Source organism: Rhodospira trueperi (assembly GCF_900101965.1).
Taxonomy (GTDB): Bacteria; Pseudomonadota; Alphaproteobacteria; order Rhodospirillales; family Rhodospirillaceae; genus Rhodospira; species Rhodospira trueperi.
This window is the reverse complement of the sequence record NZ_FNAP01000003.1, coordinates 1-57671: the sequence shown is the minus strand read 5'-3', so window position 1 is coordinate 57671 and position 57671 is coordinate 1. Positions and strand designations below refer to the sequence as shown.

44 protein-coding genes (1 of these 44 running past the window's edge) are annotated in these 57671 nt (G+C 67.5%); 28 read left to right on the top strand and 16 right to left on the bottom strand.

Translation table 11 applies throughout. The features are described 5' to 3' along the window. The 9 genes from BLS85_RS05410 to phoU all read left to right on the top strand — a co-directional run. Positions 1-195, top strand: partial view of a branched-chain amino acid ABC transporter permease gene (locus BLS85_RS05410; RefSeq protein WP_092783379.1) — the 3' portion only. The gene continues 690 nt to the left of window position 1, outside the view; the window shows 195 of its 885 coding nt (coding positions 691-885); the start codon falls outside the window, past its left edge; the stop codon is at positions 193-195. A gap of 12 nt (positions 196-207) precedes the next feature. After that, on the top strand, positions 208-1242 hold the full coding sequence (locus tag BLS85_RS05405; protein WP_342729132.1) for a branched-chain amino acid ABC transporter permease: 1035 nt from the start codon (positions 208-210) through the stop codon (positions 1240-1242). Next, positions 1239-1997, top strand: coding sequence for an ABC transporter ATP-binding protein (locus BLS85_RS05400; protein WP_092783376.1), 759 nt, complete (start codon positions 1239-1241; stop codon positions 1995-1997). The genes BLS85_RS05405 and BLS85_RS05400 overlap by 4 nt, the downstream gene beginning before the upstream one ends. A 15-nt stretch (positions 1998-2012) precedes the next feature. Then, positions 2013-2714: an ABC transporter ATP-binding protein gene (locus tag BLS85_RS05395; protein WP_092783373.1), complete on the top strand. Its 702-nt coding sequence runs from the start codon at positions 2013-2015 to the stop codon at positions 2712-2714. 338 nt (positions 2715-3052) lie between these two features. Continuing rightward, entirely contained in the window at positions 3053-3553 is a 501-nt protein-coding gene (locus BLS85_RS05390; RefSeq protein WP_092783371.1) for a type III secretion system chaperone family protein, read from the top strand. Between the two features lie 4 nt (positions 3554-3557). Beyond that, entirely contained in the window at positions 3558-4415 is an 858-nt protein-coding gene (gene proC, locus BLS85_RS05385) for a pyrroline-5-carboxylate reductase (protein WP_092783368.1), read from the top strand. A 142-nt stretch (positions 4416-4557) separates the two neighbouring features. Continuing rightward, entirely contained in the window at positions 4558-5013 is a 456-nt protein-coding gene (locus tag BLS85_RS05380; protein ID WP_092784012.1) for a PAS domain-containing protein, read from the top strand. A gap of 183 nt (positions 5014-5196) precedes the next feature. Continuing rightward, positions 5197-7386 carry a DNA translocase FtsK gene (locus BLS85_RS05375; RefSeq protein ID WP_092783365.1) on the top strand — a complete coding sequence of 730 codons (2190 nt, stop codon included), beginning with the start codon at positions 5197-5199 and terminating at the stop codon, positions 7384-7386. Positions 7387-7692: 306 nt separating this feature from the next. Continuing rightward, positions 7693-8421, top strand: coding sequence for a phosphate signaling complex protein PhoU (gene phoU / locus BLS85_RS05370; RefSeq protein ID WP_092783362.1), 729 nt, complete (start codon positions 7693-7695; stop codon positions 8419-8421). Here the strand turns inward: phoU and BLS85_RS05365 are convergent. Further along, the gene (locus BLS85_RS05365) at positions 8418-9389 is read right to left on the bottom strand and encodes an alpha/beta hydrolase (RefSeq protein ID WP_176793399.1); all 972 of its coding nucleotides are present in this window, start codon (positions 9387-9389) and stop codon (positions 8418-8420) included. The genes phoU and BLS85_RS05365 overlap by 4 nt on opposite strands. A gap of 225 nt (positions 9390-9614) precedes the next feature. Between BLS85_RS05365 and BLS85_RS05360 the strand changes: the two genes are divergently transcribed. After that, positions 9615-9884: a DUF2312 domain-containing protein gene (locus BLS85_RS05360; protein WP_092783357.1), complete on the top strand. Its 270-nt coding sequence runs from the start codon at positions 9615-9617 to the stop codon at positions 9882-9884. Positions 9885-10151: 267 nt separating this feature from the next. Beyond that, the gene (locus BLS85_RS05355; protein ID WP_092783354.1) at positions 10152-11021 is read left to right on the top strand and encodes an ion transporter; all 870 of its coding nucleotides are present in this window, start codon (positions 10152-10154) and stop codon (positions 11019-11021) included. Positions 11022-11106: 85 nt separating this feature from the next. On the opposite strand, the gene BLS85_RS05350 is transcribed toward BLS85_RS05355, so the two are convergent. Then, entirely contained in the window at positions 11107-15102 is a 3996-nt protein-coding gene (locus BLS85_RS05350; RefSeq protein ID WP_092783351.1) for a chemotaxis protein CheB, read from the bottom strand. 318 nt (positions 15103-15420) lie between these two features. On the opposite strand from BLS85_RS05350, the gene BLS85_RS05345 reads away from it, so the two are divergent. From BLS85_RS05345 to BLS85_RS05315, 7 genes are all read left to right on the top strand, one after another. Next, positions 15421-16020, top strand: a complete 600-nt coding sequence (locus BLS85_RS05345; RefSeq protein WP_245699091.1) for a hypothetical protein — start codon at positions 15421-15423, stop codon at positions 16018-16020. Positions 16021-16141: 121 nt separating this feature from the next. Beyond that, positions 16142-17551, top strand: coding sequence for a hypothetical protein (locus tag BLS85_RS05340; RefSeq protein WP_092783348.1), 1410 nt, complete (start codon positions 16142-16144; stop codon positions 17549-17551). A gap of 19 nt (positions 17552-17570) precedes the next feature. Continuing rightward, positions 17571-18338: a monofunctional biosynthetic peptidoglycan transglycosylase gene (mtgA, locus tag BLS85_RS05335; RefSeq protein ID WP_092783345.1), complete on the top strand. Its 768-nt coding sequence runs from the start codon at positions 17571-17573 to the stop codon at positions 18336-18338. A 113-nt stretch (positions 18339-18451) separates the two neighbouring features. Next, positions 18452-18811, top strand: a complete 360-nt coding sequence (locus tag BLS85_RS05330) for a carboxymuconolactone decarboxylase family protein (protein ID WP_092783342.1) — start codon at positions 18452-18454, stop codon at positions 18809-18811. Between the two features lie 239 nt (positions 18812-19050). Beyond that, positions 19051-20058, top strand: a complete 1008-nt coding sequence (locus tag BLS85_RS05325) for an ABC transporter substrate-binding protein (protein WP_176793397.1) — start codon at positions 19051-19053, stop codon at positions 20056-20058. Between the two features lie 143 nt (positions 20059-20201). Next, positions 20202-21095: an ABC transporter permease gene (locus BLS85_RS05320; RefSeq protein WP_092783340.1), complete on the top strand. Its 894-nt coding sequence runs from the start codon at positions 20202-20204 to the stop codon at positions 21093-21095. Continuing rightward, the gene (locus BLS85_RS05315; protein ID WP_092783338.1) at positions 21082-22164 is read left to right on the top strand and encodes a quaternary amine ABC transporter ATP-binding protein; all 1083 of its coding nucleotides are present in this window, start codon (positions 21082-21084) and stop codon (positions 22162-22164) included. Before BLS85_RS05320 ends, BLS85_RS05315 begins: the two co-directional genes overlap by 14 nt. On the opposite strand, the gene BLS85_RS05310 is transcribed toward BLS85_RS05315, so the two are convergent. Continuing rightward, positions 22153-23652, bottom strand: coding sequence for a hypothetical protein (locus tag BLS85_RS05310; protein WP_143027096.1), 1500 nt, complete (start codon positions 23650-23652; stop codon positions 22153-22155). The two genes, BLS85_RS05315 and BLS85_RS05310, sit on opposite strands and share 12 nt — an antisense overlap. A gap of 206 nt (positions 23653-23858) precedes the next feature. On the opposite strand from BLS85_RS05310, the gene BLS85_RS05305 reads away from it, so the two are divergent. Next, positions 23859-24455: a cytochrome c gene (locus BLS85_RS05305; protein ID WP_092783333.1), complete on the top strand. Its 597-nt coding sequence runs from the start codon at positions 23859-23861 to the stop codon at positions 24453-24455. A 221-nt stretch (positions 24456-24676) separates the two neighbouring features. Here BLS85_RS05305 and rpoH read toward each other — a convergent pair whose 3' ends face one another. After that, the gene (gene rpoH / locus BLS85_RS05300) at positions 24677-25606 is read right to left on the bottom strand and encodes an RNA polymerase sigma factor RpoH (RefSeq protein WP_092783330.1); all 930 of its coding nucleotides are present in this window, start codon (positions 25604-25606) and stop codon (positions 24677-24679) included. Between the two features lie 814 nt (positions 25607-26420). On the opposite strand from rpoH, the gene BLS85_RS05295 reads away from it, so the two are divergent. The 5 genes from BLS85_RS05295 to BLS85_RS05275 all read left to right on the top strand — a co-directional run bounded on the left by BLS85_RS05295 (position 26421) and on the right by BLS85_RS05275 (position 31830). Next, positions 26421-27443, top strand: coding sequence for an amino acid ABC transporter substrate-binding protein (locus BLS85_RS05295; protein ID WP_092783327.1), 1023 nt, complete (start codon positions 26421-26423; stop codon positions 27441-27443). Positions 27444-27519: 76 nt separating this feature from the next. Next, positions 27520-28542, top strand: coding sequence for an amino acid ABC transporter substrate-binding protein (locus tag BLS85_RS05290; RefSeq protein ID WP_092783324.1), 1023 nt, complete (start codon positions 27520-27522; stop codon positions 28540-28542). 100 nt (positions 28543-28642) lie between these two features. Then, the gene (locus BLS85_RS05285; RefSeq protein ID WP_092783320.1) at positions 28643-29830 is read left to right on the top strand and encodes an amino acid ABC transporter permease; all 1188 of its coding nucleotides are present in this window, start codon (positions 28643-28645) and stop codon (positions 29828-29830) included. Between the two features lie 3 nt (positions 29831-29833). Then, positions 29834-30967, top strand: a complete 1134-nt coding sequence (locus tag BLS85_RS05280; RefSeq protein ID WP_092783317.1) for an amino acid ABC transporter permease — start codon at positions 29834-29836, stop codon at positions 30965-30967. 134 nt (positions 30968-31101) lie between these two features. After that, positions 31102-31830 carry an amino acid ABC transporter ATP-binding protein gene (locus tag BLS85_RS05275; RefSeq protein ID WP_176793427.1) on the top strand — a complete coding sequence of 243 codons (729 nt, stop codon included), beginning with the start codon at positions 31102-31104 and terminating at the stop codon, positions 31828-31830. A 647-nt stretch (positions 31831-32477) separates the two neighbouring features. On the opposite strand, the gene BLS85_RS05270 is transcribed toward BLS85_RS05275, so the two are convergent. The 7 genes from BLS85_RS05270 to BLS85_RS05240 all read right to left on the bottom strand — a co-directional run bounded on the left by BLS85_RS05270 (position 32478) and on the right by BLS85_RS05240 (position 43300). Beyond that, positions 32478-32684, bottom strand: a complete 207-nt coding sequence (locus tag BLS85_RS05270) for a hypothetical protein (protein ID WP_092783311.1) — start codon at positions 32682-32684, stop codon at positions 32478-32480. 581 nt (positions 32685-33265) lie between these two features. Further along, positions 33266-33517, bottom strand: a complete 252-nt coding sequence (locus BLS85_RS05265; RefSeq protein WP_092783308.1) for a hypothetical protein — start codon at positions 33515-33517, stop codon at positions 33266-33268. 309 nt (positions 33518-33826) lie between these two features. Beyond that, positions 33827-35113 (bottom strand): ArgE/DapE family deacylase, encoded by a 1287-nt coding sequence (locus tag BLS85_RS05260; RefSeq protein WP_092783305.1) that lies wholly within the window; start codon positions 35111-35113, stop codon positions 33827-33829. An 18-nt stretch (positions 35114-35131) separates the two neighbouring features. Beyond that, positions 35132-38761 (bottom strand): pyruvate:ferredoxin (flavodoxin) oxidoreductase, encoded by a 3630-nt coding sequence (nifJ, locus tag BLS85_RS05255; protein WP_218128306.1) that lies wholly within the window; start codon positions 38759-38761, stop codon positions 35132-35134. A 123-nt stretch (positions 38762-38884) separates the two neighbouring features. Further along, positions 38885-40528, bottom strand: a complete 1644-nt coding sequence (locus tag BLS85_RS05250) for an NAD(P)-binding protein (protein ID WP_218128304.1) — start codon at positions 40526-40528, stop codon at positions 38885-38887. Positions 40529-40738: 210 nt separating this feature from the next. Then, positions 40739-41851, bottom strand: a complete 1113-nt coding sequence (locus tag BLS85_RS05245; RefSeq protein WP_092783302.1) for a polyamine ABC transporter substrate-binding protein — start codon at positions 41849-41851, stop codon at positions 40739-40741. A 51-nt stretch (positions 41852-41902) separates the two neighbouring features. After that, positions 41903-43300, bottom strand: a complete 1398-nt coding sequence (locus BLS85_RS05240; RefSeq protein ID WP_092783299.1) for an aspartate aminotransferase family protein — start codon at positions 43298-43300, stop codon at positions 41903-41905. 237 nt (positions 43301-43537) lie between these two features. On the opposite strand from BLS85_RS05240, the gene BLS85_RS05230 reads away from it, so the two are divergent. Next, the gene (locus tag BLS85_RS05230; protein WP_245699090.1) at positions 43538-44464 is read left to right on the top strand and encodes a DMT family transporter; all 927 of its coding nucleotides are present in this window, start codon (positions 43538-43540) and stop codon (positions 44462-44464) included. Between the two features lie 14 nt (positions 44465-44478). After that, positions 44479-45546, top strand: a complete 1068-nt coding sequence (gene ada / locus BLS85_RS05225) for a bifunctional DNA-binding transcriptional regulator/O6-methylguanine-DNA methyltransferase Ada (RefSeq protein ID WP_092783994.1) — start codon at positions 44479-44481, stop codon at positions 45544-45546. Positions 45547-45645: 99 nt separating this feature from the next. Here the strand turns inward: ada and rnhA are convergent, their stop codons facing one another. Together rnhA and BLS85_RS05215 are read right to left on the bottom strand one after the other, a co-directional pair. After that, positions 45646-46158, bottom strand: coding sequence for a ribonuclease HI (rnhA, locus tag BLS85_RS05220; RefSeq protein WP_092783293.1), 513 nt, complete (start codon positions 46156-46158; stop codon positions 45646-45648). Next, the gene (locus BLS85_RS05215) at positions 46124-47086 is read right to left on the bottom strand and encodes a homoserine kinase (protein ID WP_092783992.1); all 963 of its coding nucleotides are present in this window, start codon (positions 47084-47086) and stop codon (positions 46124-46126) included. Before BLS85_RS05215 ends, rnhA begins: the two co-directional genes overlap by 35 nt. A 235-nt stretch (positions 47087-47321) precedes the next feature. Between BLS85_RS05215 and BLS85_RS05210 the strand changes: the two genes are divergently transcribed. Together BLS85_RS05210 and BLS85_RS05205 are read left to right on the top strand one after the other, a co-directional pair. Then, complete coding sequence (locus tag BLS85_RS05210; RefSeq protein WP_143027095.1) at positions 47322-47894, top strand: hypothetical protein; 573 nt, start codon at positions 47322-47324, stop codon at positions 47892-47894. A gap of 15 nt (positions 47895-47909) precedes the next feature. Further along, positions 47910-48926, top strand: coding sequence for a DUF3137 domain-containing protein (locus tag BLS85_RS05205; RefSeq protein WP_092783287.1), 1017 nt, complete (start codon positions 47910-47912; stop codon positions 48924-48926). Between the two features lie 66 nt (positions 48927-48992). Here the strand turns inward: BLS85_RS05205 and BLS85_RS05200 are convergent, their stop codons facing one another. The 3 genes from BLS85_RS05200 to BLS85_RS05190 form a co-directional block, all read right to left on the bottom strand. Continuing rightward, positions 48993-53879: an NAD-glutamate dehydrogenase gene (locus BLS85_RS05200; protein ID WP_092783284.1), complete on the bottom strand. Its 4887-nt coding sequence runs from the start codon at positions 53877-53879 to the stop codon at positions 48993-48995. Positions 53880-54033: 154 nt separating this feature from the next. After that, positions 54034-55434, bottom strand: a complete 1401-nt coding sequence (gene leuC, locus BLS85_RS05195) for a 3-isopropylmalate dehydratase large subunit (protein WP_092783281.1) — start codon at positions 55432-55434, stop codon at positions 54034-54036. A gap of 155 nt (positions 55435-55589) precedes the next feature. Beyond that, complete coding sequence (locus BLS85_RS05190; protein ID WP_176793393.1) at positions 55590-57032, bottom strand: M23 family metallopeptidase; 1443 nt, start codon at positions 57030-57032, stop codon at positions 55590-55592. Between the last annotated feature and the right edge of the window lie 639 nt (positions 57033-57671).

Sequence of the window (57671 nt, the reverse complement as noted above, 5' to 3'; positions counted from 1 at the left end):
GCCGCCATCCTGGGCGGGCTGGGCAGCGGCCTGGGCGCCATCGTCGGCGGCCTGCTGCTGGGGATCATTGAAAGCCTGGGGGCCGGGTACATTTCGTCCGACTACAAGGACGCCATGGCCTTCGTGGTCATCCTGGGCGTGCTGTTCCTGATGCCGAGCGGGTTGTTCGGCAAGCGCGGCACCGAGCGGGTCTAGGGGGCGGCGATCATGGCGGACATCAGGCCCAGCGGCTACAGCAAGCACCGCAAGAAGCAGACCTACACCCGGCGCCTGGGCACGCGGGCGAGCCCCTTGCAGATGCTGATGTCGGAGCGCGTCGGCGGCATGCTGGCGCTGTTGCTCGTCATCGCCGTGCTGCCGCTGGTGCTGGCCAACAACTATCAATACGACGTGGCCATCACCATCGGCATCAACGCCATCGTGGTCATCGGTCTCAACCTGCTGATCGGCTATGCCGGCCAGATCAGTCTGGGCCACGCCGGCTTTTTCGCGCTGGGGGCCTACGCGTCGGCCATCCTGACGTCGCGGTACGGCCTGCACGGGGCGCTGGCGATGCCGCTGGGCGCGCTCGGCGTCGGCCTCTTGGCCTATATCATGGCCCGGCCCATCCTGCGGCTATCGGGGCACTATCTGGCCATGGCGACGCTGGGTGTGGGTGTCATCATCAACATCGTCATCAGCCGCGAGGCCTGGCTGACCGGCGGGCCGGACGGCATGTACGTGCCGGCGATGGAGGTCTGGGGCGTGGAGCTTTACGGCGGCCAAATCTGGTACTGGATCGTCGCCGCTTTCCTGGTCCTCGCCATCTGGATTTCGCTGAACGTCATCGACAGCCCGGTGGGGCGCGCCCTGCGCGGCCTGCACGGCGCCGAGGTGGCGGCGGAGGTGGCCGGCGTAGACACCACCCGCTACAAGGTCATGGTGTTCGTGCTGTCGGCGGTGATGGCCTCCGTGGCCGGCTCGCTCGCGGCGCACTTCTCGGAGTTCGTCACCCCGGAGAAGGCGAGCTTCTTCCACTCCATCCTGTTCGTCACCATGGTGGTGTTCGGCGGCATGGCCTCCACCTTCGGGGCCTTGGTGGGCGCGGCCGTTCTGACGGTGCTGCCCCAGCTTCTGGCCGACTTCGCCAGCTATGAACACATGATCCTGGGCCTGATCATGATGACCGTGATGATCTTCATGCCCAGGGGGCTGGTGCCGACCCTGTCCGGACTGGCGCGGCGCCGGGGGGCGCGGCGATGAGTCTGTTACGGGTCGAGAATCTGAGCATCCATTTCGGTGGTGTGCAGGCCATCCAGGATCTGGATTTCGCCATTGATGCCGGCACCATCCATTCCATCATCGGTCCCAACGGCGCCGGCAAGACGACGCTGTTCAACCTCATCACCGGGCTGTATCGGCCCAGCGCCGGGGCGATCTATCTGGACGACGTCCAGATCGCCGGCAAGCGGCCGCACGACCTCGCCCGCATGGGCCTGTCGCGGACATTCCAGAACCTGCGCATCATGATGAACATGACGGCCGTCGAGAACGTGATGGTCGGCCGCCATCTGCACCTGAACACCAACCTGCTGGCCTGCATGCTGCGGCTGCCGATGATCGTCCGGGGCGACCGGGCGGCGCGCAAGCGCTGCATCGAGCTGATGGACATGGTCGGCCTGGGCGCCGACATCGACGCCGACGCCGGCACGATGCCGTATGGCGCGCTCAAGCGCCTGGAAATCGCCCGCGCCCTGGCGGCGGAACCGCGCCTGCTGTTGCTGGACGAGCCGGCCGCCGGCCTGAACGAACGCGAGACCAAGGAGATCGACGACGTGATCGTCGCCGTCGCCCGCTCCGGTGTCACGGTGGTGCTGGTCGAGCACGACATGAAGCTGGTGATGGGCATTTCGGACCATATCCTGGTGCTGGACCACGGCCGCAAGCTGGCCCAGGGCACGCCGGAGGAGGTGCGCAACAACCCGGCCGTCGTGGCCGCCTACCTGGGCAACGTGTGAGGGGGAGGCCGCGTCATGTTGCAGATTGAGGGCCTGTCCAGCCACTACGGCCGCATTCAGACGCTCGACGGCGTGGACCTGTCCATCGGGGAGGGGGAACTGGTCTCCCTCGTCGGCGCCAACGGCGCCGGCAAGACCACGCTGTTGCGGTGCGTCTCCGGCGTGCAGCCGGTCAGCGCCGGGCGCATCCTGTTCGACGGGCGCGACATCACGCGGGCGTCCTCCCACCGCCGGGTCAAGTTGGGCATCGCCCAGGTGCCGGAGGGCCGCCAGATGTTCGGCCCGCTGTCGGTGGAGGACAATCTGCGCCTGGGCGCCTTCCGGCGGCGCGGTCCCAAGGTGGCCGACGACCTGGAGCGCATGTACACGCGCTTTCCCATCCTGAAGGAAAAGCGCAAACAACCGGCCGGGACTCTCTCCGGCGGACAGCAACAGATGCTGGCGATCTCGCGCGCGCTGATGTCGCATCCGCGCCTGTTGCTGCTGGACGAGCCGTCGATGGGGCTCGCGCCCCTGCTGGTGAGCGAGATTTTCGACACCATCCGGCTGCTGAAGGACCACGGCACCACCATCTTCCTGGTGGAACAGAACGCCTATGCCGCGCTGGGCATCGCCACTCGGGGCTATGTGCTGGAGACGGGCCGGGTGGTGCTGGCCGACAGCGGCCGCGCCCTGCTTGAGAACGAACGGGTAAAAACGGCCTATCTGGGGTTATAGGGGCGACTCGGCCATAAGATATAGTTTTCTAGGCCTTGCAATGCCCCCGTTCTCCTGTTACTTGAAGATGTGTCGGGCCGTTTGGCGTGTCTTGGGAACGCGTGGTCCTGAACGGTCTGCCCCCTTGTCAGACGGCCAAGGGTTTGGCAAGGTGTAGTTGTGGGTCTGGATGCTGAAAGGCCCCATATGTTGGGAAAGCGCCCGGTCGGGGTGTGTCCCAACCGGTTTCGGAGGACGGAGACCCGAACGTGCGCCCGGGTCGATGACGGGTGTGGTGTTCCGGAGCGGTTCTCCGCCAGTCCCCTCGCGATCAGGGGGCGTAGCGTTGGGAGGGTGCCATGACCGCCACGGCCATTCGCGTGGAAGAAACCTCCGCCAATCCCCTTGATATGGTCGAACAGTTCCTGTCCGTGAAGGATTGGGTGTTTGACCGGCGCGGCGAGGACGAGATGGTGGTCGAGGTGCCGAGCCAGTGGTGCACGCTCGGCCTGTTTCTGGCGTGGTCGGAGGAACTGTCGGCCTTGCACCTGTCCTGCGCCTTCGACATGCGGGTTCCGGACGGCCGCCGCTCTTCGGTGTTCGAGTTGCTGGCCCATCTGAATGAGCGTCTGTGGCTGGGACACTTCGCGCTGTGGAGCGATGAAGGCTCGCCGATGTTCCGGCATACCGTTTTGCTGTCCGACCGCCGCATCGCGCCGGAAGAGGTGCGCGACCTGATGGAGATCGCGGTGTCGGAGTGCGACCGTTTCTATCCCGCCTTCCAGTTCGTCATCTGGGGCGGGAAGTCGCCGGCCGAAGCCATCGCCGCCGCCATGCTGGACACGGTGGGCGAGGCCTGAGCCCATGACTGAGGCGCCCCCATCGGGCGAAATCGCCGCACTATCGCAGGCCGCCCTGGCCGCCGCCCGGCTCTGGCTGGTGGGCGGGGGGAAGATGGGTGGGGCGCTGCTGACCGGATGGCTCGACCACGGGGTTGTTCCCGACCATGTGACCGTCATCGACCCCGCGCTGAGCGAGGGACTGGGCGGCGTGCGGGCCGTGGCGGCGCCGTCGGCCTTGGCCGGCGAGGCGCGCCCGGATGTGCTGGTGCTGGCCGTCAAGCCGCAGATGATGGACGCGGTCATGCCGGACTACCGCGATCTGGGCGGGGGCGGGACCGTCGTCCTCTCGGTGGCGGCCGGGCGGAACATCGGCGGGTTCGAGGCCGCGTTCGGTGACGGCACCCCGGTGGTCCGCGCCATGCCCAACACGCCGGCGGCGGTCCATCGCGGCATGACGGTGGCCTGCGCCAATCCCCATGTTTCCGACACCGCGCGAACCCTCTGCGACGCGCTGCTGCGCGCGGTGGGCGATCTGGCGTGGGTGGAGACCGAGTCGCTGATGGACGCCGTAACGGCGGTGTCGGGCAGTGGCCCGGCCTATGTCTTCTGGCTGACCGAGTGTCTGGCGACCGCCGGGGTCGAGGCCGGGCTGCCGGCCGATCTGGCCGCGCGGCTGGCGCGGGCGACCGTAAGCGGCGCCGGGGCGCTGATGGACACGGTCGAGGACGAGCCGGGCGTCCTTCGCCGCAACGTCACCAGTCCGGGCGGCACCACGGCGGCGGCGCTGGAGGTGCTGATGGCCGCGCAGGACGGTCTGTCGCCCCTGATGACCCGCGCGGTGGCCGCCGCCGCGACTCGCTCGCGGGACCTGGCGGGCTGACCGACCGTCCGCCCCCGTTCGCCCTCGTCCGTCCGTCTGGGTGCCTGGAAAAAACCTTGTCACTCCGGTCTCGACCCTGATACCCAAAAGAGCGTCGGAGGCGGCGCGGCCCCGATTTCCCCTCAACGAAATGGCCGGTTTCATGAGTCGTCTCGTCCTGGTCCTGCGGCACCCGCAACTGAAAAGTCTTTACGACTACTGGCTCGGACTGTGCGGCGACGAAACCCCGCCAATGGCCGACGATGTCGATCCGGCCGATCTGCGGCCGTGGATGGGCCATCTGGTGGTCATCGCGGTGGAGCCGGACCCGGCCGGCTCGATGGCCTCCTACACCTACTCTTTCTACAGTAAGTTCTTCGCCGGCCGGTTCGGCGACGACAAGGCCGGCCAGTCCGTGGACATGCTGCCGGATGGGGCCCGCGACATCATCCGCGCCGAATACGACCGCGTGGTGTCGGAACATATTCCGGTCTCGCGTGTGTATACCGCCGATTTCGACGGTTTGACGCAGACCTGGGAACGGCTGGTGCTGCCGCTGTTCAATATCGACGGCGCGGTGGACAAGCTGTTGGTGGCGGCCTACGAGTTGCCGCGATAGCGAAACCGGTTCGTCGGGCTTCGCCACAAAGCGTGGTGGACAAGGCGGCCCTTTTCATACAGCATGTGGACACTGAGTGGATCCTGAGCGCGCTTTGGGACCGGGCGGGGGGCAGTGTCGCCGCGCCGGAGCCCACCCTGTCTCCGTGCCAAAGCCGCGCCGGTTCCTGGAAGGATGCCTCCCATGACCGTCACACCGCCCTCGCCGTCCAACGATATCGCCGAAGCGGATGTTCTGACCGCCGACGAGTTCAATCTTTGGTGCGCCCTGAACAACATGCCGTTCCGCATGACCGAGCACGTCTGGCCGGACGGTGCCCGGGAATGGGACGTGGAGGTTGACCCCGGCCGCGAGGGCCAGACGGTGGCCTACGGGACCGGGCAGGGGGACGAGGGCGCGGCGGCCGCCATGGCCTTTGCCTTCGTGGCCGGCGTCGAGTGGGCCGACGCCGCCCATCGGGCGGCGCGCGAAGCGCGGGGCGACGGCGAGGCGGAGGCTGAGGCAGAGGTGGGCGAGGGCGATGACGACCGTTTGATGCCGGTCGGCGCGCCAGCCGTGCCGTTCCGGGCGCCGCAGGCCGCGCTGGCCGGGACGCCCGACCCCGGCGACGCAAACGACGACGCGGGCGACGACGGCACGCTTCCGGAAGACCCCCAAAACTCCGCCGATGTCGATCCGGGCGATCCCGAAACCGGCTGGCAGGACGACGGCTGGGGTGAGGGCGAGGGGGCCGCCGACGAGGCGGATTGGGAGCGTCCGGACTGGGAGGACGACGCGCCCGAAGCGGAGGAAGACGGTCCTGCGCTGGACCGTGCGGCCGCGGACGCCACGGCGACATACGCTCCGCCGTCCCTGGATGTGCTCCAGGATCCGGCCGGTGATCCGGAACGGGTGCTGGACGAGGCCGCGCTGGCCGAGCGGGCGCGGGCGCTGGAAACCGTTCTGCGCAACTTCAAGGTGCGCGGCGAGATCATGCAGGTCCACCAGGGGCCGGTCATCACGCTGTATGAACTGGAGCCGATTCCGGGTACCAAGTCGTCCACCGTCATCAATCTGGCCGACGACATCGCGCGGTCCATGAGCGCGGTGACCGCCCGCATCGCCGTGGTGCCGGGGCGCAGCGTCATCGGCATCGAACTGCCCAACGACACCCGCGAGACGGTGTATCTGAAGGGCATCCTTCAGGCCGACGCCTTCGCCGCGTCGTCCGCCAAGCTGCCGCTGGCGCTGGGCAAGGGCATCGACGGCGCGCCGTTCGTGGTCGATCTGGCGCGCATGCCGCACCTGCTGATCGCGGGGACCACCGGGTCCGGCAAGTCGGTGGGCATCAACGCCATGATCCTGTCGCTGCTGACCCGCATGCCGCCGGAACGCTGCCGGCTCATCATGGTCGATCCCAAGATGCTGGAGTTGTCCGTCTATGACGGCATTCCGCATCTGCTGACCCCCGTGGTCACCGACCCCAACAAGGCGGTCATGGCGCTGAAGTGGGCGGTGCGGGAAATGGAAAGCCGCTATCGTGCCATGTCGGCCGTGGGCGTGCGCAACATCGAGGGCTTCAATCACCGCATGCGTGAAGCCCAGGCCAACGGCGAGGTCATCACCCGGCAGGTGCAGGTCGGTTACGACCGTCAGGCCAAGGAGCCGATCGTCGAGGATCGGCCCATGGACCTGAAGACGCTGCCCTATATCGTGGTCATTGTGGACGAGATGGCCGACCTGATGCTGGTCGCCGGCAAGGAGATCGAGGCGGTCATCCAGCGACTGGCGCAGATGGCGCGGGCGGCCGGCATTCACCTCATCATGGCGACCCAGCGGCCTTCGGTGGATGTCATCACCGGCACCATCAAGGCCAACTTCCCGACCCGCATCAGCTTCCAGGTGACGAGCAAGATCGACAGCCGCACCATTCTCGGCGAGGCCGGGGCCGAGCAGCTCGTCGGTCAGGGTGACATGCTGTACATGGCCGCCGGCGGACGCATCGCGCGCATTCACGGCGCCTTCGTCTCCGATCACGAGGTCGAGGCCCTGGTAGCTCAGCTCAAGGAGCAGGGGGAACCGGAGTACGTCCATTCCATCATCGAGGAGGACGAGGACGGCGCCCCGGTGGTGGACGAGGGCGGCCCGGGCGGCGGCGACGCCGACGTCGGCTTCGAGGGATCGGGCGATCACCTTTACGATCAGGCCGTCGCCCTCGTGCTGCGCGAGAATAAGGTCTCGGTCAGCTTCATCCAGCGCTGCCTACAGATCGGCTACAACCGCTCCGCCCGCATCGTCGAGCGCATGGAGGCGGAGGGATTCATCAGCGCCGCCAACCACGTCGGCAAGCGCGACATTCTGGCGCGCGGGCGCATGGGCGGCGATCCCACCTGAGGCGGCGTTGCGAGGAAGGGCGGGTGGCGGAGGGACAACCGCCACGGTGTGTTTGTCCGACGGTGGTCCTGTGACCAGCCGCCTGGTGGTTCGCTCTCTCACAGCCAAGCAGGCTTACACGTGCCGGATGCGGCCTCGCCCATCCGCCGATCATCGGTCCACGCCCGGTGTCCGGAACGCGATTCGACGCGGGCAATCGCTTTGAACACCGGCGTTTCCTTTGATATAGGATGACTTTGCGAGTCATCCGCTCCGTTCGGGCGCCCACGGCCCGACGCCCCGCCCCAAGCGCCGGACAGCCCCTGAATGAACACCACGCCCGCGTCTCAAGACCTTCACACCGTTCGGGCCTTCGACGATGAACTGGCGGCCCTTGACGCCCTGCTGGCCGACATGGGGCGGCGCGTCGGCGACAACCTGACACAGGCGCTGGCCGCCCTGGACGGCCGGGACCGGGACCGAGCCCAGGTCATCTCGGCGGCCGATGCCGATGTTGATGCCCTGGAACAGGCGGTCAATGAAACGGCGGTGCGCCTGCTGGCCCTGCGCCAGCCCGTGGCCGACGACCTGCGCGGCATCGTCGCCGGCCTGCGCTGCGCCACCATGCTGGAGCGCGCCGGGGACTACGTGGCGGGCGCGGCGCGGCGCGGTCTGGCCGAGGCCGCCGCGCCACCGGGCCTCAGCGGCGCGTCGGTCCAGCGCATGGGCCGCATGGTGGGGGATTTGCTGGCCCGGGCCATGCGCGCCTATCTGGACCGGGACACAGAGTCCGCCCGCGCCGTCTGGCAGGCGGACATCGAGGTGGACAACGTCCATTCCAGCCTGTTCCGGGAACTGCTGACTTACATGATGGAGGATCCGCGCGTGATCGGCGTGTGCAGCCAATTGCTGTTCGTGGCCAAGAACCTGGAACGGATCGGCGATCAGGCCACCAACATCGCCGAACTGGCGTGTTATCGCGCCGGCGGGGAGACCCTGGGTCACACTCGCCCGAAGCACGATCTGGCCAACTACGCCAGCGTCGACGTGCCTTAGGCTCCGTCCGCGAGCGGTTCCTCCCGAAACGCCTGAACCACGTTGAACAGTTCGAACCGGCGGCGGTCCAGCATGGCCCAATGCCCCGCGCGGCCCAGTACCGTCAGGCGGCGCACCGGAGTCCGCTCCAGGGCCTCGAACAGGCCGCGCGCCTGATCCGGCGTGGTCTCGCGGTCCCATTCGCCCACCACCAACAACGTCGGGGCGCGGATGGCCTGGGGATCATAGGGAATCTCGCCGACACACCAATGGTCCAGCGCGTCCTGGATGGTGCCGTTGGGCGCCCGAATGGCGGTGGGTGTGCGTCCCCGCGCCTGCGGATCGCTGTCCAGCAGGGCTTCCTCCCACACGTCGAGCCAAGCGTCCGGAACCAGCGCGGCGCGCTCGGCCTCCGGAACGCCGCGCAGCCGCCGGGTCCGCGCCGCCTCCATGGTCACCAAGCGGTAGGCGCCCAGGGTCGTCGATCCAGGGGCCAGCAACATCAGCGTGTCGTGCAGCCATTGCGGCCCGAACAGGATCAGCCGGTCGACCCGGGCCGGCTCCCGCGCCGCCAGACTGGCGCACAGCGTTGTGCCCCAGGACCAGCCGAGCAGCGTGACGGCCACGTGCCCGGTCTCGGCCAGAACGGCGTCCCGGGCGGCGCGGAGGGCCTCAAGCGCCTCGTCGGTGCGGGTCAGCGGGGGATTGACGGTCGCCGGTTTGTCCATGGCCGCCGGACGGTCTGACAGGCCGTACCCGGGTAGGTCCAGGCACCACGCCGACCCGCCGCGCCGGGCCAGCGCGTCCAGCCACGAGACACCCTCAAGGGGAAGGTCAAATACGGCGTGGCCGGGAAACGTGGAGCCGTGGACACACAACACCGGCGACAGGCCGCCGGGACCCTCCGCTGAGAGCCGCCCCCGGAGATGGATGGTTTGTCCACTTCCGCCGACCGAAACGCGCCGTTCAACTCGGATCAGGTCGGTCATGGCGCTCTCCCCCGTTCGTCGCCCAGAGGGCTGACGCCCGTGTGCCCAGGTCGAACCCATCGTCGAGACCATCGTCGAACCCATCCCTGGGGCTTGGCGCCGTCGTCGGGAGGGTCCGGTGACGCCGATCCGGTTCCCGGAAACCGTTTGCCTAGGGCGTGCTTTGCCCTATATCAACGATCCGTGTTCCCGACCGTTGAAGTCCCTTGCGCAGCGGAGACCCCCATGAGCGAGACCTCCTCCCCGGATACGCCGACCGATGTCGGCGGCATCGCCGCCGACCAGCTCCGCTCGTTCATAGAACGGATCGAAAATCTGGAGGAGGAAAAAAGCAACCTCCAGAATGACATCAAGGACGTCTACGCCGAGGCCAAGTCGGCCGGGTTCGATACCAAGATCATGCGCCAAATCGTGCGTCTGCGGAAGCTGGATCGCGACGATTTGGCGGAACAGGATGAGTTGTTGGAACTCTATCGCCGCGCGGTGAATGTCTGATACGAAATGCGGATGATCGATTCGCATCCGCTGACATGGTGTTCGGTTCTGGCGGAGGGCGCTGACCGGACTCCCTCCCCTGGATAGGGGAGGGCTGGGGTGGGGCTGATATCGGAAACACGCGGGGTTGGAGATACAAGCACTGCCAACGCGAAAACCAACGCGCCCGCCTCCCGACCTTCCCCCGACGGGGGGAGGAGACGGCCAATGCCTACCGAACAAAAACGGATCAAACGGACGTCGTATGACAGGCGGGTTCCACGAACGATGACCACAACGAACGCCTCCCCGCCGAGTGCCGCGTCGGGATGGATCGAGCGTCTGGGCCGATTGGTGGAAGGCCCGCGCTTTCAGAGCCTCATCATCACCCTGATCGTGCTGAACGGCATTTCCCTGGGCCTGGAAACGAGCGCCACGGTCATGGCGCTGGCCGGCCCGGTGCTGCTGGCGTTCGACTCACTTGTGCTGGCGGTGTTCGTCGTCGAGATCGGCGGTAAGCTGCTGTACCGACGGGCCTCGTTCTTCCGTGACGGCTGGAACATCTTCGACTTCACCATCGTCGCCATTGCGTTGATTCCGGCCTCCGGGCCGCTGGCCGTGCTGCGCGCGCTGCGCATTCTGCGCGTGCTGCGCCTGCTGTCGGTGGTGCCCGCCATGCGTCGCGTGGTGGGGGCGCTGCTGGCGGCCATTCCCGGACTGATCTCGGTGGGCGCCATCATCCTGCTGGTGTTCTATGTCGGCGCCGTGCTGTCCACCAAGCTGTTCGGCGAGACCTTTCCCGAGTGGTTCGGCACCATCGGCGCGTCCATGTACACGCTGTTCCAGGTCATGACCCTGGAAAGCTGGTCGATGGGCATCGTGCGTCCGGTGATGGACGCCTATCCCTATTCCTGGCTGTTCTTTGTGCCGTTTATCGTGGCCACCAGTTTCGCGATCCTGAATCTGTTCATCGGCATCATCGTCGATTCGATGCAGATGGTTCACAAACGCGAGGACGAAGAGGCCGCAGCGGCCCGCGCCCTCGACCACGATGCGGAGGACACGGCCGACCGCGCCGTTCTGGACGAGCTGCGCGCCCTGCGGGACGATGTCGCGGCCCTGCGCGAGACCGTGACCCGACCGCCGCCGTCGTCCTGATGCTCGGGCGCTTCGTGTCGGATCGGCGCCATGTGGGGTGGCCAGAGCGTCGTCGCGATCTGGTCCGGATCGCTCGGAATGCGCCCTAGGCGTCGCCGGACACGGCGGTTTCCGCGGGGACTTCGTCGTTCTTCGCTGCGTCGGCGGTCACTTCCGCGTCGACCCCCTCACCGTTTTCGGCGGGCAGCACGCGCTCGCGCGGGAAGCGGACGATCACGGTCGTGCCCTCGCCCTCCTTGCTCGACAGGCTGATGTCGCCGCTGTGCAGGCGCATGAGCGAGCGCGTGATGGGCAGCCCCAGCCCGACGCCGTCTGAGCGCCGCGCCAGTGAGCCGTCCACCTGCTCGAACGGGGCGAACACACGTTGCAGGTCGGCCTGGGAAATGCCCACGCCGGTGTCCATCACGCCCAGGGTCAGCCACCGTTTGGTCAGCGCCGCCGTGACGGTCACCGTTCCGCCGGGGTCGGTGAATTTGATGCTGTTGGTCAGCAGGTTGATGAGGACGCGCTTGACCCCGGTGGCGTCGGCGAGAAGGCGCGGCAGGTCCGGCGGCAGGTCGAGGATCACCTTGATGTCGGCGTTGCGCGCGCGTTCGCCCACCAGGCGCAGGACCGTGTCCATCGTCTGGTAGAGATCCACCGGCTCCTCGTGGAGTTCGATGCGCCCGGACTCGATCTTCGACAGATCCAGGATGTCGTTGATGAGGCTGAGCAGATGCTGGCCGCTTTCATGGATGATGCGGCTGTATTCCTTGTATTCCCTATTCAGGATTTCGCCCAGCAGTTCGTTCGACAGGATCTCCGAGAACCCGAGAATGGCGTTCAGCGGCGTGCGCAGTTCGTGGCTCATGTTGGCCAGGAAATCAGACTTGGCCCGGTTGGCCTCCTCCGCCAGTTCCTTGGCGTTGCGCAGCGAGGCCTCGGCCCGCTTGATCTCGTCGATGTCGGTCAACAGCATGAAGACGCCCAGCACCCGGCCCACCTCGTCGCAATGCGGGACCATGTGGTGGGCCATGAAGCGGTGCTCGCCCCGGGCCAGTTGAAGCTGGGCCTCGCCGGACTGCGGGCGGTTCTCCAGCGCGGAGCGCAACGCGTCGCGCAGGCGCCGGTGGTTGGCCCGGCCCAGCAGGGTTTCCGCCTGGGATCCGACGGCCTTGTCGGGGTTCAACCCAAAGGTCTCGGCGAAGTAACGGTTGCAGAAGGTGACCTTCTGGTCCTCGTTCACATAGGCGATGGAGACCGGCACCGAGTCCGTAATCAGCCGCAGCCACTGTTCGCTTTGATAGATCTTGTGCTGCTGTTCGCGGCTTTCCGTCTCGTCGATGAAGGCCAGAATGGCGCCGTCGGTGTCCCCCTGGTTGCTGTGGTGCGGCATGATCCGCATGCGGTAGACGCGGTCCTCGGTCTCCAAGAGTTCCTCGACGCCCTGATCCTTGCTGATCACGGTGTCCAACTGTTCGCGCAGATTGTGAAGGCCAAGGTGGGTCGGAATCGTCGTGATGGCCTGTCCGACGTCCGACGGCAGCAGCCCGAACAGGCGCACGGCCGGCGGCGTGAAACGGGTGATGCGGAAAAACCGGTCCACCACCACCATGGCGAAACCGATGTTGTCCTGAATGTTGATGAGGTCTGAGTTGGCGTCGGCCAGTTCGGTGGTGCGGATTTGCAGCTCTTCGTTGACCGTCGTCAGTTCCTCGTTGGTGGACTGGAGTTCCTCGTTGGAGGTTTCCAACTCCTCGTTGGAGGACTGCAACTCCTCGTTGGCGGCCTGAAGCTCCTCGTTCAGCGCCTGGAGTTCCTCGTTGGAGGTTTCGAGTTCCTCCACCACCGTTTGCAGGTGCTCGCGGGTGGCGACCAGTTCCTGTTCCAGTTCGACGGCGCGAAGGTCGGCCTCGCGGCCCGCCGCAGCGGCCCCGGCCTCGGCGCCGTCCTCGGCGGCCGCCAACAGATCGGCCGCCACCTCGACGGATTCGAACGACACCAGGAACAGCGCGTCGTGGTCCTCCGACGCGCCCATCGGGCGCACCAGTACCCGGACGGTCATGGGCACGCGCCCCTCATGCCGCAACGTGCGGCGCGTCCCGCCGACCTGCACCCCCTCGTTGCGGCATTTGTGAACCAGGGCGCGGGTTTCGGTGCGCAGATCGTTGATGACCATGCGGGCCAGATTCATGTCCGGCTTGCCCTGGGGCATGACCACGAACGGCGACAGGTCTCCATGCAGGAACAGAATGTCGAGGCCCTCGTTGACCACCACGCTGGGCGGCATGGCGGCGTTGACAAATGTCCGCAGGGCGAGAGACTCGACCGTTTCCTGGCTGCGCTGGGGCGCCGGACGCCCCCCGCCGTCGGGCATGCGCGCCCGCAGCGACCCGAAGGGCGGCAGGGCGTGCGCCATGGACTGGGCCGCCCGCTTCTTGAAGATCTTCGTGGACGGCGACTTGATGGGCCGGAACAGTTCGGTGTTCTGGCCCAGGGATTCCGATTTGCCCAGGAACAGGTGAGCGCCGGGGTTGAGGGCATAATGGAAGGTGCGCAGAACCTGATCCTGCAGCCCGGCGTCGAAGTAGATCAACAGATTGCGGCAGCTGATGAGATCGACGCGCACGAACGGCGGATCCTTGGCCAGATCCTGACGCGCGAACACCACCATGTCGCGGATTTCCTTGCGCACCTGAAAGGCCTGCCCGATGGGCTCGAAATGCCGCTTCACGAAACGGCGGTCCAGGCTTTCCACGGTGGTTTCGGAATAGATGCCGCGCCGCGCGTGCGCCATGGCGTCCAGATCGACGTCGGTGGCGAAGATCTGCACCTTCAGCCCGCGCGGATTGCCGGCCATGCGGTCGGCCAGCAGCATGGCGAACGAATAGGCCTCCTCGCCGGTGGCGCAGCCCGGAATCCACAGACGCAGGCTTTCGCCCGCCTGCTTGGCGGCGATGATCTCGCCTAGAACCTCGTCCACCTCGGCGAACGCCTTTTCGTCGCGGAAGAACGACGTCACCGAGATCAGGATGTCCTTGGTCAGCAGGTTGAGTTCGTCGCGGTTGCGTTTGACGAACTCCAGATAGGCGTCCAGGGTCTCGATGCGGTTGGCGGCGAGGCGGCGCTCCAGCCGGCGGCGGATGGTGCTGGGCTTGTACTTAGAGAAATCGATGTCGGTCCGTTCGCGCACCAACTGGAAGATGCTGCCCATGGTGTCGTCGCTATGGTCGGCGTCGCCCGCCGTCAGCATCACCGCACGCGGGAACCGCATGATCGAGGCCAGTTCGGCGCCGATCTCATGGGGTGCCAGCCGTAGGTCGATGCACCCGGTTTCGATGGCCGCCGTCGGCATGCCGTCGTACTTGGCGGTGGACGGCAGTTGCGCGACCGTCAGGCCGCCGTGCGCCTTGATCGCGCGCACGCCCTGGGAGCCGTCGCTGCCGGTGCCCGACAGGATGACGCCGATGGCGTTGGGTCCCCGGCTGTCCGCCAGGGTCGAGAAGAACACGTCGACGGAGGGTTTCGGGCCGTGCGGGGCCGACGGCTCCTTCAGGACCAGACGATCGCCGGACAGCCGGACATCCTTGTTCGGCGGGCAGATGTGAACGGTGTTCGGCTCCAGGAGGGAGCCGTGCTCGATCTCCTTGATGGGAAGACTGGTCTCGCGGCTGAGCAGCTGCACCAGCATGGAGCGGTACTGCGGCGCCATGTGCTGGACGATCACATAGGCCATGTTGGACTGCGCCGACAGATTGGCGACGAACGGGCGCAGGGCCTCCAGCCCGCCGGCCGAGGCTCCGACACCCACGACCGTCAGGCCGTCCTTCTCCTTCGCGGTGCCCCGGGGTTCAATGTCGCCATCGACATCACCGTCCGGGTCCGGGTCCGCGTCCGCATCATCGGGGTCGGACTGGGGATCGGTCGTGTCATCGGGTTCGGCGTCTTCTTCGGAGGTCGCGCCGTCCGCCGGTATGCGCCCAGCGTCGTCAGCCGGACCATCCGCCTCGTGCGCTGTCACGCGATCCACCGAACCGTTCGCGGTGTCCTCGCCGTCTTCCGGCAACGCGTCGTCCGAATCGTCTCCGATTGGCAAGACCATTGTCGCTTCCCGTCGTCCTGACCGCCCGTGTTCTGATTGAAAAGATTGCGCACCGAAAAACCTAGCCACCCAAACGGGCGCCGAGCACGCCGCCCAGCCCGTACAGACAATGCTTCCCCGCCAGTCTTACGCGTTTCATATCGGGGTGGGAAGCGCGATTCTCAAGGCTCGGCCATGCCGGGATCACCACTGGCGCGGCGCCGATCAAAGGGGGGGCGCCGTCCCGTCGGGCCGCAAACGTGACTTTCGTTCGCAGCCGCAAACGGCTACAGTCCGCGCGGGAGAATGGGCCAGGTCGAGGAGCGCACAGGACGAGGGATGGAATCTGTGCAGAACCATGACGCGCCTCGGGACACCCCAGGCCCGCGTCCCGCCGAACAGCACCGCGCCCACCGGAAGGAGGGCGCGGGAGAGGACGTTCGGAGACAGGCTCGCGATCTGATCACGTTTCTGGCCTCCCTGGAACGGCGCATCGCCACCCTTCGGGACTCCGGTCATGTGTTGGAGGCGGACGAGGACCATCCGTCCCGGTTCACGGACTACGCTCGCACCCGCAACCTGACGTCGGAGTGTCTGGCGTTTCTGATCGTCATTGATCGACGCATTGATGCCCTGCCGGACCACATGCAGGCCGAGCCGCGCGGGATCCTCGAGTCTCACACCATTACCCTTTGGGGCACCTTGCTGGAATGCTCGCTTGCGTTCCTGCGCACCATTGCTGATCAGGCACAGTTGCCGCTCGGGTCACGAGAGGTTTTCGTCCGCGAGATCAAGACACTGCACGATGCGCATGCGATCCTGTCTCAGGACCGGTTCGCCGGCAAGGTTCCGCAGTCCACCATGGACAAGCAGACTCAGGCCGAGCGCATCCTCAATGAAGTGATCGATCGGGCGCCGCGACTGCTTGATCTCGGGTAGCGGGTTGGCGACACTGTTAACACGCCTAGCCTGACCAAAGCGCGTTCTTCGGTGCTGGCCGGCGCCGGCCGGGATGGGCATGTCGCGGCCGGGTGCGGCGCGAACAGGGACCAGACGACACATGACGCACGTGCCCGAAGGGCTTCAGTGGAAACATGGTCTGCGCTTTTCCGCCCCCCCGGCGGAAGGGGGCGGTGGCACAGCCGAGCGGCGGGGCAGTCCGAGCCTGCGGCCTCGGGTGCAGGCCGGGTTCGAACGCCTTGTCGCCATGTTGCGGAAGGCCAAGCGCACCGATGTCCTGGCGGGCATCGGCGACCTGACCCGCGTGGATGATGTGTTGCGAGAGCGGCCGACCCAGGTGCCGATCCTGCTGGAACTGGGATGGCAGTTGCGGGATACGCCGGACTTCAAGGGCTTTTTCCAGCGGGCCGACGGCAAGGGACTGGTGACCGAGCGCGGGCAGCTGATCGCCCCGTGCGAGCGCACCTATGACCAGATCATTCGCGCCCATCTGCACGGTGCGGCCCGCTTGGTGTTCGAACAGCGCGAACGGGCCTGGATCGAACGCCGGGCCCGCGCCGAGCGCGCCCAGCAACGCGAGCGCCGCAAGAAGGAACCCCGCGGGGGGCTTCAGTCCAAGCTGATGGCGCCGCTCAAGGGCATGCTGGAGGGCGAGGCTGAGATCGACCCGGATCAGTTCCGCCCGGAGTATCCCGGGTACGGGCTGTATGCCGTTCTGAAACCGTCCCTTCGCGCGTCGTGGCAGTTCGCGTTCCTGCAAACGTACGCGCGCCTGGGCACGCCTCAGGCGCGGGCGTTCGGCCACTTGCTCGACCGCGTGAAGTCGCCCGAGTTGTTGGAGATCCTGGTCAACCTGAGCACCGACGACGTCGGCCTGATCCGCACCGTCTGCCGTGTCTTCATCGAGGTGCGCCATAAGATCAAGCTGGACAAGTCGCCGAACTGGCAGCTCTCGGTGGAGACGCGGGAGGTGAACGAGGCCGCCGAAAAGCGCATCTCCGAACTGGAGGACGATGTCGTTGAATCCCTCATTCTGGAGCACCCGGCCGCGCTGGGGATGATCCAGCACCTCGGCATCAATGTCGGGCCGGACGTGGTGCGCCGCCTGACCCCGATTTTCGGAAACGAGATTTGGAGCGTGATGGAGGACGCCCAGGAGTTGGAGAACGCCCGCTCGGTGCCCGACTACCTTCTGCCGGTCCTGGGAACGGTCAGCCGTTACGCCGCGCCCGACATCTCCATTATTCTCGGCCAGATCCAGGATCGCACGCTGGCCAAGGACCTGATGACGATGGCCAGACAGGCTTTCCCGGACGAGGAACTCGCCCGCTATCTCGGCGACCCCGAACGCCGTCCGATCTGGAACACCCTGCCAACCAAGTTCAACAACACCTATCGCTATCAACGGGATGCCCAGACCGGCGGCAATCTGCGCAACGAGGACGACCTGCGCACGGTGAGCAGGGGCATCTTCCAGTCGCTGCGCCTGGGTCATCTGGAGACGTTCTGACCATGGCGGTGGGCTGACCATGGTGGCGGGCCGGCCGGCGAAAGGGCGGGCCGGAGGCGCCGGACGCGCCGGACGTAAGCGCCCCGTTCCGTCCCCGGGTTGGCGGCGCCGCGCCCGCGCTCTGCTGGTCGCGGCACTGGTGCTGGCGCTGGCCCCCGTTGGGCTCGGATTGGCGGCGTTCGGGTGGCTGCCGGTGCCGGTGACCCCGCTGATGCTGGTGCGCGTCGTGCAGGGCGAGGGGCTGCGGCAGGAGTGGGTCGCCCTGGAAGACGTGTCGCCGGCCCTGGTGCGCGCGGTGGTCGCCAGCGAGGACGCCCGATTTTGCGCCCACGCCGGGTTCGACTGGCGGGAGGTTCGCAATGCCTGGGACGAATGGTGGGGCGGCGGACGCCTGCGCGGCGCCAGCACGCTCAGCATGCAGACGGCCCGCTCCGTGTTCCTGTGGCCGGGCCGCGATCCCGTCCGCAAGGGACTCGAAATCACGCTGACACCGCCGTTGGAATGGCTCTGGGGCAAACGGCGCATCCTGGAAGTCTACCTGAACATCGTCGAATGGGGGCCGGGCGTGTACGGTGCCGAATCCGCCGCGCGGTACTACTTCGACCAAGCCGCCGGCGACCTGTCGGGCCGCCAGGCGGCGTTGCTCGCCGCGATCCTGCCGGCGCCGCGCCGCTGGTCGGCGGCCCGACCGGGCTCCCATGTGGACGGACGCGCCCGCACCATCCAGGCGCGCGCCGGGCGGGTGGCGTTGGGCGATCGCAATGACCCCTGTCCGGCTCCCCGATAATCCACGGACTGGACCCGTCTGGGTCAGGGCGTTACATTAGCGCCTTCAAATATACCGGTGGTGCGGTGGAGCGCCGTGTATCCGCCGTTTGTTCCGACACAGGAGACCGCACGATGTACAAGGATTGGCCGCAATATACCAAAGACCTGTCCGGCGCCATGCAGGACTGCCGCAAGGGGATTCCCGAAACCTGGGGCGCCTTCTCCAAGCTGGCTGCCGCCGCCACCACCGACGGCGCCATCGATCCCAAAACCAAGGAACTGATCGCCATCGGCATCGCCATCGCCATGCGCTGCGACGGCTGCGTGGCCTTCCACGTCCGCACGGCGGTGCGCCACGGCGCTACCCGCGAGGAGATCCTGGAGACCATCGGTATGTCCGTGTACATGGGCGGCGGCCCGTCTTCGGTCTACGGCGCCATGACGCTGGAGGCCTACGACCAGTTCGTGGCGGCACAGGAAGAGAAGAAATAGCCTCCGGCGGACCCGAGACGGGGTTTGGGTCGCACCACGACGACATCCGGGGTTGGCAGCGGCGGGTCGGGACGGTTAGGCTTTCCTCAAGCTTGTGGGGGACCGGCAAGCCCGACGGAGCAACCGGCGGGCACCACCGCACAACCTTGGATCCGGCCCGCACCCTGGGGCCGCCTCTCCGATCCCCCCGTCCGCCTCCGACGCACCCCAGGCTCCACCGGAACAGGGACGATCTCAACATGAACACGCTGTTCGCGGGCGCCGCCGCGCTGCTGGCGTCGTCGGTCGCCGTTGCGGCCATGCCCTCCACCGCCCGGGCCGCCGACGCGTGCGGCCGGGTCACCATCGCGGAGATGAGCTGGAACTCGGCCGCCACGCTGGCCCACATCCAGAAAACGATCCTTGCCGAGGGCTTCGGTTGCGATGCCGAACTGGTTCCCGGCGACACGGTGCCGACCATCACCTCGATGACCGAGAAGGGCGAACCGGATCTCGCCCCCGAGATCTGGCCCAACGCCCACCAGGAGGTGATCGGCAAGGCGGTGGACGAAGGCACGGTGGTCATCGCCACCCACACCCTGGAGGACGGCGGTCAGGAAGGTTGGTTCGTGCCGTCCTACATGGTCGAGGAGCATCCCGAACTCGCGACCATCGACGGCATCCGCGCCAACCCGGACCTGTTCCCGGACCCCGAGGAGCCGGGCAAGGGTCGCTTCTATTCCTGCCCGGCCGGCTGGCAGTGCCAGATCGTCAACGAAAACCTGATTCGCGCCTATGGCCTGGACGAGGCCGGCTTCACGGTGTTCGATCCCGGCTCCGGGCCGGGGCTGGCCGGGGCCATCGCCAAGGCCTACGAGCGGCGCGAGCCGATCTTCACGTACTACTACGGGCCGACGGCCGTTCTGGGCCGATACGACATGGTCATGGTCGGCGGCATGGACCACGACCCGGAAACCTGGGACTGCGTGACCAGCCGGGACTGCCAGGACCCGCAACCGAACACCTACCCGCACTCCGACATCCTGACGCTGGCCGCGACGCCGTTCGTGGAGCGTGCCCCGGCGGCGTACGCGTTTGTCTCCAGCTTGTCGGTGCCCAACGCCGTCATCAACAAGGTGCTGGCGTGGCAGGAGGAGAGCCAGGCCACCGCCGAGGGCGCGGCCCTGCACTTCCTTAAGACCTATCCTGAGGTGTGGACCGAATGGGTACCCGCCGACGTCGCCGAGAAGGTCAAGGCGGCGTTGTAGGTCCGGGTTGATCCGTAGGGCGGCTGGCCCACGGACAGCCGCCGTGAGACCGCGTGGCGGCGGGTGACCGTCGGTCACCCGCCCTACGAGTTCCGTTGCCGGCCCGTCCGGCACTGAAGCTTCGCGCGGGAGCCTCCCCACCCATGGCCGAGCCCAACTGGCTGATCGACTTTCCGGCGCTGGATGAGTCGACGCTGCGCGCCTTCAACCGCGCGGTCGACGACGCCTATCTGTCCTTCACCCGCACCTACGGCGCGACCATCGAGGACGCGTTCGATCCCCTGCTGCGGTTCATGGTGTGGTTCGAGCACCTCATGCTCGGCGCGCCCTGGTGGCTGGTGATTCTGGCCGTCGCCGCGCTGGCCTGGGGCGCCAGCCGGGGCTGGAAACTGCCAGCCCTCGTGGTCGCCTCGTTCCTGGCCATCGGCGTCATGGGCATGTGGGAAGACACCATGCGCACCATGGCCATGATCTCGGTCTGCACCCTGATCGCCGTGGTCGTGGGCATTCCCACCGGGATCCTCATGTCCCGCTCCGACCGCATGAAGGCCGGCGTGGTGCCGGTGCTCGACATCATGCAGACCATGCCCAGCTTCGTCTACCTGATCCCGGTGGTCATGCTGCTGGGCCTGGGCAAGGTGCCGGGGTTGCTGGCGGTGGTGATCTACGCCATTCCACCGGTGATCCGCCTGACCGATCTGGGGATTCGGCTGGTGGACAAGGAGGTGCTGGAGGCCACCGACGCCTTCGGCGCCAGCCCGTGGCAACGGCTGTGGGGCGTGCAGGTGCCGCTGGCCATGCCCAACATCATGGCCGGCATCAACCAGACCATCATGATGGCGCTGGCCATGGTCGTGGTGGCCTCGATGATCGGGGTCAAGGGCCTGGGCCAGCCGGTGCTGCGCGCGGTCACCAACCAGTATTTCGCCATGGGCCTGCTCAACGGGTTGGCCGTGGTGCTGCTGGCCATCCTGTTCGACCGCGTCACCCAGTCCTACGGCCGCCGGATGCAGAGGTACCGCGATGAGTCCCGCTGACCGCGCCAGCGCCAAGATCGTCATCCGGGACCTGTACAAGATCTTCGGCCCCAACCCGGCCGCCGTGCTGCCGCTGGTGCGCGACGGCGTGGGCAAGACCGACCTGCTGGAGGCGCACGGCCACGTTCTCGGCCTCGACGCCATCAACATGGACGTTCGCGCGGGCGACGTGCATGTGGTCATGGGCTTGTCCGGCTCGGGCAAGTCCACCCTGATCCGCCACCTCAACCGCCTGATCGACCCGACCGCCGGCTCGATCCGGGTCGAGGACATCGAAGTGACGCGGCTGAACGGGCGGGATCTGCGAAACTTCCGCCGCCACCGCGCCAGCATGGTGTTTCAGCGCTTCGCCCTGCATCCCCACCGGACGGTGCTGGGCAACGTCGCCTACGGGCTGCGGGTGCGGGGCCTGAGCCGCGCTGGGGCGGAGGAGAAGGCCCGGGCCTGGATCGAGCGCGTCGGCCTGACCGGGTTCGAGGACCGCTATCCGGCCGCCCTGTCCGGCGGCATGCAACAGCGGGTCGGGCTGGCCCGCGCGCTGGCCACCGATTCCGACATCATGCTGATGGACGAGGCGTTCTCGGCACTGGATCCGCTGATCCGCACCGACATGCAGGACATGCTGCTGCGCCTTCAGGCCGATCTGAAAAAGACCATCGTGTTCATTACACACGACCTGGACGAGGCGTTGCGCCTGGGTGATCGCATCGCCATCCTGCGCGACGGGCGGGTGATCCAGGAGGGCACCACGCCCGAGATCGTCATGCATCCAGCCGACGCCTACATCGCCGACTTCGTCAAGGACATCAACCGCGCTCGTGTGCTGCGGGTCAAGGCGGTGATGTCGGCGGCGACGGACGGGGCGCGGGGGCCGGCGCTGTCGGCCCAGACCACGCTGGAGGAGGCTCTGACCGGGTTCCACGACGATCCCTCCGCCCGCCGTCCGGTGGAACGGGCGGGGGAGGGGATCGTGGGCTCCGTCGGGCTGCCCGAGATCCTGCGGGCCATCGAACGGCCCGGAACGACCGGCGGCACGAACGGGCCGGGGGCCGGCGCCTCAGCCTTTTGAGTCGCGGCGCTTGCCCGAGGGCTCGGTCTGGCCGCCGCCCGTCGCCCTGAGCTGCACCGCCCCGTTCCGGTAGGCGCTGGCGCAGTCACTGGCATCGGCCTGGATGTTGCCTTCGTACAGCTTCGCCGACGTCATGCCCGGTCCCTCAAAGCGTGGATCGTCGCACTCGCCGTCACGGGCATACACGCCGGAATCCTGACCGAAGTCGATGCCATCGACCACAAGCGGGCGGCCCGGCTCGTAGTCTCGGGGTGTGAGGGCACCGGACTGGTAGGCTTCGCGGCAATCCGTGGCGTCGGCCTTGATGTTGCTGTCGTAAAGGGTGGAGTCCGTCATGCCCGACCCCTCGAAGCGCGGATCGTCGCATTCGCCGTCGCGGGAATAGGGGCTGGAGTCGACGCCGAAGTCGATGCCGTCGACCACGACCGGGCCGGCCGTTCCCTCGCCCCGCATGGCCAGATTGCCGGCCCGGTAGGCGCCGACGCAGTCACTGGCGTCGGCCCGGGTGCTGCTGTCGAACAGTTTTGCCGCCGTCATGCCCATGCCCTCGAAGCGCGGATCGTCGCACTCTCCGTCGCGGGCGAAGGGGCTGGTGTCGAGCCCGAAGTCGATGCCGTCGACGACGACGGGGCTGCCCGGCTCGTAGGGTGTCAGCGTGAGGGACCCGGCCCTGTACGCCTGAAGGCAATCCGTGGCGTCGGCCTTGATGTTGGCGTCGTACAAGGTCGAGCCCGTCATGCCCATGCCCTCGAAGCGCGGATCGTCACATTCGCCGTCGCGTGAATAGGGGCTGTTGTCGAACCCGAAGTCGATGCCGTCCACCACGACCGGCCCCGCCGGCCCATCTCCGCGCATCCTCAGGTTTCCAGCCTGATAGGCGCCGGCGCAGTCCGTGGCATCGGCCTTGATGTTGTCGTCGGACAGGACGGAGGCCGTCATGCCCGCCCCCTCGAACCGGGGATCGTCGCATTCATCGTCCCATGTGTACGATCCCGAGTCGGTGCCGAAGTCGATGCCATCGACGATGATCGGTTCGTTCGGCGCGTTCCCCTTCAACCAGACCGCGCCGCGCTCGAACGCGCTGCGGCAGTCGGTGGCGTCGGCGCGGGTGTCGCTGTCGAGCAGGGTGCCCGCCGCCATGGCCGGCCCCTCGAAGCGCGGGTCGTCGCACTCGCCGTCACGGGCGAACCCGCTGGAATCGTCGCCGAAATCGATGTCGCCAGCGGATTGGGGCGTGGTTGGCGCGTCTTCCCTCAGCCACAGCATGCCGCGTTCGAACGCGGTGCGGCAGTCGGTGGCATCGGCACGGATATCGCTGTCGAGCAGAATCGTGCCGGTCATGCCCGGCCCCTGGAAGCGCGGGTCGTCGCACTCGCCGTCATTGGCGTATTCACTGGAATCATCGCCGAAATCAATGTCCTGGGCCTGGGCGAGCCCGACCGGGCCTCCGCAGCACAGGGCGAGCGACAGGAGCCAGCGCGTTATCATGTTCATTGATCATTCCCCATGCATCGGCTTGGGTGCCCTAACCCGCAGTGTCTGGCAGGCCAGCATACCCTACTGCCCGACAGGGTGAAGAGGAAGAGTGTCCGAAAGACGGCGTCGGACCATGATCGGCGGGGTTTCTGGGCAGGGCGTTCTGCGATAGACAGGTCGTGTTGAACCGCTGGAACCTTGAGACCGGGAGGTGCGCCATGATCCTTAACCGCACGACCATCCTTGCCGCGTTCGTGACGCTGGGGCTTGCCCCGGCCGCGTCGGCGCAGACCGTGCCCGACCCGCGCACCGTCGTCACCCTGCCGGCGCCGGTCGCGGAGGCGTTCCGGGCCGAAATGCGCGGGCACATGCGCTCGCTGGATGATGTGATCTTCGAATTGGCGGAGGGCAACTACGACGCGGCTGCGGCTCTGGCCGAGGTGCGGTGGGACTTCGGCCACCGCATGTGGGAGGCGATGGAGGAGCAGGGCATGACGCCCGAGCAGATCGCCCGCGCCAAGCAGCAGGTTCAGGAGGCGATGGGCGGTCCCGGCATGATGGAGCGGGGCATGGGTCGGGGCCAGGGCGCTGGCATGGGGCGCGGCATGGGCTTCGGCCGCTTCATGCCGGAGGCGTTCCGGATGATGGGGCAGGGGTTCCACGAGGCCGGCCAGCGCTTCGCTGACACGGCGCGGGCCATGGGCGACGATCCGGACGCCGCCGCCGTGTCGGGCCTGCTGTCCAGCCTTCAGGAGGTCACGGCCACCTGCCGCGCCTGCCACGATGTCTTCCGGATCGTGGCGGAGGGGGAGTGATCGGAAACCGCTTGATGGGTTCGCGTGCGTCGGCCGCCTTGCTGTAGGTTGGGGTGAGGTGCGAGGCACCGAACCCCAACGGAGCCGGCCCACAGAACCGAATGACGTTGGGGTTCGCTCCGCTCACCCCAACCTACGGGCTGCCACGATGTCTTCCGGATCGTGGCGGAGGGGGAGTAGGGACGGCTCGGCGGGCGTCGCGTGACGCCCGCTGATCGACCTTACGCCCCCGCCATGGCGGCCTCGCGGGTTTCCATGGCACGACGGTTATTGTCCGACGCGTTGCGCAACACGGCCTTGCGCACCTTCTCGAAGGCGCGGTTCTCGATCTGGCGCACGCGCTCGCGCGACACACCGTATTCCTTGCCCAGGTCCTCCAGGGTCTCGGGCTCGGAGGCCAGACGGCGCCGGGTGAAGACGTCGCGCTCGCGGTCGTTCAGGCCGTCCATGGCGCCATCCAGAAGCGCCATGCGATAGCCCGACTCCGACTGCTCCATCAGGATCTCTTCCTGGTTGGGGCTCTCGTCCTTCAGCAGGTCCATCATCTCGATGTCGCCGTCCTCGCCGACGACGCGGTTCAGCGAGCCGTCGCGGGCGGCCATGCGCCGGCTCATATTGGTGACGTCGGTCTCGGAGACGCCGAGTTCGCTGGCGATCAGGGTCACCTCGTCGGGCGACAGGTCGCGATTGTCGAGCAGGCCCAGGCGCGACTTGATCTTGCGGAGGTTGTAGAACACCTTCTTGTGCGCCGACAGGGTACCGATCTTCACCAGCGACCAGCTGTTGAGGATGTACTCGTGGATCGACGCCTTGATCCACCACATGGCGTAGGTGGCGAGGCGGAAGCCCTTCTCCGGGTCGAACTTCTTGACCGCCTGCATCAGGCCCAGGCTGCCCTCCGACACCAGGTCGGCGACCGGCAGGCCGTAGTGGCGGTAACCCATGGCGATTTTGGCCACCAGACGCAGGTGACTGGTCACCAGGGTGTGGGCGGCCTCCAGGTCATCATGATCGTGGAAGCGGCGCGCCAGCATGTATTCCTCCTCCGGCGCGAGGATCGGAAACTGGCGCACGGTGCGCAGATAGCGGTCCAGGCCGCCTTCTTCCGAGACGGCGGGCAGGGACGAGAGGGTGGGGGTTGACGCGGTCATCGCGGGGTCTCCTGGCGGCGGACCCGTGGTCCTCGCCGGCCGGTTCCATCCTTGCGGAGACGGCGGCGGGATCAGGGTCGGGATCTGTATCGTGGCGTGCGGGCGAGTCAAACGGCGCGCACCCACGGGCGCGGGCCGTGCGCGCGGGTGCTACAAGGCGCCCTCGCTCCGTCGCACGGCGACGTCAGGCGCACACAAACGATGCCAGGAGGGATTGAACGCCGCATCCGCCGATCCGGCAGTGCCGCGCGTCACATCGGGGACGTGACCGTCCCGGGTCTCAAGTCTCAGCATGGGTCATCCTCCTGCGAAGCGATGACAGGGTCCCGGCACCATGCGGCCGTCGGGATCACCCTAAGAACCGGACCCGCTGGGCAGCATCCGACTCGCGTATAGTATAAGCGCACCGTGGTCGGTTTTCAAGGTCGGGACCCGGCGATGGCTTGGCCCTCAAGCTGCGTTCGAGGGGCGGGAGCGGGTCCGCAAGTGCCTACGGTGCGGGCAGATTGCCTGCGCGTCGTGCAATCTGCGCCCTCATGTAACGGCAAACGGCATTTGCCGCGAATTCCCGACAATGATGGGATTGCGTTACCCCATCGGGTGGTTAAGTTACTTAATAGGCGCATGGCATGTCTGTTGCTGTGGAATGCCGACGGGCACGTTTCGTGCTTATCCGTCGGGCCGCCAGCGACCGGCCCGCGCCCGATCCCGGAGCCACCCCTCCCCGGCGCTCCGGGTCCGGACGCGTGCCATGCGAGCAGAACAGACCGTCCGTTTCATCATGATCTGAAGATCTGACAACAGAGAGGCTCTCATGAAGGGTATTGCTGCCGCCCTGGTGGCCGGAGTGGCCACCGTCGCGCTGACGACCACCGCCGCCTTCGCCGACGAGACGCTGGACGCCGTCAAGGCGCGCGGCGAACTGGTCTGCGGCGTGTCCACCGGCCTGCCCGGGTTCTCCAATCCGGACGAGGACGGCAACTGGTCCGGCATCGACGTCGATGTCTGCCGCGCCGTGGCCGCCGCCGTGCTGGGCGACGCGGACGCCGTCAAGTTCGTGCCGCTGACCGCCAAGGAGCGCTTCACCGCTCTGCAGTCCGGTGAAATCGACATGCTGTCGCGCAACACCACCTGGACGCTGACCCGCGATACCTCGCTGGGCCTGAACTTCGCCGGTGTGAACTACTACGACGGCCAGGGCTTCCTGGTGAAGAAGGACCTGGGGGTCTCCAGCGCCACCGAGCTGGACGGCGCCTCCGTCTGCATCCAGGCCGGCACCACCACCGAGTTGAACCTCGCCGACTACTTCCGCTTCCAGGGCATGGAATACAGCCCGGTGGTGTTCGACACCTCCGACCAGACGGTGCAGGGCTTCGCCTCCGGCCGCTGCGACGTGCTGACCTCCGACCAGTCGCAGCTTTATGCGCTGCGCACCAAGCTGGACAACCCGGACAGCGCCGTGGTGCTGCCCGAGGTCATTTCCAAGGAGCCGCTCGGCCCCGTGGTCCGTCAGGGCGACGACCAGTGGTTCAACATCGTCAAGTGGTCGCTGTTCGCCCAGGTCAACGCCGAGGAACTGGGCGTGACCAGCGAGAACCTTGAGGAGATGATGGACTCCGACAACCCGTCCATCCAGCGTCTGGTCGGCACCGACGGTGACATGGGCGAGAAGCTGGGTCTGTCGGCTGACTGGGCCGCCAACATCGTCGCCCAGGTGGGCAACTACGGCGAGATGTTCGAGCGCAACGTCGGCATGGATACCCCGCTGGCGATCTCCCGTGGCCTGAATGCCCTGTGGACCAACGGCGGCATCCAATACGCGCCGCCGATCCGATAGGTCATGTTGTTCGTGAACGGGTCGTCCCCACGGGGGCGGCCCGTTGCGCCTTCCCCGAGTTGTGTTGAGGTTTTTCATGACGCGTTTTGTTTCCGCCGTCGCGGCCGGGCTGGCCACTCTTGTCGTGGGCGCCGCCGGGGCGCAAGCCGCCGAAACCCTGGACACCGTCAAGGAGCGCGGCGAGGTGTCGTGCGGCGTCACCACCGGGCTGGCCGGGTTCTCCATGCCGGATCAGTCGGGGACGTGGTCGGGCATCGACGTGGACTTCTGCCGCGCCGTCGCCGCCGCCGTGCTGGGAGATGCGAGCAAGGTCCGCTTCGTTCCCCTGACCGCCAAGGAGCGTTTCACGGCGCTGCAGTCCGGCGAGATCGATATCCTGTCCCGCGTCACGACCTGGACGTTCACGCGCGATACGTCACTGGGCCTCAATTTCGTCGGCACGACGTTCTATGACGGCCAGGGCTTCATGGTGAACAAGGACCTGGGCGTCTCCAGCGCCAAGGACCTGGACGGCGCCTCGATCTGCGTCGGCGCCGGGACCACCACGGAACTGAACCTCGCGGACTACTTCCGCATTCAGGGCATGGACTACAACCCGGTCGTGTTCGCCGCCATCAGCGAGACCGCGCAGGGCTTTGAATCCGGCCGCTGTGATGTGCTGACCTCCGACCAGTCGCAGCTTTACGCCATCCGCAGCAAGCTGGAAGACCCGTCCAGCGCCGTCGTGCTGCCCGAGGTCATCTCCAAGGAGCCGCTGGGCCCCGTGGTGCGCCAGGGCGACGATGCATGGTTCAACGTCGTCAAATGGGTGCTGTTCGCGCAGCTCAACGCCGAGGAATTGGGCGTGACCAGCGACAACATCGAGGAGATGACGGGGTCCGACAATCCGTCCATCAAGCGTCTGGTCGGCACCGACGGCGACATGGGCGAGAAGCTGGGCCTGTCGGCCGACTGGGCCGCCAACATCATCGCCCAGGTCGGCAACTACGGCGAAATGTTCGAGCGCAACGTCGGCATGGACAGCCCGTTGGAGATCGCGCGCGGCCTGAACGCGCTGTGGTCCGAGGGCGGCATCCAGTACGCGCCGCCGGTCCGGTGATGTCCCACCGTCGGGACGGGCCGGCTCGGTGGGAGCGGCCCGCGCCCGGCGGTGTTTCGCGGTCCTCTGTTCCCCTTCCGCAATCCTGGAGATGCCGTCCATGGCCGAGCCGGCCGTTCCCGCCCCGCCCCAAGGTCCCGCGCCGTGGCGAAACCCGCGCGTGCGCGCCGTGGCCTTTCAGGTTGTGGCGCTGCTGTTGTTGCTGTGGTTCTTCTGGACCATCTTCAACAATACCCTGACCAATATGGAAAGCCGGGGCATCACCACCGGGTTCGGCTTTCTGGACAACACGGCCGGGTTCGGCATTCTGTTCTCGCTGATCCCCTACGACGAGACCAACACCTACGGCCGGACCTTCGTCGTCGGGCTGCTGAACACCCTGCTGGTCTCCGGTCTGGGCATCCTGTTCGCCACCATCATCGGGTTCATTCTGGGCATCGCGCGGCTGTCGCCCAACTGGCTGATCGGCAAGATGGCGCTGGTCTATATCGAGATCACGCGCAACATTCCGCTGCTGCTGCAAATCTTCTTTTGGTACTTCGCGGTCCTGCGCACCGTTCCGGGACCGCGGGAGAGCGTGGAATTTCCGCTCGGCGCGTTCCTGAACAATCGCGGCCTGTATGTGCCGGCGCCCCAGGTCGAGTCCTCGTTCTGGTTCGTGGTCGCCACCTTCGGCGCGGCCATCGTCGGCGCGGTGGCCCTGCTGCGCTGGGCCAAGAACCGTCAGGACACCACCGGGCGGCGCTTTCCGGCGTGGCCGGTGTCGCTGGCGATGGTCGTGGGGCTGCCCCTGCTGGTGTTCTGGATCATCGGCGCGCCCCTGACCTGGGACATCCCGGAACTGAAGGGCTTCAACTTCAAGGGCGGCATGCGCCTGATCCCCGAGTTCATCGCCCTGTGGCTGGCCCTGACCCTGTACACCGCCAGCTTCATCGGCGAGATCGTGCGCTCCGGCATCCAGGCGGTCAGTCACGGCCAGACCGAGGCCTCGCAGGCGCTGGGTCTGAAGCGCGGCCAGTCGCTGCGGCTGATCGTCATCCCGCAGGCGATGCGGATCATCATCCCGCCGCTGACGAGCCAGTATCTGAACCTCACCAAGAACTCGTCGCTGGCCACCGCCATCGGCTATCCGGATCTGGTGAGCGTGTTCATGGGCACGAGCCTGAATCAGACCGGGCAGGCGGTGGAGATCGTCGCCATGACCATGGCCGTTTACGTGGCCATCAGCCTGACGATCTCGCTGTTGATGAACCTGTACAACAGGGCCGTGGCCCTGAAGGAGCGCTAGGCCATGGCGCAGACCCCGACCACCGGCGCCGCCGCCGAGACCTTCCGTCCCATCGCCCCGCGCCCGCCGCCGTCGAGCGCCGTCGGGCCGCTGCGCTGGGCGCGGGACAATCTGTTCTCGTCGCCGCTAAACGTGATCCTGACGCTGATCGGCCTCTATCTGGTCTGGCTGATCGTTCCCGGGGTGATCGACTGGGCCATCCTGTCGGCCGACTTCACCGGCTCGACCCGGGATGACTGCCCCAGCGACGGCGCCTGCTGGGTGTTCATCCTCCAGCGGCTGGATTTCTTCATCTACGGCTTTTATCCGGACGCCGAGCGCTGGCGCGTCGATGTCATGTTCCTGATGCTGGCGGCGGTCCTGGTGCCCCAGTTCATTCCCGGCTTCCCGGCCCGAGGGCGCACGTGGCTGGGGATCTTCGGCCTGACGCTCTACCCGGTGATCACGGGCGTGCTGCTGCTGGGGGGACTGTTCGGCCTGCCGTTCATCGAGACCGGCAAGTGGGGCGGCCTGATGCTGACCCTGGTGCTGTCCTACGTCGGCATTGTCGCCGCCCTGCCCATCGGCATTCTGCTGGCGCTGGGGCGGCGTTCCTCCATGCCGGTGATCCGCACCATCTGCGTGATCTTCATCGAGCTGTGGCGCGGCGTGCCGCTGATCTCCGTGCTGTTCATGGCTTCCGTGATGCTGCCCCTGTTCCTGCCCGAGGGCGTGAACTTCGATAAGCTGCTGCGCGCGCTGATCGGCATCGTCATGTTCCAGTCGGCCTACATGGCCGAGGTCATCCGGGGCGGCCTGCAGGGCATTCCCAAGGGGCAGTACGAGGCCGCCTCCGCACTGGGGCTGGGCTACTGGCGCTCCACCGCGCTGATCATCCTGCCGCAGGCGCTGAAGATGGTCATCCCGGGCATCGTCAACACCTTCATCGCCCTGTTCAAGGACACCACCCTGGTGCTCATCATCGGTCTGTTCGACATCCTGGGCACGGTGCAGGCGGCGATCGTCGATCCGGCCTGGGGCCGCGTGGCCGTGGAGGGTTATGTCTTCGCCGCCTTCTGCTTCTGGGTCTTCTGCTTCGGCATGTCGCGCTACAGCCAGGGCCTGGAGAAAAAGCTGCACACGGGCCACAAGCGATGACCACAGGCCGGATCGTTCCCTTTCCACAGACCGCTCGCCAAGGACCGACGCCCATGACCGAGATCGACACCCTGCAGGACGCCAACGGGCTGTCGGAGCGCCGCCCCGTCGAGCATCAGGTCGGTGCCGAGGCCATGATCCAGATCACCGACATGAACAAGTGGTTCGGCAGCTTCCATGTTCTGCGCGACATCACCCTGACCGTCCACAAGGGCGAGCGCATCGTCGTGTGCGGCCCGTCCGGCTCCGGCAAGTCCACCATGATCCGCTGCATCAACCGGCTGGAGGAACACCAGGCCGGCTCCATCGTGGTGGACGGCATCGAACTGACCGAGGACATCAAGAAGATCGATATGATCCGCCGCGAGGTCGGCATGGTGTTCCAGCACTTCAACCTGTTCCCGCATCTGTCGGTGCTGGAGAACTGCGTGCTGGCGCCGATCTGGGTGAGGAAGGAGCCGCGCCGTCAGGCCGAGGAACGGGCCATGGCCCTGCTGGAGCGGGTCAAGATCCCCGAGCAGGCGAAAAAGTACCCCGGTCAGCTCTCCGGCGGTCAGCAACAGCGCGTGGCCATCGCCCGCGCGCTGTGCATGAACCCCAAGCTGATGCTGTTCGACGAGCCGACGTCGGCCCTCGACCCGGAGATGATCAAGGAGGTGCTCGACGTCATGGTGCAACTGGCCGAGAGCGGCATGACCATGGTGTGCGTCACCCACGAAATGGGCTTCGCCAAGACGGTGGCCGACCGCGTCGTGTTCATGGACGACGGCCAGATCGTGGAGCAGGCCCCGCCCAGCACGTTCTTCACCAACCCCACCAGCGACCGCACCAAACTGTTCCTGAGCCAGATCTTGAAGCATTAGGGGGGGAGAAGGGTGGAAACGCGAGTAGCTTTCTCATCAAGCGTATTTCGCCAGAATTTGGAAATGTGAAGGGGCGGTGTGTAGCCACAACCGCCCCTTCGGGAAGCTCAGTTATCCGAACCTGACATTATGAAACGGGGCATCTGGCATGCCTAGAGTCCCCTCTGACAGTGTTTTACAGGATTACGGAATGCCGTGGATCCAGGATAGCTTGAATTTTACCCTCAGACCCACCCACACTATCACGATTTCTAGCATGGTTGTCCTCCTTGTGAAAAGGAGAACCCGGTGCGGATGCCGCCGGATTTGCCCTTGACGCTTTGCTTTTCGCTAAGTAGGAAAGGGCGGCACAATAATCCAAGCACACTCGCACCGGGTCCTGTGTGGCCCGGTCTTTTTTTGTGTCCGTTTGAAGACTGCCGAACCGCAAAGGCAAGGTACTCACGGACGACGACTCCCGTGTGACAGGTTTGTGAATGTTTTGTTACTGCAGTAGATAAATATTATATTTGTTTATCGTCACGCCGGGCGGGAGTTGTACTCCCGCCCGGAACGGAGTTCTGGGCCATGGGGAAAAAACGGTTCCGGACGGCGCTGCAAGCCCCGTCCGGCCGCCAGCCACATGTACGGTCGCAAGCGGTTCCGTTTTATTGCGGGTCCGTCCTATCTGTTGACAGCAGCGCCACGATCGCGCCCGCGCCGAACGTAAAAATGTGCTCAAACATCAGAACAACTTTCTTCTGCTCTTCTCTGCTCGGGTCTGCGAGAAAAGCGAGGATCGCTGCTGCAATGCCAGATGAGATCGTGAGCAGTGTCACCACGCAAAGGACGACATAGAACTGCCGGCTATCCATAGGTCCCCTTTCAGGGCGTTCTTGTCTTGCCGTTTGGGTGCAAGGCACCTTTCGGCAAGCGCATTCACGCGCCGTCGAGAAAGACCTGAATAGCCCACCGCGTGGGGATACACAGGCTATCCTGAATTGCCGGTCGTTCCGGCGCAGCTGGGTTCGGGATTTCCCGCGGTAGTCGATACGAGCCCCAAGACAAAGTGCCGTTTGGTTTACAGGGACGGCTAATCCCAATTGCTGCCTGCTCATGATATCCGAAAAGTCATGAGCACGAAAGAGTAAAGATGAGCCCACGAAGCACTCACGCCGTGCGGGAGTTGTCCTCTCGCCCGGCCGGGTCGGCCCACGCCACTCTGGCGGCGGATCGGCGAACCGAGCCGGTTGGCGCGACGTCTCTGTGTCCTCCGTGTCTCCGTGGTGGTCCGCCTCGCCGTCGCGAGGAGTCACCACAGAGACACAAAGACCACGGAGCGAGCGTCACCCGGCCGGCCCAGAGTGGGCCGCCGGAGCGTCGGGAGACGACGCGCATAGCGAATCCGACCATGGCGGGCTAGGCCTTCGGCGCGAACCCGCCCTACGGAATCCGGCTAATTCCCATTGCACGCGCACCCCGGCGGGCGGTGGCAGGTGTAGGCGCGGTTGATGCAGGAATCGCCGCAGGCCTTGCCCCGGCGGCAGATGCGGCAGCAATTGCGGGCCATCTGCTCCAGCGATCCGCCGTCGAGGGCCGTGCCGTCCATCAGCGCCGCGCCGGGCGTCATCGGCAGCGGCGCCGCCCCCTCGGCGACAAAGGCCCCCTCACCCGGCGCGCCCTCCGCCGCCTGGGCGAAACCGGGCACAACAAGGCACGCGGCCCACCAGGGCCATGGCGAGCAGGTGGGGGAGGGCAAGACGGCGGGCGACGCGGGCGCGGATCATGGCCGGGGCCTCCGGTTTCCGGTGAACAGACGGATCACCGGAAACCGGCGCGGGCATTTTTATCTTGTTGTAATGTTGGGGAGCATACACGTATCTCCGTCATGCTGTTGAGCGACGGACAGAACTTTCACCCGTGATCGGCGCTGGGGCGCGCTCTGGCGCCGCAAAATCATGGTGGATCGAGGGGACTGACGGGCATGGCGCGGGCGCCGGAGTCGCGGCGACCGGGATCAGGCCCGCTCCAGCCCGCACCAGTCGGCGATGAACAGGGCGATGGTTCCCGTGACCCGGCGCAGCGAGGCCAGACTGACGCGCTCGTCGAAGGCGTGGATGGCCTCGGCGCGCGGCCCGTACACCAGGCACGGCGTGTCCTGGTAGAGCACGAACACCCGGCCGTCGAGATAGCTGGTGGTGGTGAAGGCCTCCAGCGATTGCCCGTACGCCGACGCATGGGCGCGGCCCAGGGTCCGTTCCGCCTCGCTGCCCTCCTCCAGCACATAGCCCTCGGCCATGAAGCCGTTGTAGGTCACCTCGGGCGGCTGGTTGGCCATGAAGGGATCGGCGGCCGCCGTGCGGCGCAGGCACTCCTCGATCTCGCGGGCGGCGTCGCGCGGGCTGACCCCGGGATAGAGCCCGAACCGCCCGTCGAAGGTACACCACGCCGGCACCGACGAGGCCCAGTCGCCGCCCGCGATCTTGCCGGGGTTGAAGGTGATCGGGGCGTCCAGGTGGTCGAAGTGGGGGTGATCCCCCTTGCGGGCGTTCCAGTCGGCTTCCAGCCCGCGCAGGCCCTGGATCAGGCGGAACGCCGCCTCGATGGCGTTGGCGCCCTGCCCCGCCTCGCGCACATGCGCCGGCGTGCCGCGCACCGTGACCTGGAACCAGATGACGCCGACGTTGGCGCGCACGAGCTTGTCGTCCTCGGGCTCCGGGATGATCGCTGCGTCGGCGCGGTAGCCGCGCGCGAGGCAGGCGAGGGCGCCGTTGCCGGTGCACTCCTCCTCCACGACCGATTGCTGATACAGCGGCGCCGCCGGCCGGTAGCCCAGCCGCCGCAGCGCGTCCACGGCGAAGACGTTGGCCGACAGGCCGGCCTTCATGTCCCCCGCGCCGCGCCCGTACAGCCAGTCGCCGTCGCGGCGCGGGTCGAAGGGCGGGCTGGCCCACATATCGACGGGGCCGGTCGGCACCACGTCCATGTGACCGTTCAGGATCAGGGAGCGGCCCGCCGTTTCCCTCGGACGGTGGCTGCCGACCACGTTGAGCGCGTGGCTGTAGTCCACGGTCACCGGCGAGAAGCCCGGATGGTGCCGGATGGACTCGACGTCGATGGTCCAGCGATCCATGGCATAGCCGCGCGCCGCCAGGGCGTCGTGCATGAAGTCCTGGGCGGTGTGCTCCTGCCCGCGCACCGACGGGAAGCGGACGAGGTCCTCCAGAAAGGACACTTGTTCCGCAAAGCCGTCGTCCACGGCGGAAAGAATGTCGCGGCTCAGGGTCGGGTCAAGCGCTGGCATACGGGGTCTCTTACCGCCTCACATCTGTCCGCGCGCACCCTCGCGCGCCATTTCCTCGTACAGGTGGTACTTGTCGAGCACCTGTTTCTGCGCCTGGGCCATGAGCACGCGCGCGGTTTCCGGATCGCTGGCCGACAGCGCACGGTAGCGCAGTTCGTTCTGGGTGTAGGCCGACAGGGCAATGCGCGGGCGCGGGCTGTCGAGGATGAAGGGGTTTTCCTCCGCCTCCTTGACCGCCGGGTTGTAGCGCAGCAACGGCCAGTAGCCGCTCTTGACCGCCAGATCCTGCTGATCCATGCCCTTGTCCATGGCGATACCGTGGGCGATGCAGTGGCTGTAGGCCAGGATGATGGACGTGCCCGGATAGGCCTCGGCCTCGCGGAAGGCGGTCAGCACATGCTGCGGGTTCGCCCCCATGGCCACGCGGGCGACATAGACGTTGCCGTAGCTGATGGCCTGGAGCGCCAGATCCTTCTTGCCCACGCGCTTGCCGGCGGCGGCGAACTTGGCGACCGCGCCCACCGGCGTGGCCTTGGACATCTGGCCGCCGGTGTTGGAATAGACCTCGGTGTCCATGACCAGAATGTTGACGTCGCGACCGCTGGACAGAACGTGGTCGAGGCCGGCGGACCCGATGTCGTAAGCCCAGCCGTCGCCGCCGACGATCCAGATCGAGCGGCGCACGAGGTGATCGACCACCGACAGCAGGTGGCGGGCGTCGCCGTCCTCCATCCCTTCCAGGATACCGCGCAGCGTCTCGACCCGGGCGCGCTGGGCCACCAGGGCCGATTCGCTGCGCTGATCGGCCTCCAGGATGGCGGCGGCCAACTGTTTGCCGACCACCGGGGCCAGCCGCGCCAGCAGGTCGCGGGCGAGCCGCACATGGTTGTCGGCCGACATGCGGAAGCCGAGGCCGAATTCGGCGTTGTCCTCGAACAGGCTGTTGGACCACGCCGGGCCGCGCCCGGTTTCGTCCACCGCCCACGGGGTGGTCGGCAGGTTGCCGCCGTAGATCGACGAACAGCCGGTCGCGTTGGCCACCTGCAGGCGGTCACCGAACAACTGGGACAGCAGCCGCACATAGGGTGTTTCGCCGCAGCCCGCGCAGGCGCCGGAGAACTCGAACAGCGGGCGCAGGAACTGGGCCCCCTTGACCGTTGAATAGTCCACGCGCGAGCGGTCGTTGATGGGCAGCGTGTCGAAGAAGGCCTGATTGGTCTCGACCTCACCGCGCACGGTCAGCTTGTCCTCCATGTTGATGGCGCGGTGGCTGGCGTTGGTCGGGTCCTGGACCGGGCAGACGCTGACGCACAGGCCGCAGCCGGTGCAATCGGCGACCATGACCTGCAACGAGAAGCGGATGTCGGGGAAGCCGCGCGCCTCCACCGGCGCGTGGGGAAAGCTCTCCGGTGCCCCCACCAAGCGGGTCTGGTTGTAGAACTTGGTGCGGATGACGGCGTGCGGACAGACCATGGAGCAGTTGCCGCACTGGATGCACAGCGTGGGATCCCAACGCGGAATCTGGGTGGCGATGTCGCGCTTTTCGTACTGCGTCGTGCCGCTGGGGAAGGTGCCATCGGCCGGCAGGGCGCTGACCGGCAGGGTGTCGCCCTTGTCCGCCAGCATGGCGGCGGTGACGGTGCGCACGAAGTCGGGCGCGGTATCGGGCACCGGCGCGCGCGACGGCACACGGATCGTGTCGGCGCTTTCCGGCGGCAGGGGCACCTCGCGCAGGTGCGCCAGCGCCATGTCCACGCCGGCGTGGTTGCGGGACACCACCTCGTCGCCCTGGCGGGCATAGGTCTTGGAGATCGCCGCCTTGATGCGCTCGATGGCCACATGCGGCGGCAGCACTTTCGACAGCGCGAAGAAGCACACCTGCATGATGGTGTTGACGCGCCGGCCCAATCCGGCCTCCCGCGCCACCTTGACCGCGTCGATCACGTGCAGTTTCAGCTTTTTCTCGCGGATGGCCCGGCGCATGGTGTCGGGCAGGCGCGACCACGTCTCATCGGGCGGATAGGGGCTGTTGAGCAGCACGTCGGCGCCCGGCGCGGCGCGGTCCACGATGTCGATCATGTGGACGAACTGGAACTGGTGGCAGGCGACGAAGTTGGCCCGTTCGACCAGATAGGGCGCGGTGATCGGCTCCGGGCCGAACCGCAGGTGCGAGACGGTGCGCGAGCCGGATTTTTTGGAATCGTAGACGAAATAGGCCTGGGCGTGTCGATCCGGCTCGCCGCCGATGATCTTGATGCTGTTCTTGTTGGCGCCCACGGTGCCGTCGGAGCCCAGGCCATGGAAGATGGCGCGGACCACGCCGTCCGGCTCGATGGAGAAGTCGGGATCGACGGCGAGGCTCAGGTGGGTGACGTCGTCGGTGATGCCCACGGTGAAGCGCGGCTTGGGGTCGGCCTTGGCCAGTTCGTCATAGACCGCCTTGACCATGCCCGGCGTGAATTCCTTCGACGACAGGCCGTAGCGCCCGCCGATCAGGCGCGGCATGGTCTTCGTCGGCAGCCGGTCATAGGTCTGGGCCTCGGCCAGGGTGGCCAGCACGTTCAGGTACATCGGCTCGGCCTGGGCGCCGGCCTCCTTGGTGCGGTCCAGCACCGCGATGGCCCGCGTGGACGGCGGCAGCAGGGCGAGCAGTTTGGTCGCCGACCAAGGGCGGAACAGACTGACCTTGATGACGCCCACGCCCGCGCCGGTGGTCTCGTTGAGATAGTCGGCGGTGGTCATGGCGGTCTCGGCGCCCGAGCCCATGATGACGATCACCCGTTCGGCGTCGGGCGGGCCGTGGTAGGTGAACGGCGCCAGCGGTCGCCCCGTCATGGCCGACAGGCGCGCCATTTCCGCCTCGACGATGTCCGGCATGCGCTCGTAGAAGGGATTGCTCGCCTCCTGGGCCTGGAAGTACACGTCCGGGTTCATGGCGGTGCCGCGCACGAACGGCCGCTCCGGGCTGAGCGCGCGCAGGCGGTGGGCACGCACCAGATCGTCGTCGATCATGTCGCGGATGACCGCGTCGGGGATCAGCGTGATCTTGTTGATCTCGTGCGAGGTGCGGAAGCCGTCGAAGAAATGTAGGATCGGCACGCGCCCGCGCAGGGTGGCAGCCTGGGCGACCAGGGCGTGGTCGTGCGCCTCCTGCACCGACGCCGAGGCCAGCAGGGCAAAGCCGGTGGTGCGCGCCGCCATCACGTCCTGATGATCGCCGAAGATCGACAGCGCGTTGCGCGCCAGAGAGCGGGCCGCGACATGGATCACGCAGGCGGTCAGCTCGCCCGCGATCTTGTACATGTTCGGCAGCATCAGCATCAGGCCCTGGGAGGCCGTGAAGGTGGTGGCCAGCGATCCGGCCTGCAACGCGCCGTGCAGCGCGCCGGCGGCGCCGCCCTCGCTCTGCATCTCCATGACGTCCGGGATGGTGCCCCAGATGTTGGTCTTGCGCTGCGAGGCCCATTCGTCGGCCAGTTCGGCCATCGTCGAGGACGGCGTGATCGGATAGATCGCGCACACCTCGTTGACCCGGTAGGCAACGTGGGCGCAGGCCTCGTTGCCGTCGATCATGACGCGCAGGGGCTCGTTGGGGACCTCGCGCGCCGCAGCGGACTCCGAGGTGGACAGCGCGGTGGTATCGGGCATGGCTGGATGTCCCTCTAGTTCCCTGGGCTTCCGTCCCTGGCACGGCGTCTGGGCGCTCTTGCGTGGCGCGCTTGCCGTCTCGGCGGGGGGGGGGCGAGCGGGTGGAGCCGCCCGCCCGGGGGGTCAGTGGTGCGGTTCCGGAATCATCTCGATGGCGTGGACCGGGCACTGGTCGTGGCACACGCCGCACCCGGTGCAGCGTTCCAAATCGACCCGGTACCCCTTGCCCGACCCCAGCTTCTGGATGGCGTTTTCCGGGCAGGCGCCCTGGCAGCCGTCGCACTCATAGCAGTTGCCGCACGACAGGCAGCGCTTGGCCTCGTAGTGGGCTTCCAGCGTCGACAGGCCGCCGACCACCTCCTCGAAGCCACTGGTGGCCTCCTCGGCGCTACGGTGGGGCTGTTCGCGGGGATCGGCCTCGACATAGTACGGCACTTGCAGGTCGGCGAAGCTGACCGCCGGATTTCGCGGCGGGCGCTGGAACAGACCGCCGCGCAGCCACGTATCGATGCAGCGCGCCGCCTGCTTGCCGTGGCCGACGGCAATGGTCACCGAGCGTTCGGAGGGCACCATGTCGCCGCCGGCGAACACGCCGGGCGCGCCGGTCATCATACGCTCATCAACCCGCACGGTGCCGTCGCGGTCGAACGACAGGCCCGGCACGGAGCGCAGGAAACTGGTGTCGGTGTCCTGACCCAGGGCAAGGATCAAATCGTCGGCCTCGATGGTTTCGGTCTCGCCAGTGGGGCGGGGTCGGCCGCGGTCGTCCAGTTCCATGATCTCCACGGTCATGGAGGTCTGGTCCAGGCTCTTGATGGCGCGCAGCCAATGGATTTCCACGCCCTCGTCCAGCGCCTCCTGGGCCTCGAAGTCATGCGCGGGCATGTTCTCGCGGTCGCGGCGATAGACGATCAGGGGCTCGTGCCCCAGCCGCTTGACGACGCGGGCGGCATCCATGGCGGTGTTGCCGCCGCCGTAGACCGCGACGCGACGGCCCAGGCGCGGGCGCTCGCCGGCCTCGACGCTCTTCAGGAACGACACCGCGTCGAGCATGGTGCCGGCGTCGCGCGCCGGGATGTCCACCCGCTTGGAGAGGTGCGCGCCGACGGCGACGAACACGGCGTCGAAGGCGTCGGCCTGACGTTCCTTCTCCAGGTCGGTGACCTTGTGATTCAGGTTCAGGGTGATGCCCAGGTCGAGAATGCGCGTGATCTCGCCGTCCAGCACGTCGCGCGGCATGCGGTACGCCGGAATGCCGAAGTGCATCATGCCGCCGGCCATGGGGCCGGCCTCGTGGATGGTCACGGCGTGTCCGGCGCGCGCCAAGTGATAGGCCGCCGACAGGCCGCTGGGGCCGCCGCCGACGATCAGCACCTTCTTGCCGGTGGACGCGGCCGGGGGATCGAACGCCCATCCCTTCTGCAGCGCCAGATCGCCCAGGTAGCGCTCCACGGCGTGGATCGTGACCGAGGCATCCAGGTCCTTGCGGTTGCAGGCGTCCTCGCACGGGTGATAGCAGACGCGCCCATGCACGGCCGGCATCGGGTTGTCCCGGACGAGCTCGCGCCAGGCCGCCTCATCCTCGCCGGCCTGGGCCAGGGCCAGCCACGCCTGGATGTTTTCGCCGGCGGGGCAGGCCTGATTGCAGGGCGGCAGGTGATCGACGTAGATGGGCCGCCGCACCCGTTCCGGGCCGGTGCGCCGCTCATGGCGAAGGTCCAACGGACGGGTCATGTCCGTCGGGCGGTGCAGGGGAGCCTGTCCCATGACGTATCCCTTCCCGGTGGTGACGCTCTTGACGGCGCTCACTGTTCCTGGATCGCGCGGACGGGCGGGTCGGGCCACCAACAGGTGATGCCGTAACCGCCGGGCCGTGTGTTGGCGTCATCGTAACCGAAAGGGCCGGCCGGACCACAAGGGAATAATGACCCGACGCAAAACCTTCGTCGAAATGGTTCAGGCCGGCCGTTCCGGGCTTCAGATTCCTGTCTTGAAGCGGTTCCACAGGCGGGTGCGCATGCGATCCACCGCCTGCGAGGAGGCCCGATCCGGGAACAACCGCGCCAATACCTCGTCGTCGGGATAGATGCGCGGATCGTTCAGGATCGCCTCGTCCATGAAGGGCGCGGCGGCGTCGTTGGCGTTGGCGTAGGCGACGTAGTTGGAGATGGCGGCCGAGACCTCCGGCTCCAGCAGGTAGTTGATCATCGCATGCGCGGCGTCCGGATTCGGCGCGTCGGCGGGAATGACCAGCGTGTCGAACCACATCAAGGTGCCTTCCTTGGGAATCACGTAGGTCACGGTGACGCCGTTGTCGGCCTCGGCGGCGCGGTCGGCGGCCTGGAGCACGTCGCCGGACCAGCCCAGCGCGAGGCAGATGTCACCGTTGGCCAGGGCGTTGACGTATTCGGACGAGTGGAACTTGGTGATGTGGGGGCGGATGGGCATCAGCAACGCGGCCACCGCCTCGAAATCCTCGGCCCGCTCGGTGTTGGGATCGAGCCCCAGGTAGTTCAGCGCGATGGGGATCAGCTCCGTCGGCGCATCCAAAACATGGACACCGCAGTCCGCCAGCTTCGACACCTTCTCCGGGTCCAGCAGCAGATCGTAGCTGTCCAGCGCCACGTCCTCGCCGAGCCGTTCCCGAACCATGTCCACATTCAGGCCCAGGCCGGTCGTGCCCCACATGTAGATCGCGGCGTGTGCGTTGCCGGGATCAAGTTCGGCCAGATACCCCATCAGCTTCGGGTTGAGATGTTCGAGGTTCGGAATCTGAGACGTGTCGAGCGGACGGAACACGCCGGCCTTGACCTGCCGTTCCATGAAGATGCCCGTGGGCACGACAAGGTCATAGCCCGTGCTGCCGGCCAGCAGCTTGGCCTCCAGCACCTCGTTGGAGTCGTAGACGTCATAGGTCACGTCGATCCCGGTCTTGGCCTCGAAGCCGGGAATCGTGTCCTCGGCGATGTAATCCGACCAGTTGTAGAAGTGCAGCTGGCCTTCGGCGGCGGCCGGCGTCGGGGCGGCGGCACCGACGGTCAGGGCCACGGCCGTGAGACCGGACAACAACAGGGTGCGCGGATCGGCCATTGCGGGTCCCTCCATCCAGGATTCGTTCGGTGAGCCGGGGGTCTCAACGCATTAGGGCATCAGGCGGGGCAAGTCGCGTTTGGTCTGGTCCAGAGCGCGGGACAGGGTGTCCACCAGGGTGTCGATCTCCGCGCGGGTGATGATCAGGGGCGGCGCCATCACCATGGTATCGCCGACCGCGCGGATGATGGCGTTGGCTTTGAAGCACAGATCCCGGCAGTGTGTTCCGACCCGGCCGACCGGCCTGAAGACCCCGGGACCGGCCTTGTCGCGGACCAGTTCGACGCCGGCCATCAGGCCCCGGCCGCGCACCTCGCCGACCAGGGGGTGACCGCTCAACCCCTCCAGCCGCTCCATCAGATAGGGACCGACATCCTCCCGCACGCGCTCCACCAACCCCTCGCGGTCCAGGATGCTAATGTTTTCCAGCGCCACGGCGCAAGCCGTTGGGTGCCCGGACGACGTGAAACCATGGGCGAACTCGCCACCCAATTCGATCAGGGTGCGAGCCACCCGCTGTCCCACCATCACGGCGGCGATGGGCATGTAGCCGGACGACAGACCCTTGGCGAGGGTCATGATGTCCGGCCGGATATCGAAGGTCTGGCTGCCGAACCAGTGGCCGGTGCGGCCGAATCCGCAGGTGACCTCGTCGGCGATCAGCAGAATGCCGTGATTGGCACAGATGCGCTGGATTTCCGCCCAGTAGCCGGGCGGGGGCACGATCAGGCCGCCGACGCCCTGGATCGGCTCGCCGATGAAGGCGGCGACCCGACCGGGACCGATGGCCTGGATCGCCTCCTCAAGCCATCCGGCGGCCGTGCGACCGAACGCCTCCGGAGACTGGTCGGGGCCATTGCGGAATCGGTGGGGGTCGCGGATGTGCTCGAAGTCGGGCACCGGCCCGCCACCCTGCCGGTGCATGGCCTTCATGCCGCTCATGGCGGCGGCGGCGACCGTGGAGCCGTGATAGCCGTTGTCGCGTCCGATGATGACCGTGCGGGCGGGCTGGCCCTCCAGCGCCCAGTAGTGGCGGACCATGCGGATCGCGGTCTCGTTGGCCTCGGATCCGCTGTTGGTGAAGAAGGCGTGGCTCAGGCCGCGCGGGGTGAGGTCCGCCAGCCGGCGCGCCAGTTCGATGGTCGGCGGCGTCGCGGTCCTGAAGAACTGGGTGTAGTACGGCAACTCGGCCATTTGCCGCGCCGCCGCGTCCGCCAGTTCGCGGCGGCCGTAGCCGACGTTGACGCACCACAGCCCGGCCATGCCGTCCAGAATCCGCGTGCCTTCCGAATCCCAGAGCCAGACGCCCTCCGCGCGGGTGATGATGCGACACCCCTGCTCCGTCAGCGCCTTGTGGTCGGTGAACGGATGCAGATGATGGGCGGCGTCCAGCGCGCGCCACTCGGGCGCGGTGCGATCCGGAACGGGGGTCGGGGGGGCGGCGGTCATGGTCCGGTCGGTGTCCCTGCTCTTTATCAAATGGGCGACCATTGTATCAAATGGGCGACCATTGTGCGGTGCGTTCGTCCGCGCTTCCTTTCTGACCGAGGCGAGGGGTTTTGGAAAGGGCGGCGACATCATCCCGGGTGGGATTGTTTTGATCGCAGGAACCGGAATGCTCATCCGGCGCGGCCCTGATATGGGTCGGGACACTCGGATGATCGAGGTGATGGATCAAGGAGTCCCATGATGAGTGTCGCCGGTGTGCCCGTCTCCCCCACCATGGGGCTGAAGGAATGGGCCATGCTGCTCAGCCTCTCCCTGTTGTGGGGCGGCTCGTTCTTTTTCGTCGGCGTGGCGGTGCAGGCGCTACCGCCGCTGACCATCGTGGCCGCGCGCGTCGGGCTGGCGGCGCCGGTGCTGTGGATGGCGGTGTTCGCGCTGCGGCGGCCGATTCCCCGCGATCCCGCCGTCTGGGCGGCGTTCGCCGTCATGGGGGTGCTGAACAACGTGATCCCGTTCAGCCTGATCGTCTGGGGGCAGACGCAGATTCCGTCCGGCCTGGCGTCGATCCTGAACGCCACCACGCCGCTGTTCACGGTCGTCGTCGCCGGCCTGCTGCTGGCCGACGAGCGGTTCTCGGCGCACAAGGGGCTCGGCGTGGCCATCGGGTTCGCTGGGGTCGTGGTGCTGATCGGCGCCGATGCCCTGTATGTGCCGGACGCGCCGGTGCTGGCCCAGATGGCGGTGCTGGGCGCCGGCCTGTCCTATGCGTTCGCCGCCGTCTTCGGGCGGCGATTCCGGGGCATGGGGCTCGATCCGCTGGTCACCGCCACCGGACAGGTGACCTTCTCCGGCCTGATCATGGTGGCGCTGGCCGTTGGCATCGACCGGCCGTGGACGCTGCCGATGCCGGCTGTTCCCGTGCTGGCCTCCCTGCTCGGGCTTGCGGTGCTGTGTACGGCGCTGGCCTATGGGCTGTACTTCCGCATCCTGGCCACGGCCGGGGCGACCAATGTGATCCTGGTGACCTTCCTGGTGCCGGTGACGGCAATCCTGCTGGGCGTGACGGTACTGGACGAATCGCTGCGGGCCAGCCATCTGGTGGGTATGGCCGTCATCGGCGCCGGTCTGCTGGTCATGGACGGCCGGGTATTGCGCCGGGTCGCGTGATGGAGGGCGGCGGCATGAGGGTGGTTGATTCGGGTCAGGATGACGTCCGCTGGCGGGCCGTGGTCGACCGACTGCCGATGCCGGATCAGGTGTTCGTCTACGCGGTGACGACGACCCGTGTGTATTGCCGTCCGGGATGCCCGTCGCGACGCCCGAATCGCGCCAACGTCGTGTACTTCGACCGGCCCGAGGAGGCGCGGGCGGCGGGGTTCCGCGCCTGCCTGCGGTGCCGACCGGACGAGCCGGCGGACACCGGCGTGGCGCGGTGCGTCGAACGGGCGCGCCGACGCCTGGACACCGACGAGGCGGAGCCGACGCTGTCCGAACTGGCCGCCGAAGCCGGACTCAGCCCGGGGCATTTTCAACGGCTCTTCAAGGCCTGGGTCGGCGTCAGTCCCAAGGGGTATGCCCGCGCGGTGCGGGCGACGCGGTTGCGGACGGCATTGGAGGAGGGCGCGACGGTGACGGAGGCGATCTACGGCGCGGGCTACGGGGGGCCGGCACGCGCGCACGGCGAAGCGGGGGCGGCATTGGGCATGAGCCCATCGGCCTATCGCAAAGGCGGAGCCGGCGAAGTGATCGACTACACGATGGGTGATTGCGTGCTGGGCCGGGTGCTGGTGGCGGCGACACCGCGCGGGCTGTGCGCCGTATTCCTGGGGGACGACGACGCCGCGTTGTACGACAGTCTGCGGGCGCGCTTCCCCAGGGCGGATGTTCGGCCCGACGGCGACTCGGCGCGGGCCGTGCTGCCCACGGTTCAGACGCTGGCGGCGGAACCGGGCCGGCCGTTTGACGGGCCGCTCGACGTGCGCGGCACGGCGTTCCAACTGAAGGTGTGGGACGCCCTGCGCCGCATTCCCCCCGGCGAGACCCGCACCTACGGCACCATCGCCGGAGACATCGGTCAGCCCACGGCGGCGCGGGCGGTGGCGCGGGCCTGCGCCGACAACCCGGTGGCGATGGTGGTGCCGTGTCACCGCGTGCTGCGCGGCGACGGCTGCCCGGGCGGGTACCGCTGGGGCACCGCGCGCAAGCTGGCCCTGCTTGAGGCGGAGCAGGACTCCCAGGACCAAGGGTAGGGCGGATTCGCCCGACTCTGTCGGGCAATCCGCCGCTCCGCGGCGGTCGAGTGCGCCCCGCCGTCTTGTGTCTTCGCGCCGGGACAGGGAGCTGGCGGGTCACTTCGACCCGGACGCGGAATCCTTCCGCAGCGCGGCGCACGCGGCCCGCGCCAGAGCGTCAACCCGCTCATTCTCGGGGTGGCCGGCGTGGCCGCGCACCCACTCCCAGCGAACCTGGTGAGGGGACAGCGCGGTGTCCAGGCGGCGCCACAGATCCTCGTTCTTGACCGGCGTCTTGGCCGCCGTCTTCCAACCCTTGCGCTTCCAGCCCGCGATCCATTCCGTGATGCCCTTCATCACGTACTGGCTGTCGGTGACGATCCGCACCGGACAGGGCCGCTTCAGGGCCTCCAAGCCGGCGATCACGGCCATCAGTTCCATGCGGTTGTTGGTCGTCTCGGGCTCCGCGCCGGACAGTTCCCGCTCAACGCCCCGGTAGATCAGCAGCGCTCCCCAGCCGCCGGGTCCCGGATTGCCGGAGCAGGCCCCGTCTGTGACCAGGGTGACCTCGGAATCGGTGCCATCCCCCACGTCCTCACTCCAGTCCGTAGGCGCCGGGGCCGGCGACATCGCGATGAAACCGCAGCTTGTACAGGTACTCGCGCGGGTCCTTGGGTCGAACCAGGGCACCCTCCGGCGTGTTCACCCAGTCGAACAGGCGCGTCAGAAGAAACCGCATGGCCGCCCCCTGTGCCAGCACCGGCAGTGCCTCCATCTCCCCCGCCTCCAGCGGACGCACGGCGCGGTAGCCGTCCAGCAGCCGGCGCGCCTTGGTCACATTGAACTCGCCCCGGGCCTCGAAACACCACGCGTTCAGGCACACCGCGATGTCATAGGCGAGGAAATCGGTACAGGCGAAATAGAAGTCGATCAGCCCCGAGATCTCGTCACGCAGGAAGAACACGTTGTCCGGAAACAGGTCGGCATGGATCACGCCGAGTGGCAGACCACCGGGCCAGGCGGCCTCCAGGTCGGCCAGGGCCGCATCCAACTCCGCCCCCAGGCCGGGCTCCACGTCATCGGCGTGGTCGGCGCAACGTTCGAACAGCGGCCGCCAGTCGCCCACGCCCAGCCCGTTGCGCCGGGTCATGGCGAAGTCCCGCCCGGCCGCGTGCAGGCGCGCCAGCGCGCCCCCCAGGCGGTTGCAGTGGTGCGGGGTGATGCGGCGCGGCCACATGCCGGATAGGAAGCTGACCAGCGCCGCCGGTCGCCCGGCCAGTTCGCGCAGGGTCTCTCCGTCGTGGCCCCGGATCGGCGTCGGGCAGGGAATGTCGCGCGCCGCCAAATGGTCCATCAGGCCCAGGAAGAACGGCAGGTCGCCGGGATCGACCCGCTTTTCGTACAGGGTCAGGATCAGCGGGCCGGTTTCCGTCTGCACCAGGTAGTTGGAGTTCTCCACCCCCTCGGCGATGCCCTTGCACGACAGCGCCCGCCCGACCCGGTATTGCTCCAGGAAGGCGTCCAGCGCATCGTCGGTGACTTCGGTGTAGACAGCCATGAACCCGGCGGACAGAAAACGGAAAACGGAAGACGGGGTGGGCGGGTCGCGCCCCACCGATCCCAACATTTTCGGGCAGACGGCGGCGGGCGACCCGGGTATGGTGGGCGCGCGCAGGGGATCTCGACGCCGGGCCGTTGTAGCCGATCCGCCCGCCGGACGCCACCGTCCCGCCGTGGGTTCCGTCGCGCCGTCCACCCGTGCCCGCCCCTCCCCCTGATCGGAAATCGTTCCCATGGTCGCCCCCGCCTCCAATTGCCGCCCTATTCCCGTCCGTCTCGGAGTTTTCGCAATCCTTGGTCTCATGCTGTCGGCCTGCTCCGGCCCGGTCTTCGAGCGGGAGGAAACCCGGCCCTGCCCGCCGGTGCGGATGGAAGCCACCACCGTCGACCTCACCCGGTTCCGGCCGGGACCCGGCCGTGACCTGACGGATGTGGTGCTGGAGGCGGAACTGACCGGATACCAGGGCGAATGCCAGTACGACGACGATGAGCAGTCGGTGCGTGTCGATCTGGTTCTGGCCTTCTCCGCATCGCTGGGGCCGGCGGCCACGGAGCGCCAGCAGGCCTTTGAGTATTACGTGGCCATCCCGCGTTTCTATCCCGATCCAAGGGGAAAGCAGGTCTTCGAGTCCACCATCGTGTTCCCGGAGAACACGAACCGCGTGCGCTATGTGGGCGAGGAACTGAGCATCGAGGTTCCGCTGGGGGCCGACGGCGCGGCGGCCGAGGTTCCGGTCTACATCGGCTTCCAGCTCACTCCGGAGCAGATCGAATACAACCGCGCGCACGCGACCGGCTCCCGATAGCCGCACGGAGGAGGCATGGCGACGCCGCCCGTTTTCGAGGAACAGGCCCCGCACGAACAGGGCTTCGCCGAGGTCTTCGAGACCCGGATCCTGCCGGTGATGCAGAATCTTCAGGTCGAACGGTGCAGGGCCAGCGGCAAGGGGCGGCGAGCGGCGGCGCTCGTCGCCGGGCTGGGCGCGGCGGCGGCTGCGGTGGTTGCGGTGCTGGCTCCGCCCGGGCCGGCCTTGGCCATGGGGCTTGGGGTCGTCGCCGTGGTCACGGTGGGAGGCACCGTCGGACTGCTGAAGACCATGCGCAACCGGGTCAATCGCCGCGCGGCCCGGCGGATCGCGCCCATCCTGTGCGAGTTCATGGCCATCGACCGGTTTCGCCAGGAGATCGGGGTCGACTTCATCGACCCGGCGTGCTTCCAGGATCTGCGTCTTGTGGAGGCGTTCGACACGGCCGCGCTGGAGGATGGGATCGAGGGGGTGTGGCGCGGCGTCCGCTATCGACTGGCGGAGGCGCGCCTGAGCCGGCGACAGGATCACCATGACAGCGGCCGGCCTCAACAGCCGGTCGAGGTGTTCCGGGGCCTGCTGATGTGGGTGGAGACCCCGTCGGAGATGCCGACGATCCTGTTCCTGCGCAAACGCGGCAAGGTGCTCGGCTGGGTGCGCGAGCAACTCGCCGGCCTGGAGGACATGGAGCGCCTTCCCTTCCCCGATGCCGAGGTCGAGGACCAGTACGACGTCTACACCAGCGACGCGGCGGCCGCGCGGGCGGCGGTGTCGCCGGCGTTCGGCCGCACCCTGCTGACCCTGCGCGCGGACCATCAGGGGAACGAGGGACACCTCGCCGCCGCCTTCCAGGGTCGCGGCCTGTATCTCGCCATCGCCCGCACGGACCCGTTCCTGCGACTGGATGCCGCCGACGGGGAGCCGATCCGACTGGCCCGGCGGATGCGCGCCGCGCTGGCCGATCTCGCCATGCCGCGCCAGGTGGTCGACACCCTGACCGGCGCGGGGGGTGGAGAGGGTGGGGCAGGGTGAGGGTGACCGGTCTGAACCGGGCGAGCGACGGGTCCCTGTTTCTTTCTCGTTCGCCCAGGCGCCGCCCTACACCCCCGCCATGGCGCGGAACTGGCGGCTGGCAACGGTCAGCATGGCGAGATCCACACCGCCCGACGTGCCCTGCAACTCGCCGATCAACTGCGCGGCGCGGTCGACGGTGACGGGCGTGGTCTCGATCCAGGCGGCGATGGCGGCGTCGGGGTCCTCCAGGTCGCGACCGTGCTCGATGATTCGGTGCGTGATCTGGCGCTGGTGGCTGTAGAACTCTTCGGCCAGGGCGGAGACCGCCAGCTTGGTCCAGTGCCCGCCGGTCTCCAGTTTCTCGGCGGTGCGGCGCAGCCAACCGATTCCCAGCCGGGTGCCGACGGCGAAGTACAGCCGGGCCACGCCCTCCATCGGCAGGTCATGGGCGGCGGTGATGCGCACGATGTCGCCGGCCGCCGCCATGATCATCAGGCAGGCCACCCCGGCGGCCAGCGGCGTCGGCACGCCGGCCTCGACCCAGGTCTCCATGCGCGCGGTGGCGCCTTCCAGGGTTTCGGCGGTGGCCAATTCGTCCAGGTTGGTGGAAAGCGTCTGCACCGCCGGGGCCAGTTCCGTTACCGTGGCGGTGACGTCCAGCGGCCACGTGCCGTGGCGCAGCATCCACTGCGTCTGACGGGCGACGAGTTGGTTGACGGTGTGCAGAAGCTCCATCTGCACGGGGGCGGCGACGCGTCCGTCCAGGGCTTCGATCTGGTCCCACAGTGCGCGCAGGCCGTACACCTCGCGCACCGCCATGTAGGCGCGGGCGATGTCGGCCGGGCGCATGCCGGTCTTTTCCATCATCTCGGTGACGAAGGCGGCGCCGACCCGGTTGATCATGGAGTTGGCGATATAGGTGGCGATGATCTCGCGGCGCAGGCGGTGCCCGCCGATGCGGTCGCGGAATCGGGTCTGGATGGCTGGCGGGAAGTAGTACGCCATGGTCTGATTGAGCATGGGGTCCTCGGGCATATCGGAGCCCATCACCTCGTCGAAGATCCACAGCTTGCCGTAGGGGATCAGCACCGCCAGTTCCGGCCGTGTCAGGCCGCGCCCGGCGGCCATGCGTTCGGCAATCTCGTCGTCGCCGGGCAGGAACTCGACGGCGCGGTCGAGGCGGCCGCTGCGTTCCAGCACGCGCATGAGTCGGTGTTGATGGTCGAGAATGCCGGCCGCACCGCGTTCCATCAGCGAGATGGCCTGGGTCTGGAGGTAATTGTCCCGCAGCACCAGGGCGGCGACGTCGTCGGTCATCTCGCCCAGAAGCTGATTGCGCTGCTTTTCGGTGAGGTCGCCGGCCTCGACGATGCCGTCGAGCAGGATCTTGATGTTCACTTCGTGGTCGGAGCAGTCCACACCGGCCGAATTGTCGATGGCGTCGGTGTTGATGCACCCGCCCCGGCCGGCGAATTCGATGCGCGCGCGCTGGGTGACACCCAGGTTGGCGCCTTCGCCGATCACCTTGACCCGCAGATCGTCGGCATCGACGCGGATGGCGTCGTTGGCGCGGTCGCCCGCGTCGACGTGGGATTCCTGACTGGCCTTGACGTAGGTGCCGATGCCGCCGAACCACAGCAGGTCGGCCGGGCCGCGCAGCAGGGCGCGGATCAGTTCGGTGGGGGTGACCACGTCCTGACGGATGCCCAGCATGTCCTTGATTTGGGGGGTCAGGCGGACCTCCTTGGCGCGTCGCGCGAAGATCTGGCCCCCTTCGGACAGCAGACCGTGGTCATAGTCCGCCCAGGAGGAGCGGGGCAGGTCGAACAGGCGCTTTCGTTCCTCCCACGAGACTGCCGGGTCGGGGTTCGGATCCAGAAAGATGTGCTGGTGGTTGAAGGCGCCGATCAGGCGGATGTGTCGTGACAGCAGCATGCCGTTGCCGAACACATCGCCGGACATATCGCCGACGCCGATGACGGTGAAGTCGGCCGTTTGGGTGTCGTGCCCCATTTCGCGGAAGTGACGCTTGACCGCCTCCCAGGCGCCGCGCGCGGTGATGCCCATGACCTTGTGGTCATACCCGTTCGACCCGCCGGAGGCGAAGGCGTCGCGCAGCCAGAAATCGTACTCCGCCGAAATGGCGTTGGCGATGTCGGAGAACGTCGCCGTGCCCTTATCGGCGGCGACGACAAGATAGGGATCGTCGCCGTCGCGCCGACGCACCCGGGGCGGCGGAACCACTTCCTCGCCTTTCAGGTTGTCGGTGATGTCGAGCAGGCCGCGCATGAAGGTCTTGTAGCAGGCGATGCCTTCGGCTTGGACGGCCTCGCGGCCGGCGTCGGCGGGCGGCGGGCGCTTGACCACGAAGCCGCCCTTGGAGCCAACCGGCACGATGACCGCGTTCTTGACCATCTGCGCCTTCATCAGGCCCAACACCTCGGTGCGGAAGTCCTCGCGCCGATCCGACCAGCGGATGCCGCCGCGCGCCACCTTGCCGCCGCGCAGGTGGATGGCCTCGACGCGCGGGGAATACACGAACACCTCGACCCAGGGGCGCGGCAGCGGCAGGTCGGTCACCGAGCGGCTGTCGATCTTCAGCGACAGCCAGGGCTTGGGGGCGCCGGCCTCGGTGGTCTGGAAGAAATTGGTGCGCAGGGTCGCCTTGATGAGCCCGTGATAGCGCCGCAGGATGCGGTCCTCGTCGGGGTTGGTGACCTCGTCGAGCCCGTCCACAATCGCGGCTTCGATGTCGGCTTCCGCCCGCGTGGTGTCCTCCGGGGGCTCGGGGTCGAAACGGGCCTCGAACAGCGCCACCAGTCGGGCCGATATGGTGGGATGGGTGGCCAGGGCCTGGATGATGTAGCTCTGGCTGAAGATGAAGCGGGTCTGTTGCAGATAGCGCGCGTAGGCGCGCAGCACCGTCACCTGCCGCCAGGTCAGCCCGGCCTCAATGACCAGTCGGTTGAAGCCGTCGTTCTCCAGGTCTCCGGTCCAGACCCGGCGGAAGGCCTCCTGGAACGGGTCGCGCACGCGGTTCAGATCCACCACCGCGCCCGACGCGGCCGTCATGGCGAAGTCGTGCAGCCAGACGGTGGTCGCGGCGGTGGTCGTCCCGGGGGCGGGCTGGTCGTCGTCGCCGACCGTGCCCCGGCTGGGGCGCAGTTCGAAGGGCACCTCGCCGATGACCCGGAACCCCATGTTCTCCAGCACCGGCAGCATGTCCGACAGCGGCACGGCGCCGCTGGGCTGATAGACCTTGAAGCGAACCTCTGACCTGGGGGTTTCGACCGGGCGGTGCAGGTTGAGCGACAGCGTGCCCGTGGCCAGCGCGGTTTCGATGCGGGCGATGTCGGCGACGGCCGCCTGGGCCGAGTGGCGCTCCCGGTAGCTGGCGGGAAAAGCGGTGCCGTGGCGCCGCAGCAGACGCAGTCCCTGTTCCTCGCCCTTGGCGGCGACCAGGGCGTCGGCCAGATGGTCGCTCCAGGAGCGCGTCGCGGCGGCGATGCGGGCCTCGATCTCCTCGGTGTCCGGGGTCGGAACGGAGCCCGGCGTGGTGCGCAGGATGGTGTGAAGGCGGGCGAGGGGAGTCTCGTCCACCTGTGTCGACCAGGTCTCGACCCGGCCGCGCAGGCGTGTTTCCAGGATGTCCTGCACGGTTCGCCGCATGGCGGTGTCGTAGCGGTCGCGCGGGATGAAGACGAGGCAGGAAATGAACCGCTGGAACTCGTCCATGCGCAGGAACAGGGCGGCGCGCTGGCGTTCCTGAAGGTCGAGGATGCCCAGCGCGACCTCCAGCAGGGAGGCCTCGTCGCTCTGGATCAGTTCGTCACGCGGCAGCGTCTCCATGATGTGCAGCAGACGCTTGCCGTCGTGGCCGCGCGGGGCGAAGCCGCTCAAGGCCATCACCCGGGCCACTCTGCGGCGCACCACCGGGATGCTGACCGCGCTGTTGGTGTAAACCTCGGCGGTGAACAGGCCCACCATCAGGGTCAGGCCGACCAGCCGCCGCTCGGCGTCGAAGCGCTTGACGACCACGGCGTCCATCGGCACCGGACGGTGGACCCGCGAGCGCATGGCGGTCTTGGTCAGCAGCACAGGGGCTGGCCCGAGCACATAAGCCTGAACGTCCTCCGGCAGGGTCTCCAGATCACGCAGTTTCCCGAACACCCGGACGTCGGGGGCGCGCAGGATGCCCAGTCCGGGCTCCGGGTCGGCGCGGGGGCCGGCCTCGGTCTCAACGAAGGCATAGTCCCGGGTGCCCAGAAACGTGAAATGATTGTCGCACAGCCACGTCAGGAAGTGGGCCATCTCACCCACCATGTCGGGATCGTCCGGGGGCGGGGTCGGCAGTGTGCTGTCGCGCAGGCCCTCGGCGGTGGCGCGGGCCAGTTCGGTCATGGCCGGCCAGTCATCGACCGCCACGCGCACCTCGTCCAGCACCGTGCGGACCGACGCGCGCACACGGTCCAGCACGTCGGGGTCGGTCTGCTCGGCGAACTGAACGTGGATGAAGGATTCGCGGGTCGCGCCATCAGACTCGGTGTCGCACAGCCGAGCCCCGCCGTCATCACGCCGCACCCTCAGGACCGGGTGAATGACCAGATAGACCACCATGCCCAAGCCGGTCAGCGCGGCGGTGACCGAGTCCACCAGGAAGGGCATGTCGTCGGTGACGATCTCCAGCACGGTGTGCTCGATGTGATACCCGTGCTGTTCGTACACGGGATTGAGCACCCGCACCCCGGGTTCGTCCGGCTGGCGCTGGCTTAGGAAATCCAGGGCCGACAGAGCGGCGCCGTACAGCGTTTCCGGGTCGTGGCGGGCCATGTCGCCCGGAGGCACATGGCGGTAGAAGTCCTCGACGAAGCGGACAGCCTGGTCCACATCACCGGGCGTCAACCGGTCGGAGACGAGGGCGCGGACGGCCTCCAGTTGCTCAGCCTTGCGGGCGGCCTGTCTGTGTGGCATGGCGTGTCCTCTCCAATCTGTCCGACCCGATCCGGCGTGGGCCGCGCCGGTGCTCCACCGTCGGGCCATGGAACCGGCCCGCGCGGCTCAATATCGCACGTTCAGGATCGGGTTTCGAGAGGGAGAGGCCGGAAGCCCGGGAAACGGGCCGCGTCTACCCCAGGTCCCGCGCGTCGGTGAGGCGGCCGGTGACGGCGGCGGCCACGGCCATTTCCGGGCTCATCAGGTGGGTGCGGCCGCCGCGGCCCTGTCGTCCCTCGAAGTTGCGGTTGGAGGTCGAGGCGCAGCGCTCGCCCGGCTCCAGCCGATCGGCGTTCATGGCCAGACACATGGAGCAGCCGGGTTCGCGCCATTCGAAGCCAGCCTCCAGGAACACCCGGTCGAGGCCCTCTTCCTCCGCCTGTTCCTTCACCAGACCCGAGCCCGGCACCACCATGGCGCCGATGCCGTCGGCCACCTTGCGTCCCTTGGCGAGGGCGGCGGCGGCGCGCAGGTCCTCGATGCGGCCGTTGGTGCACGAGCCGATGAACACGCGGTCGATGGGAATGTCGGTCAGCTTCATGCCGGCCGACAGACCCATGTAGCCGAGCGCCCGTTCGATGGCGGCGCGGCGGTTGGGGTCGCTCTCGGCGGCCGGATCGGGCACGGTGCCGGTGATGGGCAGGACGTTTTCCGGGCTGGTGCCCCAGGTGACCTGGGGGGCGATGGCGGTGGCGTCGATCACCACCTCCGTGTCGAAGGTGGCGCCTGGGTCCGACTTCAGCGTCTTCCACCACTGGACGGCGGCTTCCCACGCCGCGCCCTTGGGCGCCATGGGCCGGCCCTGGAGGTAGGCGAAGGTGGTCTCGTCCGGCGCGATCAGGCCGGCGCGGGCGCCCGCCTCGATGCTCATATTGCAGACCGTCATGCGGCCTTCCATCGACAGCGCCCGGATGGCGTCGCCGGCGTACTCGATGACATGGCCGGTGCCGCCGGCGGTGCCGATGCGGCCGATGATGGCCAACACGATATCCTTGGCGGTGACGCCTGCGCCCACGCTTCCGTCGATGCGCACCCGCATGTTCTTCGCCAGCATCTGGCGCAGGGTCTGGGTGGCCAGCACGTGTTCCACCTCCGACGTGCCGATGCCGAAGGCCAGCGCTCCGAAGGCGCCGTGCGTGGCGGTGTGCGAGTCGCCGCAGACGATGGTGGCGCCGGGCAGCGTGAAGCCCTGCTCCGGGCCGACGATGTGGACGATGCCCTGGCGGATGTCGGCCATGGACAGGTACTGCACGCCGAAGGCGCCGCAGTTGTCCTCCAGGGTCTGTACTTGCAGGGCGCTTTCCGGGTCGGCGATGCCGGCGGCGCGGTCGGTGGTCGGCACGTTGTGATCGGCCACCGCCAGCGTCGCCTTGGGCGCGCGCACCGCCCGGCCGGCCATGCGCAGGCCCTCGAACGCCTGCGGGCTGGTGACCTCGTGGACCAGATGGCGGTCGATGTAGATCAGGCAGGTGCCGTCGTCCTGACGTTCGATCAGGTGGCTGGCCCAAATCTTGTCGAACAGCGTCTGCGCCATGGTCCGGGGTCTCCGTGTCTGCGGTGGTTCGTCGGGGGCCAGTCATGCCACGCGGGGGAGCGGCGGGCAAGATGGGCGCGGGTTCCCAACGCGAACCGCCCCGGCCGGGGGGCGCGGGGCGGTTGCGGGAACGGGGTCGGGGTGGGGGCGTGCGCTTATTCGCCGCCGGCGGTGCTGGCGATCTCGGTCTGGCCGCGCAAGCTGGCGTACAGGCCGTCGATGGCCCGGCGCTCGGCCTGGAAGCGTTGCAGTTCGGCGCCGGCGAGCTCGATGGCGGGCTGGAAGCGCACGCCCATCGGGTTTACCTTTTCGCCGTTGCGGATGATCTCATAATGCAGATGCGGGCCGGTGGACATGCCGGTCGTGCCGACCCGGCCGATGACGTCGCCTTGTTCCACGCGCTGGCCGTTGCGCACCTGGATGCGGCTCAGGTGGCCATAGGCGGTGGCGAACTCGCCGTTGTGGCGGATGCGGATATAGTTGCCGTAGCCACCCTTGCGTCCGGCGAAGTTCACCACACCGTCGCCGGCGGCATAGATCGGGGTGCCGGTGGGCGCGGCGAAGTCGACGCCGGTGTGCATGCGCGAGTAGCCCAGGATGGGATGGCGGCGCATGCCGAAGCTGGACGACAGGCGGGCCCCGTCGATGGGGGTGCGCATCAGCGGCTTGCGGATGCCCTGGCCGGCTTCGTTGAAATAGTCCTCGCGGCCGTCCTCGGTTTCGAAGGCATAGGCGCTGATCCGCTCGCCACCGTTGGTCAGCGCGGTGAACATCACCTTGCCGTCCCGGACATGGCGACCGTCCTCGGTGACGAACCGCTCATACATGACCTCGAAGGTGTCATCCTTCTGGATGTCGCGCTGGAAGTCGATGTCGTACGAGAGGATTCGGATCATCTCGGCCAGGGCCTGGTCTGAGACGCCGGCATCGATCGCGGCCTGATAGAGGCTGAGGGTGATCGGGCCGCCGAATCGCACCACCTCGCGGCTCAGGGGGGCCTGTTTCTCTTCGGCGCCGTACCCGGTCTCGGTGTCGGGATCGGCCTGGACCAGAACGCAGGTGCCGGCGGTGGGCTCGAAATCGAAGCCCTTGAAGGTCAGGGTGTCGTCGTCCGGTTCGTCGAAGTGGATGTTGACCACGTGACCGGGGCGCATGTGACGCGGGTCGAACACCCCGTCCAGGGCCTTGACCGCCTTGTGGGCCTCGATCCGGTCAACGCCGGCCTCGATGAGAAGGCCGATCAGGGTGTCGCCCCGGTCGATGCGGGCGGCGACGGAGACGGGCGGGGTGTCGTTCGGGCGACCCGCCTGGGGGACCAGGGCCGCCATCTCCACCGTTTCGCGCTCCGCTGCAGAGACGTCGATCACGTCGCCGGCCTGTTCGGTGTTCGCGGTCAAGTCCGGCTTGCGGGCGGGGAGGGGAACCGGTGCGCCCTGAAGGGCCGCGACGACGGCGATATCGGCCGCATGCGGGCCGGAGGCGCTGGCCGCGTGGGGCATCGCCAGCGCCGCGATGGCGGCCACGGCGAGCCCGGCGAGAACCGGACGGCGCGCCGCGCGCGTTGCCCATGCCCGGCGCCGGTGGGTCGGCGGTGTCAATGGCGTGATCCTGGTCCCTGTCCGATCGCTGAGCGGACTACTCATCCCCGTCTCTCCATGTTGGTGCTGGTTATCCGTTCTGCATTGGTCGGCCAGGGCGCGGCCGACGGATTAAGGTGTTCCCCTTGGCGTGTCGATTACCCCTACTGATGAGGCAAGGGTTCCCGTTCTCCGCGATGCGGCAAACACATTGCACACCGTGTCACCATGACCGCCTCGACTCGAACTGTCAACAAAAGAGTCTTTGAAATCAGGTCCCTCTAGCGTGATATTTGAGTCACAGTTTATCGCCCGCGCCTAAAGTGGCGTTGCTGATTTGCCACGGGTCAAGATGATAGATGGCGCCGGTACCGAAGTCTGTCTGTTTGTATGCGCGGGCGTCGCTCTTAAGGGCTCTCGCCCGCCCTCCCGACGTCCGACCTGGTCGCGAGCGGCGCCCAAGGCCGGTTGGCGCGGCGCCGGGAACGGCGGGCCGAAGGCTGATTGGGACGCGGAATGTTTATTCAAATTGTCCGGGTTTGGGCAAGGATTTTGTGACATCCCGCAGGGCAACGGGCTCAGGTTAACGGCCGAGGGCTGATTTCAGTGGCGAACGGGATTCGAGGGTGATTCAACAGGCGTCTGCCCCCCAGAACCGGA

Coding starts and splice junctions, on each gene's coding strand:
- BLS85_RS05405 (WP_342729132.1), top strand. CDS start 208: ATGGCGGACATCAGGCCCAGCGGCTACAGCAAGCACCGCAAGAAGCAG.
- BLS85_RS05400 (WP_092783376.1), top strand. CDS start 1,239: ATGAGTCTGTTACGGGTCGAGAATCTGAGCATCCATTTCGGTGGTGTG.
- BLS85_RS05395 (WP_092783373.1), top strand. CDS start 2,013: ATGTTGCAGATTGAGGGCCTGTCCAGCCACTACGGCCGCATTCAGACG.
- BLS85_RS05390 (WP_092783371.1), top strand. CDS start 3,053: ATGACCGCCACGGCCATTCGCGTGGAAGAAACCTCCGCCAATCCCCTT.
- proC (WP_092783368.1), top strand. CDS start 3,558: ATGACTGAGGCGCCCCCATCGGGCGAAATCGCCGCACTATCGCAGGCC.
- BLS85_RS05380 (WP_092784012.1), top strand. CDS start 4,558: ATGAGTCGTCTCGTCCTGGTCCTGCGGCACCCGCAACTGAAAAGTCTT.
- BLS85_RS05375 (WP_092783365.1), top strand. CDS start 5,197: ATGACCGTCACACCGCCCTCGCCGTCCAACGATATCGCCGAAGCGGAT.
- phoU (WP_092783362.1), top strand. CDS start 7,693: ATGAACACCACGCCCGCGTCTCAAGACCTTCACACCGTTCGGGCCTTC.
- BLS85_RS05365 (WP_176793399.1), bottom strand. CDS start 9,389: ATGACCGACCTGATCCGAGTTGAACGGCGCGTTTCGGTCGGCGGAAGT.
- BLS85_RS05360 (WP_092783357.1), top strand. CDS start 9,615: ATGAGCGAGACCTCCTCCCCGGATACGCCGACCGATGTCGGCGGCATC.
- BLS85_RS05355 (WP_092783354.1), top strand. CDS start 10,152: ATGACCACAACGAACGCCTCCCCGCCGAGTGCCGCGTCGGGATGGATC.
- BLS85_RS05350 (WP_092783351.1), bottom strand. CDS start 15,102: ATGGTCTTGCCAATCGGAGACGATTCGGACGACGCGTTGCCGGAAGAC.
- BLS85_RS05345 (WP_245699091.1), top strand. CDS start 15,421: ATGGAATCTGTGCAGAACCATGACGCGCCTCGGGACACCCCAGGCCCG.
- BLS85_RS05340 (WP_092783348.1), top strand. CDS start 16,142: ATGACGCACGTGCCCGAAGGGCTTCAGTGGAAACATGGTCTGCGCTTT.
- mtgA (WP_092783345.1), top strand. CDS start 17,571: ATGGTGGCGGGCCGGCCGGCGAAAGGGCGGGCCGGAGGCGCCGGACGC.
- BLS85_RS05330 (WP_092783342.1), top strand. CDS start 18,452: ATGTACAAGGATTGGCCGCAATATACCAAAGACCTGTCCGGCGCCATG.
- BLS85_RS05325 (WP_176793397.1), top strand. CDS start 19,051: ATGAACACGCTGTTCGCGGGCGCCGCCGCGCTGCTGGCGTCGTCGGTC.
- BLS85_RS05320 (WP_092783340.1), top strand. CDS start 20,202: ATGGCCGAGCCCAACTGGCTGATCGACTTTCCGGCGCTGGATGAGTCG.
- BLS85_RS05315 (WP_092783338.1), top strand. CDS start 21,082: ATGAGTCCCGCTGACCGCGCCAGCGCCAAGATCGTCATCCGGGACCTG.
- BLS85_RS05310 (WP_143027096.1), bottom strand. CDS start 23,652: ATGATAACGCGCTGGCTCCTGTCGCTCGCCCTGTGCTGCGGAGGCCCG.
- BLS85_RS05305 (WP_092783333.1), top strand. CDS start 23,859: ATGATCCTTAACCGCACGACCATCCTTGCCGCGTTCGTGACGCTGGGG.
- rpoH (WP_092783330.1), bottom strand. CDS start 25,606: ATGACCGCGTCAACCCCCACCCTCTCGTCCCTGCCCGCCGTCTCGGAA.
- BLS85_RS05295 (WP_092783327.1), top strand. CDS start 26,421: ATGAAGGGTATTGCTGCCGCCCTGGTGGCCGGAGTGGCCACCGTCGCG.
- BLS85_RS05290 (WP_092783324.1), top strand. CDS start 27,520: ATGACGCGTTTTGTTTCCGCCGTCGCGGCCGGGCTGGCCACTCTTGTC.
- BLS85_RS05285 (WP_092783320.1), top strand. CDS start 28,643: ATGGCCGAGCCGGCCGTTCCCGCCCCGCCCCAAGGTCCCGCGCCGTGG.
- BLS85_RS05280 (WP_092783317.1), top strand. CDS start 29,834: ATGGCGCAGACCCCGACCACCGGCGCCGCCGCCGAGACCTTCCGTCCC.
- BLS85_RS05275 (WP_176793427.1), top strand. CDS start 31,102: ATGATCCAGATCACCGACATGAACAAGTGGTTCGGCAGCTTCCATGTT.
- BLS85_RS05270 (WP_092783311.1), bottom strand. CDS start 32,684: ATGGATAGCCGGCAGTTCTATGTCGTCCTTTGCGTGGTGACACTGCTC.
- BLS85_RS05260 (WP_092783305.1), bottom strand. CDS start 35,113: ATGCCAGCGCTTGACCCGACCCTGAGCCGCGACATTCTTTCCGCCGTG.
- nifJ (WP_218128306.1), bottom strand. CDS start 38,761: ATGCCCGATACCACCGCGCTGTCCACCTCGGAGTCCGCTGCGGCGCGC.
- BLS85_RS05250 (WP_218128304.1), bottom strand. CDS start 40,528: ATGGGACAGGCTCCCCTGCACCGCCCGACGGACATGACCCGTCCGTTG.
- BLS85_RS05245 (WP_092783302.1), bottom strand. CDS start 41,851: ATGGCCGATCCGCGCACCCTGTTGTTGTCCGGTCTCACGGCCGTGGCC.
- BLS85_RS05240 (WP_092783299.1), bottom strand. CDS start 43,300: ATGACCGCCGCCCCCCCGACCCCCGTTCCGGATCGCACCGCGCCCGAG.
- BLS85_RS05230 (WP_245699090.1), top strand. CDS start 43,538: ATGATGAGTGTCGCCGGTGTGCCCGTCTCCCCCACCATGGGGCTGAAG.
- ada (WP_092783994.1), top strand. CDS start 44,479: ATGAGGGTGGTTGATTCGGGTCAGGATGACGTCCGCTGGCGGGCCGTG.
- rnhA (WP_092783293.1), bottom strand. CDS start 46,158: ATGTCGCCGGCCCCGGCGCCTACGGACTGGAGTGAGGACGTGGGGGAT.
- BLS85_RS05215 (WP_092783992.1), bottom strand. CDS start 47,086: ATGGCTGTCTACACCGAAGTCACCGACGATGCGCTGGACGCCTTCCTG.
- BLS85_RS05210 (WP_143027095.1), top strand. CDS start 47,322: ATGGTCGCCCCCGCCTCCAATTGCCGCCCTATTCCCGTCCGTCTCGGA.
- BLS85_RS05205 (WP_092783287.1), top strand. CDS start 47,910: ATGGCGACGCCGCCCGTTTTCGAGGAACAGGCCCCGCACGAACAGGGC.
- BLS85_RS05200 (WP_092783284.1), bottom strand. CDS start 53,879: ATGCCACACAGACAGGCCGCCCGCAAGGCTGAGCAACTGGAGGCCGTC.
- leuC (WP_092783281.1), bottom strand. CDS start 55,434: ATGGCGCAGACGCTGTTCGACAAGATTTGGGCCAGCCACCTGATCGAA.